The organism is Microbacterium sp. No. 7 (assembly GCF_001314225.1).
In the GTDB taxonomy this organism is placed as follows: domain Bacteria; phylum Actinomycetota; class Actinomycetes; order Actinomycetales; family Microbacteriaceae; genus Microbacterium.
Genome location: NZ_CP012698.1, coordinates 1 through 55,870, shown reverse-complemented (window position 1 = coordinate 55,870; position 55,870 = coordinate 1). Strand labels below are relative to the sequence as shown.

Annotated in this window: 59 protein-coding genes and 1 pseudogene (1 of these 60 cut by a window edge); 46 read left to right on the top strand and 14 right to left on the bottom strand. The window is 66.5% G+C overall.

Annotated elements, in window-relative coordinates:
- The 11 genes from AOA12_RS21480 to AOA12_RS21430 form a co-directional block, all read left to right on the top strand.
- On the top strand, positions 1-402 hold the final stretch of the coding sequence (locus tag AOA12_RS21480; RefSeq protein ID WP_082406563.1) for a CpaF family protein. The gene continues 1,212 nt to the left of window position 1, outside the view; the window shows 402 of its 1,614 coding nt (coding positions 1,213-1,614); its start codon lies off the left edge, out of view; it ends in the stop codon at positions 400-402.
- Positions 399-1,265 carry a type II secretion system F family protein gene (locus AOA12_RS21475; RefSeq protein ID WP_054687386.1) on the top strand — a complete coding sequence of 289 codons (867 nt, stop codon included), beginning with the start codon at positions 399-401 and terminating at the stop codon, positions 1,263-1,265. The genes AOA12_RS21480 and AOA12_RS21475 overlap by 4 nt, the downstream gene beginning before the upstream one ends.
- A complete protein-coding gene (locus AOA12_RS21470; protein WP_054687384.1) occupies positions 1,262-2,143 on the top strand; it encodes a type II secretion system F family protein in 882 nt (293 codons plus the stop codon). Before AOA12_RS21475 ends, AOA12_RS21470 begins: the two co-directional genes overlap by 4 nt.
- A 131-nt stretch (positions 2,144-2,274) precedes the next feature.
- Positions 2,275-2,478, top strand: a complete 204-nt coding sequence (locus tag AOA12_RS21465; protein ID WP_054687382.1) for a hypothetical protein — start codon at positions 2,275-2,277, stop codon at positions 2,476-2,478.
- A 10-nt stretch (positions 2,479-2,488) separates the two neighbouring features.
- Positions 2,489-2,899: a TadE/TadG family type IV pilus assembly protein gene (locus AOA12_RS21460; protein WP_054687380.1), complete on the top strand. Its 411-nt coding sequence runs from the start codon at positions 2,489-2,491 to the stop codon at positions 2,897-2,899.
- Entirely contained in the window at positions 2,896-3,342 is a 447-nt protein-coding gene (locus tag AOA12_RS21455) for a TadE/TadG family type IV pilus assembly protein (protein WP_054687379.1), read from the top strand. The genes AOA12_RS21460 and AOA12_RS21455 overlap by 4 nt, the downstream gene beginning before the upstream one ends.
- Positions 3,343-3,345: 3 nt before the next feature.
- The gene (locus AOA12_RS21450) at positions 3,346-3,768 is read left to right on the top strand and encodes a pilus assembly protein TadG-related protein (protein ID WP_054687377.1); all 423 of its coding nucleotides are present in this window, start codon (positions 3,346-3,348) and stop codon (positions 3,766-3,768) included.
- A gap of 8 nt (positions 3,769-3,776) precedes the next feature.
- Positions 3,777-4,385: a hypothetical protein gene (locus tag AOA12_RS21445; protein WP_054687373.1), complete on the top strand. Its 609-nt coding sequence runs from the start codon at positions 3,777-3,779 to the stop codon at positions 4,383-4,385.
- A 20-nt stretch (positions 4,386-4,405) separates the two neighbouring features.
- Positions 4,406-5,428: a hypothetical protein gene (locus tag AOA12_RS23975; protein WP_231637274.1), complete on the top strand. Its 1,023-nt coding sequence runs from the start codon at positions 4,406-4,408 to the stop codon at positions 5,426-5,428.
- 92 nt (positions 5,429-5,520) lie between these two features.
- Positions 5,521-8,934, top strand: coding sequence for a LysM peptidoglycan-binding domain-containing protein (locus AOA12_RS21435; RefSeq protein WP_054687372.1), 3,414 nt, complete (start codon positions 5,521-5,523; stop codon positions 8,932-8,934).
- A gap of 10 nt (positions 8,935-8,944) precedes the next feature.
- Positions 8,945-9,562: a prepilin peptidase gene (locus AOA12_RS21430; RefSeq protein WP_082406562.1), complete on the top strand. Its 618-nt coding sequence runs from the start codon at positions 8,945-8,947 to the stop codon at positions 9,560-9,562.
- A gap of 10 nt (positions 9,563-9,572) precedes the next feature.
- Here the strand turns inward: AOA12_RS21430 and AOA12_RS23760 are convergent, their stop codons facing one another.
- Positions 9,573-9,740 carry a hypothetical protein gene (locus AOA12_RS23760; RefSeq protein ID WP_197281240.1) on the bottom strand — a complete coding sequence of 56 codons (168 nt, stop codon included), beginning with the start codon at positions 9,738-9,740 and terminating at the stop codon, positions 9,573-9,575.
- Positions 9,741-9,797: 57 nt separating this feature from the next.
- On the opposite strand from AOA12_RS23760, the gene AOA12_RS21425 reads away from it, so the two are divergent.
- From AOA12_RS21425 to trpS (AOA12_RS21395), 7 genes are all read left to right on the top strand, one after another.
- Complete coding sequence (locus AOA12_RS21425) at positions 9,798-10,289, top strand: hypothetical protein (protein ID WP_156366697.1); 492 nt, start codon at positions 9,798-9,800, stop codon at positions 10,287-10,289.
- Positions 10,290-10,322: 33 nt separating this feature from the next.
- On the top strand, positions 10,323-10,886 hold the full coding sequence (locus AOA12_RS21420) for a type II toxin-antitoxin system HicA family toxin (protein WP_054687366.1): 564 nt from the start codon (positions 10,323-10,325) through the stop codon (positions 10,884-10,886).
- 142 nt (positions 10,887-11,028) lie between these two features.
- A complete protein-coding gene (gene cmtR / locus AOA12_RS21415; protein ID WP_028495397.1) occupies positions 11,029-11,388 on the top strand; it encodes a Cd(II)/Pb(II)-sensing metalloregulatory transcriptional regulator CmtR in 360 nt (119 codons plus the stop codon).
- Positions 11,385-12,056: a cation transporter gene (locus AOA12_RS21410; RefSeq protein WP_028495396.1), complete on the top strand. Its 672-nt coding sequence runs from the start codon at positions 11,385-11,387 to the stop codon at positions 12,054-12,056. The genes cmtR and AOA12_RS21410 overlap by 4 nt, the downstream gene beginning before the upstream one ends.
- Positions 12,053-12,373: a hypothetical protein gene (locus AOA12_RS21405; RefSeq protein ID WP_054687364.1), complete on the top strand. Its 321-nt coding sequence runs from the start codon at positions 12,053-12,055 to the stop codon at positions 12,371-12,373. The genes AOA12_RS21410 and AOA12_RS21405 overlap by 4 nt, the downstream gene beginning before the upstream one ends.
- A 49-nt stretch (positions 12,374-12,422) precedes the next feature.
- Positions 12,423-13,343, top strand: coding sequence for a tyrosine-type recombinase/integrase (locus tag AOA12_RS21400; protein ID WP_231637273.1), 921 nt, complete (start codon positions 12,423-12,425; stop codon positions 13,341-13,343).
- A 223-nt stretch (positions 13,344-13,566) separates the two neighbouring features.
- On the top strand, positions 13,567-14,607 hold the full coding sequence (gene trpS, locus AOA12_RS21395) for a tryptophan--tRNA ligase (protein ID WP_054679560.1): 1,041 nt from the start codon (positions 13,567-13,569) through the stop codon (positions 14,605-14,607).
- 8 nt (positions 14,608-14,615) lie between these two features.
- Here the strand turns inward: trpS (AOA12_RS21395) and istB (AOA12_RS21390) are convergent, their stop codons facing one another.
- From istB (AOA12_RS21390) to AOA12_RS21380, 3 genes are all read right to left on the bottom strand, one after another.
- A complete protein-coding gene (gene istB / locus AOA12_RS21390) occupies positions 14,616-15,428 on the bottom strand; it encodes an IS21-like element helper ATPase IstB (protein WP_054679557.1) in 813 nt (270 codons plus the stop codon).
- On the bottom strand, positions 15,425-17,104 hold the full coding sequence (istA, locus tag AOA12_RS21385; RefSeq protein ID WP_054679554.1) for an IS21 family transposase: 1,680 nt from the start codon (positions 17,102-17,104) through the stop codon (positions 15,425-15,427). Before istA (AOA12_RS21385) ends, istB (AOA12_RS21390) begins: the two co-directional genes overlap by 4 nt.
- 330 nt (positions 17,105-17,434) lie before the next feature.
- Positions 17,435-17,884, bottom strand: coding sequence for a hypothetical protein (locus AOA12_RS21380; RefSeq protein ID WP_054687362.1), 450 nt, complete (start codon positions 17,882-17,884; stop codon positions 17,435-17,437).
- 163 nt (positions 17,885-18,047) lie between these two features.
- Here AOA12_RS21380 and AOA12_RS21375 point away from each other — a divergent pair, with 163 nt between their 5' ends.
- The gene (locus AOA12_RS21375) at positions 18,048-18,281 is read left to right on the top strand and encodes a helix-turn-helix domain-containing protein (RefSeq protein WP_054687360.1); all 234 of its coding nucleotides are present in this window, start codon (positions 18,048-18,050) and stop codon (positions 18,279-18,281) included.
- Between the two features lie 4 nt (positions 18,282-18,285).
- Positions 18,286-19,467, top strand: a complete 1,182-nt coding sequence (locus tag AOA12_RS21370) for a tyrosine-type recombinase/integrase (RefSeq protein WP_054687358.1) — start codon at positions 18,286-18,288, stop codon at positions 19,465-19,467.
- A gap of 274 nt (positions 19,468-19,741) precedes the next feature.
- Here the strand turns inward: AOA12_RS21370 and AOA12_RS21365 are convergent, their stop codons facing one another.
- The 4 genes from AOA12_RS21365 to AOA12_RS21350 form a co-directional block, all read right to left on the bottom strand.
- Positions 19,742-21,217 (bottom strand): MFS transporter, encoded by a 1,476-nt coding sequence (locus AOA12_RS21365; protein WP_054687357.1) that lies wholly within the window; start codon positions 21,215-21,217, stop codon positions 19,742-19,744.
- Between the two features lie 90 nt (positions 21,218-21,307).
- Positions 21,308-22,141, bottom strand: a complete 834-nt coding sequence (locus tag AOA12_RS21360) for an SDR family oxidoreductase (protein WP_054687355.1) — start codon at positions 22,139-22,141, stop codon at positions 21,308-21,310.
- A 47-nt stretch (positions 22,142-22,188) separates the two neighbouring features.
- Positions 22,189-23,484 (bottom strand): amidohydrolase family protein, encoded by a 1,296-nt coding sequence (locus AOA12_RS21355; RefSeq protein WP_054687354.1) that lies wholly within the window; start codon positions 23,482-23,484, stop codon positions 22,189-22,191.
- 48 nt (positions 23,485-23,532) lie between these two features.
- The gene (locus tag AOA12_RS21350; protein WP_054687352.1) at positions 23,533-24,387 is read right to left on the bottom strand and encodes an isocitrate lyase/PEP mutase family protein; all 855 of its coding nucleotides are present in this window, start codon (positions 24,385-24,387) and stop codon (positions 23,533-23,535) included.
- A gap of 115 nt (positions 24,388-24,502) precedes the next feature.
- Here AOA12_RS21350 and AOA12_RS21345 point away from each other — a divergent pair, with 115 nt between their 5' ends.
- Entirely contained in the window at positions 24,503-25,399 is an 897-nt protein-coding gene (locus AOA12_RS21345; RefSeq protein ID WP_054687350.1) for a LysR family transcriptional regulator, read from the top strand.
- 29 nt (positions 25,400-25,428) lie between these two features.
- On the opposite strand, the gene AOA12_RS21340 is transcribed toward AOA12_RS21345, so the two are convergent.
- Positions 25,429-26,835 (bottom strand): MFS transporter, encoded by a 1,407-nt coding sequence (locus AOA12_RS21340; protein ID WP_054687348.1) that lies wholly within the window; start codon positions 26,833-26,835, stop codon positions 25,429-25,431.
- A gap of 262 nt (positions 26,836-27,097) precedes the next feature.
- On the opposite strand from AOA12_RS21340, the gene AOA12_RS21335 reads away from it, so the two are divergent.
- Positions 27,098-28,081: a cyclase family protein gene (locus AOA12_RS21335; protein ID WP_054687346.1), complete on the top strand. Its 984-nt coding sequence runs from the start codon at positions 27,098-27,100 to the stop codon at positions 28,079-28,081.
- A gap of 15 nt (positions 28,082-28,096) precedes the next feature.
- On the opposite strand, the gene AOA12_RS21330 is transcribed toward AOA12_RS21335, so the two are convergent.
- Positions 28,097-28,744 (bottom strand): response regulator, encoded by a 648-nt coding sequence (locus AOA12_RS21330; protein WP_054687344.1) that lies wholly within the window; start codon positions 28,742-28,744, stop codon positions 28,097-28,099.
- A gap of 56 nt (positions 28,745-28,800) precedes the next feature.
- On the opposite strand from AOA12_RS21330, the gene AOA12_RS21325 reads away from it, so the two are divergent.
- The 6 genes from AOA12_RS21325 (at position 28,801) to trpS (AOA12_RS21300) (ending at position 35,606) form a co-directional block, all read left to right on the top strand.
- Positions 28,801-30,234, top strand: a complete 1,434-nt coding sequence (locus AOA12_RS21325) for a sensor histidine kinase (protein WP_082406559.1) — start codon at positions 28,801-28,803, stop codon at positions 30,232-30,234.
- Between the two features lie 105 nt (positions 30,235-30,339).
- Complete coding sequence (locus tag AOA12_RS21320) at positions 30,340-31,230, top strand: aldolase/citrate lyase family protein (protein ID WP_054687340.1); 891 nt, start codon at positions 30,340-30,342, stop codon at positions 31,228-31,230.
- A 233-nt stretch (positions 31,231-31,463) separates the two neighbouring features.
- On the top strand, positions 31,464-32,408 hold the full coding sequence (locus AOA12_RS21315; protein ID WP_054687338.1) for an alpha/beta hydrolase: 945 nt from the start codon (positions 31,464-31,466) through the stop codon (positions 32,406-32,408).
- Between the two features lie 12 nt (positions 32,409-32,420).
- On the top strand, positions 32,421-34,067 hold the full coding sequence (locus AOA12_RS21310) for a flavin-containing monooxygenase (RefSeq protein ID WP_054687336.1): 1,647 nt from the start codon (positions 32,421-32,423) through the stop codon (positions 34,065-34,067).
- A gap of 58 nt (positions 34,068-34,125) precedes the next feature.
- Positions 34,126-34,380 (top strand): hypothetical protein, encoded by a 255-nt coding sequence (locus tag AOA12_RS21305; protein WP_054687334.1) that lies wholly within the window; start codon positions 34,126-34,128, stop codon positions 34,378-34,380.
- A 185-nt stretch (positions 34,381-34,565) separates the two neighbouring features.
- Entirely contained in the window at positions 34,566-35,606 is a 1,041-nt protein-coding gene (gene trpS, locus AOA12_RS21300; RefSeq protein ID WP_054679560.1) for a tryptophan--tRNA ligase, read from the top strand.
- An 8-nt stretch (positions 35,607-35,614) separates the two neighbouring features.
- On the opposite strand, the gene istB (AOA12_RS21295) is transcribed toward trpS (AOA12_RS21300), so the two are convergent.
- On the bottom strand, positions 35,615-36,427 hold the full coding sequence (gene istB / locus AOA12_RS21295; RefSeq protein ID WP_054679557.1) for an IS21-like element helper ATPase IstB: 813 nt from the start codon (positions 36,425-36,427) through the stop codon (positions 35,615-35,617).
- Positions 36,424-38,103 carry an IS21 family transposase gene (istA, locus tag AOA12_RS21290; protein WP_054679554.1) on the bottom strand — a complete coding sequence of 560 codons (1,680 nt, stop codon included), beginning with the start codon at positions 38,101-38,103 and terminating at the stop codon, positions 36,424-36,426. Before istA (AOA12_RS21290) ends, istB (AOA12_RS21295) begins: the two co-directional genes overlap by 4 nt.
- Positions 38,104-38,253: 150 nt before the next feature.
- On the opposite strand from istA (AOA12_RS21290), the pseudogene AOA12_RS21285 reads away from it, so the two are divergent.
- The 9 genes and pseudogenes from AOA12_RS21285 to AOA12_RS21250 form a co-directional block, all read left to right on the top strand.
- Positions 38,254-38,451 (top strand): annotated as a pseudogene (locus AOA12_RS21285) (tyrosine-type recombinase/integrase); the annotation flags it as partial.
- Positions 38,423-38,782 carry a helix-turn-helix domain-containing protein gene (locus tag AOA12_RS21280; RefSeq protein ID WP_231637272.1) on the top strand — a complete coding sequence of 120 codons (360 nt, stop codon included), beginning with the start codon at positions 38,423-38,425 and terminating at the stop codon, positions 38,780-38,782. The pseudogene AOA12_RS21285 and the gene AOA12_RS21280, both read left to right, overlap by 29 nt.
- A 329-nt stretch (positions 38,783-39,111) precedes the next feature.
- Positions 39,112-40,254 (top strand): hypothetical protein, encoded by a 1,143-nt coding sequence (locus AOA12_RS21275; protein WP_054687330.1) that lies wholly within the window; start codon positions 39,112-39,114, stop codon positions 40,252-40,254.
- A complete protein-coding gene (locus AOA12_RS21270) occupies positions 40,254-40,985 on the top strand; it encodes an SOS response-associated peptidase (RefSeq protein ID WP_054687329.1) in 732 nt (243 codons plus the stop codon). Before AOA12_RS21275 ends, AOA12_RS21270 begins: the two co-directional genes overlap by 1 nt.
- Before the next feature lie 9 nt (positions 40,986-40,994).
- Positions 40,995-41,150: a hypothetical protein gene (locus AOA12_RS23755; protein ID WP_197281235.1), complete on the top strand. Its 156-nt coding sequence runs from the start codon at positions 40,995-40,997 to the stop codon at positions 41,148-41,150.
- A complete protein-coding gene (locus AOA12_RS21265; protein ID WP_156366696.1) occupies positions 41,147-41,596 on the top strand; it encodes a hypothetical protein in 450 nt (149 codons plus the stop codon). The genes AOA12_RS23755 and AOA12_RS21265 overlap by 4 nt, the downstream gene beginning before the upstream one ends.
- A 75-nt stretch (positions 41,597-41,671) precedes the next feature.
- Positions 41,672-42,136 (top strand): hypothetical protein, encoded by a 465-nt coding sequence (locus tag AOA12_RS21260; RefSeq protein WP_054687325.1) that lies wholly within the window; start codon positions 41,672-41,674, stop codon positions 42,134-42,136.
- Entirely contained in the window at positions 42,133-43,212 is a 1,080-nt protein-coding gene (locus AOA12_RS21255; protein WP_054687324.1) for a zeta toxin family protein, read from the top strand. Before AOA12_RS21260 ends, AOA12_RS21255 begins: the two co-directional genes overlap by 4 nt.
- Before the next feature lie 70 nt (positions 43,213-43,282).
- Entirely contained in the window at positions 43,283-44,272 is a 990-nt protein-coding gene (locus AOA12_RS21250; RefSeq protein WP_335337378.1) for an ATP-dependent DNA ligase, read from the top strand.
- Here AOA12_RS21250 and AOA12_RS21245 read toward each other — a convergent pair.
- Positions 44,220-45,494: a Y-family DNA polymerase gene (locus AOA12_RS21245; RefSeq protein ID WP_054687322.1), complete on the bottom strand. Its 1,275-nt coding sequence runs from the start codon at positions 45,492-45,494 to the stop codon at positions 44,220-44,222. The genes AOA12_RS21250 and AOA12_RS21245 overlap by 53 nt on opposite strands.
- Entirely contained in the window at positions 45,494-45,931 is a 438-nt protein-coding gene (locus tag AOA12_RS21240) for a translesion error-prone DNA polymerase V autoproteolytic subunit (protein WP_054687320.1), read from the bottom strand. The genes AOA12_RS21245 and AOA12_RS21240 overlap by 1 nt, the downstream gene beginning before the upstream one ends.
- A gap of 110 nt (positions 45,932-46,041) precedes the next feature.
- Here AOA12_RS21240 and AOA12_RS24060 point away from each other — a divergent pair, with 110 nt between their 5' ends.
- The 9 genes from AOA12_RS24060 to AOA12_RS21205 all read left to right on the top strand — a co-directional run bounded on the left by AOA12_RS24060 (position 46,042) and on the right by AOA12_RS21205 (position 55,723).
- Positions 46,042-46,164 (top strand): hypothetical protein, encoded by a 123-nt coding sequence (locus AOA12_RS24060; RefSeq protein WP_257720162.1) that lies wholly within the window; start codon positions 46,042-46,044, stop codon positions 46,162-46,164.
- Positions 46,165-46,179: 15 nt separating this feature from the next.
- Positions 46,180-47,241 (top strand): ATP-binding protein, encoded by a 1,062-nt coding sequence (locus tag AOA12_RS21235; protein WP_054687317.1) that lies wholly within the window; start codon positions 46,180-46,182, stop codon positions 47,239-47,241.
- 479 nt (positions 47,242-47,720) lie between these two features.
- Positions 47,721-47,999, top strand: coding sequence for a hypothetical protein (locus tag AOA12_RS21230; RefSeq protein WP_197281233.1), 279 nt, complete (start codon positions 47,721-47,723; stop codon positions 47,997-47,999).
- Between the two features lie 217 nt (positions 48,000-48,216).
- Positions 48,217-53,316 (top strand): CHC2 zinc finger domain-containing protein, encoded by a 5,100-nt coding sequence (locus AOA12_RS21225; protein WP_054687313.1) that lies wholly within the window; start codon positions 48,217-48,219, stop codon positions 53,314-53,316.
- Positions 53,316-53,897: a helix-turn-helix domain-containing protein gene (locus AOA12_RS21220; protein ID WP_054687312.1), complete on the top strand. Its 582-nt coding sequence runs from the start codon at positions 53,316-53,318 to the stop codon at positions 53,895-53,897. Before AOA12_RS21225 ends, AOA12_RS21220 begins: the two co-directional genes overlap by 1 nt.
- 155 nt (positions 53,898-54,052) lie before the next feature.
- On the top strand, positions 54,053-54,205 hold the full coding sequence (locus AOA12_RS23390) for a hypothetical protein (RefSeq protein WP_156366694.1): 153 nt from the start codon (positions 54,053-54,055) through the stop codon (positions 54,203-54,205).
- Positions 54,206-54,217: 12 nt separating this feature from the next.
- On the top strand, positions 54,218-54,733 hold the full coding sequence (locus AOA12_RS24065) for a hypothetical protein (protein ID WP_054687310.1): 516 nt from the start codon (positions 54,218-54,220) through the stop codon (positions 54,731-54,733).
- Positions 54,734-54,749: 16 nt separating this feature from the next.
- On the top strand, positions 54,750-55,490 hold the full coding sequence (locus AOA12_RS21210) for a hypothetical protein (protein WP_054687308.1): 741 nt from the start codon (positions 54,750-54,752) through the stop codon (positions 55,488-55,490).
- A 44-nt stretch (positions 55,491-55,534) separates the two neighbouring features.
- Positions 55,535-55,723, top strand: coding sequence for a hypothetical protein (locus tag AOA12_RS21205; protein ID WP_156366693.1), 189 nt, complete (start codon positions 55,535-55,537; stop codon positions 55,721-55,723).
- The last annotated feature ends 147 nt before the right edge of the window (positions 55,724-55,870 follow it).

The window sequence follows — 55,870 nt, the reverse complement described above, 5'->3', positions numbered from 1 at the left end:
ATGCAGTCCGGCGTCGGCTCGATGAGCACCCTGCATTCGCAGAGCCCCGAGGACGCGATCGAGCGCATGGTCACCCTGATGATGAAGGACGGCTCCAACGCCACCCCTGCGTACTGCTACCGCCAGATCGCGCAGAACATCGACCTGATCATCCAGATGGCGAAGATCCGTGACCACGAAACCGGCAAGGCCCGGCGCGTAATCACATCGATCTGCGAAGTCCAGCCCGGCGAGGACAGCTACGGCGTCGCGCGTCCCACGATCAGCAAGATCTTCACGTTCGACAAGACGACGCAGACCCTCGAGCTCGGCCAGCTGCCCTCCCGCGAGCTGCTCGACAAGCTCGCCGAGGTCGGATTCCGCGAAAGCGAGCTCAGCCCCTACTCGCAGGCCACCGCATGAACAACGCCGGCATCCTGATCGCGATCCTGGTCGCCGCCGCAGGCGGCATCCTGCTCGTGCTCGGACTCGCCTACCAGCCACCTGAGCCGGGCAGCGCCAAGCCCGTGCGCGCCAAGCGCACCACCCCGCGGTTCAGCAGGCAGCAGCAGATGTGGGGACTGATCGGCCTCGCCGCCGGCGTGCTGCTGTTCATCTACTCCGGGTGGTTCATCCTGATCCCCATCGCTGCCGTGGCCGGCGCCACCCTGCCGCTGTTCCTGAGCAAGGGCGACGCGCCGCAGAAGATCGCTCGCCTCGAGGCACTCGAGACCTGGACGCGCAGCCTCTCCGGTCTCACCGTCGCCGGCGCCGGCCTCGAGCAGACACTGACCTCGTCGCTCGCCTCCGCCCCCGAGGCGATCAAGACGCAGGTCGGCTCGCTCGTCGCCCGGCTCAACGCCCGCTGGCCCACGCGGGAAGCACTCGAGGCGTTCGCCCGCGACTTCGACGACCCCACCGCAGACCTGATCGTGATGCACCTGCTGCTCAAAGAGCAGGCCCGCGGCGCCGGCCTCGCCGAAGCCCTCGACGACCTCGCGGAGATCATCTTCGAGGAAGTGAAGGTGCGCCGACAGATCGAGACTGACCGCGCCAAGCCGCGCACCCAGGTCCGCATCGTGGCGATCGCCACCCTGGTCGTGCTCGCCGCGCTGCCGTTCCTGGGCACCTACACCGCCGCCTACGCCACCCCGCTCGGCCAGGTGCTCCTGACCATCTGGGTCGTCCTGTTCGGCCTGCTCCTGGTGTGGATGCGCTCGATCAGCATCGGCAAGCCCGCACCCCGGCTGCTCGTGGCTCCCGAGACGAAGGAGGACGCGCTGTGAACCTGCTCGCTCTCATCCCGGGCCTGATCCTCGGCGCCGGCGTGGCGCTGATCATCAGCGCCCTCATCCCTCGGCAGCCGCACCTGGCCGCCACCCTCGATCGACTCACCGAGACCACTATCGCTCTGCCCGAGGCTGGCGATGACTCGCTGCAGCACCGCGTCGGTTCATGGGTCGCGCAGCACCTTCCCGAGCGCTCCTGGCTCAAGGTGCCGACCACCGACCTGCGGTTGATCCAGATGCCGCTGGACAAGTACTACTACGACAAGGTGCTCCTCGCTCTCGTCGGGCTGATAGCCCCGCTCGCGCTCGGGCTGTTCGCGCAGGCCCTCGGATTCATGCCGTTCTACATCCCCGGCCTTCTCGGCATCCCCCTCGCCGCGTGGCTGTGGTTCAGCGTCGACCAGGACATCCGCTCGAAGGCCAACGACGCCCGCGCCGAGTTCACCCGAGCCGTCGCCGTCTACCTCGAGCTCGTCGCCGCCGAGCGCAAGCGCGGTGCCACCGCTGCACGCGCCCTCGAAACGGCCGCCGACGTCGGACGGTCATGGGTGTTCGTCCGCATCCGCCAGGAGCTCACCCGAGCCCGGTACGCCGGTGTCGCCCCGTGGGACGCGCTGCGGTCCCTGTCCGACGAGATCGACGTGCCAGACCTCGCCGACGTCGCCAAGATCGTGCGACTTTCGGGCGAGGAAGGCGCATCGATATATGAGACACTCAGATCGAGGGGAAAGACCCTCCGGCACAAGCTCCTCGCAGAGGAGCACGAGAAAGCGAACAGCGCGAGCGAGCGGATGCAGATGCCTCTGGCAACCACTCTGTTCGTCTACGTCGGGATCATCATCACGCCGCTGATCCTGAACCTCCTCGCGACATAAGAGCCCTGTCCGCGAACCCCTGATCGGTCGGCCTATATGACGTAGGAGCCCCGCAAACGCAACACCCGTAGTTGACTCGAAATCCAAAACAGCAAGCCCCCGCAATACCAACACCGGAAAGTGAGAGCACCATGACCCAGATCACCGAACGCATCACCGTCGCTGTGGAGGCCGCCAAGGGCCGCTACCGCGAGCTCAGCGAGGCCCCCGAAGAGGGCCTCGAGACCGCAGAGAAGATCTTCCTGACGGTCGGCGCGGTCATCCTCGCCGCCGCCGCGATCGCCGCCATCACGACGTTCGTGACCGGTCAGATCGCACTGCTGCCCAGCAACTGAGCCCGTGGCTATGGCTTCGATCCGCGCTCGCCTCCTCCGTCCGCTCCGGCGGGCGGTGCGAGACGAGCGCGGATTCGAGACCGCCGAGACCGTGATCGTGCTGCCGGCGTTGCTCCTGCTGATCCTCGCGATCGTGCAGGGCGGCCTCTGGTACCACGGCACCAATCTCGTCCAGGCCGCAGCTGTCAACGCATACGAGGCAGCCCGCCTGTACGACGCCACCACGGCAGACGGCGTCGACGCCGGCATTGCCACCGCCGATCAGGCCGGCGGCATGCTCACCAGCGTCAACGTGAACGTCGACCGCAACGCCACCGAGGTCACCGCCACCGTCACCGCGATCACCCCCGGACTGATCCCCGGAGTGAACACCACCGTCACCAAGACCATCACCGGACCCGTCGAAAGGTGGGTGCCATGATCACCCGCCTCCGACAGCGACTCCTGGCCGACGAGCGCGGCTCCAACGCCGCCGAGATCGTCATCATCGCCCCCGTCATCGCGATGCTGATCCTCGTCCTGGTCGCCGGCGGCCGAACCGCCCTCGCCGACAACGCGACCCAGAGCGCCGCCTACGCCGCCGCACGAGCCGCCTCCCTCTCCCGGGACGCCAGCACCGCAGTCACCAACGCCGAGGACGCTGCACGCCGCGCGATGAGCCAGTCCGGCATCACCTGCACGACTCTCACCGTGAGCGTCGACGCCAGCGGCCTGAACACCGCGATCGGCACCACCGGCACCGTCTCCGCCGCCGTCAACTGCGACGTGAGCCTCGCCGACATCACCCTCCCGGGCATCCCCGGAAGCCGGACCATGAGCTCGTCGGCCGCCTCACCAGTCGACGCATACCGAGAGCGAGGCTGACCCGTGACCACCATCCGCCAGCTGCTCCGCAAGCTCCGCGACGAAGAACGCGGCTCCATCACCCCGTTCTTCGTGGTGTTCGTTCCCGCTCTCGTCCTCATCGTCGGGCTCGTCGTTGACGGCGCCGGGAAGATCCAAGCCAACGAGAACGCTCAAGCGATCGCCTCCGGCGCCAGCCGCGCCGCCGCCAACGCCGTCGCCGCGCAGGTCGTCTCCAACGGCGGCATCAGCCTCGACAACAACCGGGCACGCACCGCTGCGACCGACTACATCGAAGCCTCCGGCATGACCGGGACCGTAAACGTCGTCGGGAACCGGATCACCGTTAGCGTCGAAACGTCGTACAGCACGAAGTTCGTTTCCATCATCGGCATCGCCACCCTCCCCGCCGAGGCAACCGCCACCGCCGAGATCATCACCCAATAGGAGCCCCCATGAGCACCAAGCGCCTCGCCATCGCCGGCATCATCGCTGCCGCACTGACGCTGACCGCCTGCACGGGCACCGGCGCTCCTAACCCCACCGGCAGCGCGAGCGAGACCCCCACGCCGACATCCACCGCCGGCACCAAGGTCCCGCCTCCCGCAAGCGAGGATGAAGCAATCAGCGCGGCCGAGTCTGTGCTGACCGAGTACTTCACCACGCGCGGCGAAGTGAACGCCGCGGGTGGCACCGACCCCTCGCCGCTTGAAGCGCTCGCGACGGGAAAGGCACTTGACGTTGCCGTCAACGACGCCGCCTACGTTGCGGAGGGACCGGTTCTCAACGTCGACCAGGTCAACGTTGACGGCCCTGCGACGACCGAAGGAGCGATCAAGTACGAGACCGTCACCGCCTACGGACAGCCCTGGGAGGAAGTCGAGAACGGTCTCGTGACCATCAATGCATGCCAGGACGCGAGCGAGTACAAGGTCTTCGCGAGCGACGGGTCCGAAGCTCTGCGGCCCGACCCTCGGAGCACCTTCGACTACCAGGTGATCTACGACAGTGAGCGCGAGACCTGGTTGGTCTACGACCTGATCAGCTTGGGGGAGAGCTGCTGATCCGTGGCTCATCGAATCGCATGCTGAAACGACTCCTCGCCTCCATCGCCACCGCGGCCGTCCTGGTCGCGGGGTCAATCCTGGGTACGACCATCCCTGCCAGCGCCGCAAATGGCGTCTGGTGTGATCCGCAGACGACAGTCTGCTTCATCACGATCGCAGCGCCTTCCGACCCGGCACCGAACCCAGACAGCAACGGGTGGACCCCTGGTGCGCCGACTTGCTACTACGAAAACTCCCAGTCAGGTCTCCTGCAGCTGGGATGGAGCGAAGACGAGATCCGCGTATTCGACGGCGGCAGCTACCAGCGGTTCTACGCGATCATCGACTGTGGCGGTTCGACGTCGTACTGGTCGAACACCCGACAGTGCTACGTGTTCATGAAGGACGGCGTCTGGCCGACTCGCCCCCCGGGGTACTCCGACAAGGCCGGCTACTACGGCTGCATCATGTTCAACCCGACGCCCGGCGGTTCCCCTGGTGTCGGCCAGGAGACCAACTTCTGGTCTGAGACGGTCCCGCCCGGCCTGCAGGTTCTGCCTCCCGGCGTCGCGGCCGAGCGTCTGATCTCGACGTTCGCGCTGCGCGGCATCGACATCGGCATGGCGCCCGAGGTCAACCCCGCATGGGGCCACCGCCGCTCCTACGTAGGCATTCCCGTGTGGCTCTGGGTTGAGAACCCGCAGCCGCTGACCTGGGGTCCGTACACCGAGACCGCAACCCTCGGCGGGCAGACCATCACCGCCACCGCGCGCGTGACCTCCGTTCGATGGGACATGGGCGACGGCGGCTCGCAGGTCTGCGGCGGCACCGGCACCGCGTACACGACCGGCTACGGCGTCACCGACTCACCCACCTGCGGCTACCGCTACCGCACGACCTCGGAGTCTCAGGGCGGCGATCGCTACACCGTCACCGCGACGAGCCAGTGGGTTGTGGAGTGGACCTCACTCGCCGGTCCCACCGGCACGATCAACCTGACGACCTCGAGCTCTGTCCCGCTCGAGATCAACGAATTGCAGACCGTCAACGTCGGCGGGTGAAAGCCAGATGTCCGCGAACCGCCAGCTGTGGGGCCTATATGACGTAAGACCCGCACCGCGCGGGCGCTGACGCTGAAATCGAGGAGACGACCGTGAGGCGAATCACCGCAGGGCTCGGAGCTCTCATCCTGTCTGCCGCGCTGCTGGTGGGTCTGCCTGCCGCGCTCATCTTCCTGGCCGGCAACCCGATCCCCTCGTGGGACCGCCTGATCACAGCGCTGACGATGCCCGACTACGGCGGCGAGTTCCTGGTCGGCACCGTCATCCCGCTCATCGCGTGGGCCGCATGGGCGACCTTCGCGATCGGCTACCTCGCGGAGATCCCGAACCAGCTACGGATCGCCACGTCAGGCCCCGGCGTGAAGCGGATGAAGCTGCCCGGCCTGGGCGTGCAGCAGAAGGCCGCCGGTGTCCTGATCGCAGCCATCATCGCGATCTTCGCTCCGAACGCCGCCATGGCCGCCACTCCGACCGCCGCCGACGTCGCACCCGTGAGCGTGTCGGCCAGCGTCACCAGCCAGACCGACCAAGCATCTGCCCCCGTAGCTGAGACCGCGCCCGCGGCCGCCACGGCCGAGCAGGCGCCTGCTGCTGCGCAGACCTACACCGTGAAGGCCGGCGACTCACTGTGGGCGATCGCCGAGCAGCACCTTGGCGACGGCCAGCGCTACCAGGAGATCGTCGAGCTCAACCGCGATCGCCCCCAGCCCGGCGGCTACACCGTGGGGCAGCGCGACGGCATCGACCCCGGAATGGTGCTCGAGCTCCCGGATGCGGCCGCGGCGCCCGCCAGCGTGACGCAGACCGGCGAGGAGCAGCGCACCGTGGTCTCCGGAGACACGCTCTGGGACATCGCCGCAGACGAGCTCGGCTCGGGAGAGCGGTACACCGAGATCTACGAGGCCTCCCGTGACATCACCCAGCCTGACGGGCGGCAGATCTCCGACCCCAACCTCATCGTGCCCGGATGGACGGTCGCCATCCCTGCCGCCGACGTCGCCGCGGCCGCGTCGATCACCGAAGCGCCGACCGAGGCTCCCGCGCCGGTCACACCGCCCGCCGGCGTCGACGGCGCTCAGGGCGCCACGGATGACCCCGCCGTCGACGACGCTCAGGGCGAGACCGACGACGCCGGTTCAGCGACGAACGACACCGATCAGGGTGTGGGCAGCGAAGGGACGTCGACGACCGAGGACACCGCAGACCAGACCGGCGGCGCCGGTGAGGCCAGCGAGCCCGCCGCTGAGCCCGCCGAAGGCGCGGGCACCGACACCGGCCTCGGCTTCGTGACCGATGGCGGGGCGGCCGAGCCGGCACCGCAGGAGAGCACACCTGCCGAGGCAGCACCCGCGCCGGCGGAGGTCGACGAGGCCGCCGAAGCGAGCGACGCCCCCGACTGGGCCGACGTCGTCACCGACTGGCGCACGCTTGGTATCGGGGGAGTACTCGCCGCCGGGCTGCTCAGCTTCCTCGGTCTGCGCCGCGTTCAGCAGCGCCGCAACCGCAAGCCCGGCCAGCGCATCGCGATGCCCGCCGAGGAGATCTCCACCGTCGAGCTCGAGCTTCGCGCCGTGGAGAACCCGCAGGGGATGGATGCCGTCGACCACGCGCTGCGCATGCTCGCGGTCTGGGCACAGGACACCGGAGCTACCCTCCCGGCCCTGTACGCACTGCGCCTGTCGGCCGACGAGATCTCCGTCTTCCTCGACGAGCCCGCGCAGCTGCCCGCACCGTTCCGTCAGGACACCCCGGACGAGATGGCGTGGTCGATCGGCTTCGATGACCTCGCCCCGCTCGAGCGCATCCCGTCTGCGCCGTACCCGGCGCTGGTCACCCTCGGCCACGACGAGAACGACGCCCACCTGCTCGTGGATCTCGAGAAGCTCGGCTCGCTCAACATCGACGGCACCCCTGAGCTCGAGGAGGCCGCGCTGACCGCTCTGGCCCTCGAGCTCGCGACCAGCACCTGGGCGGAGAACCTGCAGGTCACCCTGGTCGGCGTCGCCGCCGGGCTGCCCGACGCGGTCGGGTCCGGCAGGGTCCGTCACGTCGACGACGTCGACGCGTTGATCCGGGATCTGCGCGGCCAGGCCGAGGAGGTCACCGCGGCGCTCGAGGACGCCGGGATCACCAGCCTCGAGCAGGCGCGCACCGCCGGCCCCCTGGCGGAGTCCTGGACCCCCGAGATCATCGTGCTCGGCCAGCTGCCTGACGAGCACACCCGGCTCGAGCTCGCCGAGCTCGTCAGCCGCGTGCCGCGCGTGGGGATCGCCGCGATCTCCGCCGGGCACCTGGCAGGAGGCTGGAACTTCCGCCTGCAGGACCGGACGACCGCCGAGCTCGAGATCCCGGACACGGACGGCGCGACCCTGCCGCTGACCCCGCAGGTCGTCACTGCTGAGGAGTACGCCCGCATCCTCGCCCTGTTCACCGTCGCCAACGACCAGCCCGCCGTAGAGCACTCCTCGGCGTCGGCCGAAGTCGAGCTCGACGAGATCTTCCAGGGCGCCACAGACGAAGCTCCCTACCCGGAGGCTGAGACCGCCGAGCTCGACCCGAACGGCACAGTTGTCGACGCCGTGGAGCTTCCCGCCGAGCACCTGGTCGACGCCGTTGCCGTCGACGCCATCGACCAGGTGCTCGATCCGGCCGACGTCGCCGGCGAGACTACGACCGCGGAGATCTCCGTCGACGACAACGCTCACGACCTGAGCACCCTCGCGCCGATCGTCGACCTCCGCTCTCCCCGGCTGCAGCTGCTCGGCCCGGTCACCGTGCTCAACCCGCAGGGTGAAGCGCCGAGCAACGCTCAGCAGTGGAACTCGCAGCGTCTGCGCGCGATCGAGCTCATCGCCTTCGTGGCCACCCACCCCGAGGCCAGCACCGAGCAGGTTCACGACGCGCTGTGGCCCGGCAGCGACCCGGCCCGCGGCACGTCGTCGCGCAACCGCCTCACCACGGCGGCGCGACGCTGGCTCGGCAAGGACCGCGCCGGGCACAGCTACCTCGTCCCGGCCACCAAGGGTGTCTACGCCCTCACCGACACGTTCGCCAGCGACTGGGACGAATGGCTCGCCCTGATCGGCACCGACCCGACCACAGCGACGACCGAGAACCTCGTGCGCGCGCTCGGCCTGGTCAAGGGCCAGCCGATCTCCGGCGTCAAGGAGAAGTACTACGTGTGGGCCGAGACGCTGCGCCAGGAAATGATCGCCTCGATCGGTGACGCCGCCCACGAGCTCGCAACCAGGTCGCTGCGTGAGGGCAACACCCGCAACGCACGCCTGGCCTCCGCGATCGGCCGCATGGTCGACCCGATCAACGAGGTCTTCTGGCGGGACGCACTCCGCGCCGAGCACATGGCCGGCGACATCGCCGGCGTCGAGCGCCTGGTCACGCAACTCGAGCACGCGCTGACGCAGATCGACCCGGACTACGCCGAGCCCGAGCCCGAAACCGAAGAGCTCATCGAGCAGCTGCGTCGCCGGCACGCCGTTGCCAGCTGATCCCGACGCCATGGTGACCGAACATCCCGCACGCACCGAGGAGCCGCAGCGCCGTTCTGCGGCTCCTCGGCTGCTGTGGTGGTGTCTCGGTGCCCTCGCGGCCGGTTTCGGGCTCTCAGCGGCGCTCACAGCGCCTCTCGCTGCCGAATCGCGCCTGGGGGTGGGGGAGTGGGGCGCTATCGCCGTGTTCGCGGCCGTGGGCGTGCCCCTGGCCATCATCGACGCCAGAACCCGCCGCCTGCCCAACGCAGGCACCTTCCCGCTGGCCGCGGCGCTGCTCGGGTACTGGGCGGGGCTCGCCGCCACGACCGGGCAGTGGCAGCTGCTCGCTCAGGCGGCCATCACCGCCGCGGTGATCTTCGCTGTCGCCGCGGCGATCGCTCTGGTCGGCACCCTCGCCGCCGGAGACATCAAGCTGTTCCTCGCGATCGGGCTACTCACCGGATGGTTCAGCTGGCTGCTCCCGCTGTACGCGCTCGTCGCCGGCTACATCCTCGCCATCCCGCACGCCGGCATCCTGCTCGCTCGTCGACGTCGAACACCCGGCGCCGACACGCGCCTGCCATTCGGCCCCTACCTGGTCGCCGCGGCGCTGCTGGTCACGATCGCCGCCAAGCTCGCCGGATAGCCAGGCCTGGTCACCCGCCCCAGATCGACGGCCCGGTGAACACCGGCACCACGATCGACTGGTCGACCGGGATCACCCACCCGCACGCCGGACACAGCCATCCGCCGGGACGATCCCGCATCACCACCCGGCAGTCGCGACACCGTGGCTGCACCTGGGCCTCCATCGCGTCGTCCATCGCCCGAGCGTAGGACTCCGCCGGCCTCCGCCGCTTCCACAATCCACAGCCGCCGGCGTGTCCGCGAAGGCGGAGAACAGCGGCCTATATGAGTACCTGACCCCGACGAGAAGGGAACTCATCATGACCGACGCAGCCGGCGACCGGCTCGACTTTTCCGCGTGGAGCACCCGTCTCTACGTGTGGGGCGACCGGGCACGCCGATTCAACAGCACACGACTCTCGATCGTCGCCATCGTTGGCGGTCTCGCGGGTCTGGCGCTCTCGATCACCGCCGGCACCGCGATGACCTGGCTGCTCCTCGGCGTCCCGATCGCGGCCGTGTTTCTCGCGCTGCTGATCGTGAGTGGCAACGGCGGCAGACTCCTCGCCATCACGCCATTGCAGTGGGTCGCTCTGGCCCTCGCACCGTTCTTCAATCAGATCGCGTTCGTCGCCACGGAGGTCTACATCCTCACGGTCGTCGGCATCGTGATCGGTCTGATGCTCCCGCTGCTCCTGCACGGTCTGGCGTGGCTGTTCTGGCGCCTCTCACCCGCGATGCCCTGACCCGACCCCCAACGAAACGATCAACACGAGCACATGACTTCTGGCCTACCCACTCCCCGTCAGATCGCCGCGCGAGTCGCTCCCCGGGCGACCGCCACGGCCGCGGCCCGGAGCACGCCGGAAGGGCGCCGGCTCTCACGCAAAGCGGGAGCTCAGATCCTCGAACTCGGCATCGACGTCTCGGACGTCGACCGGGCGATCTCCTCACCGCACTCCACGGAACCGACGCACCAGCACAACGGAACGCTGTATGTCCGCGGAGATCTCGGCGTCATCGTCCCCGACGACGACCACGCCCTCATCGTCGGCCTCGTGCGGGTCGACCCGAACACCACACCGCATCGCCGCGCAAGACGTGCCGGCGGCGGACCTTCCCGGCGCATGCCAACCACCACCGGCGAGCTCGAGCAGCTGCTGCACGTCCACGGCTTCCAAATCACCGCGGCGCGAGGAGGCCACCGCAAGGCCCTCCATCCCGACCGGCCCGGGGTGATCATCACCATCCCGCACACCCCCAGTGACAGCAGGAGCTACCCGAACCTGGTGGCCGACATCCGCCGGCTCACCGGCATCGACATCACCCAGCCCGCCTCCTGACCGCCGCACCCCGAGGGGATACCCTCGCAGCGTGTGCGGACGATTCGCGATGAACAAAGCTCTGGGCATTAATCACCAGATGCATCTCGAAGGACTGGGTGCACGCTAGCGTATTAGTCAGCGTTCGATGTATAGTCATCGAGTGCTGACTATTACTTCCCGTCTAGATGTGATGAACCGACTCGGCCGCGCGATGGCGGACCCGACCCGCTCCCGGATCTTGATGTCCCTGCTCGAGGGACCTTCCTACCCGGCTGTGCTCTCCCGCTCGCTCGAGCTCTCGCGCTCGAATGTGTCGAACCACCTCACCTGTCTGCGAGATTGCGGCATCGTCGTTGCCGAGCCCGAAGGGCGGCAAACCCGCTACGAGATCGCTGACCCGCATCTTGCGGCTGCGCTCACGGCGCTGGTCGATGTGACGCTTGCCGTCGACGAGAACGCACCGTGTCTCGACGCAGCGTGCATGGTGCCCGGCTGCTGCGGAACGGAGGCGCAGGCATGAACTCCTCGCTGACAACTGCGCGTCGTACCACGCTGCACCGGCGGGTCCGGTTCATCGTCGGTTTCACGATCACGTACAACGTGATCGAAGCCATCGTCGCGGTCTGGGCTGGCGTGCTCGCATCGTCTGCCGCGCTGATTGGGTTCGGTCTGGACTCCGTCGTTGAGGTGCTCTCGGCCGCCGCGATCGCGTGGCAGTTCACCCGCAAGGATCCCGAGCGGTGGGAGAAGGTCACCGTCAAGGTGATCGCCATCGCGTTCTTCGCTCTCGCCGCATACGTCACCGTGGACGCTGTCCTGAGCCTGATCCAGGCGGAGGGTCCGGACCATAGCCCGTTTGGCCTGGGTATCACCGCTTTGAGCCTGCTCATCATGCCCCTGCTTGCCTGGTTCGAGGTCCGCACGGGACGTGAGCTGGACTCCAAGAGTGTGATGGCGGATGCTAAGCAGCTCATCCTGTGCGTCTACCTCTCCGGAGCAGTGTTCGTCGGCCTCATTCTCAACAGCCTGTTCGGCTGGTGGTGGGCCGACTCCGTCGCAGCGCTCGTCGTCGCGGTACTCGCGATCCGCGAGGGGCTGGAAGCATGGCGCGGCGACGTGGAATCCCCGTTCGAGGTCCTTGAGGACCTGGAAGATGACGATGAAGACGCAGAGGAGAAGATCCGATGACGCAGGGCCCATTCCGGGACGTCCCGATCGCATGCACGCTCCCGACCATCGCGGAAGCCAAGGCGCAGGTGGAGAAGTGGCAAGCGTTCGACGCGGACTATGTGCTCTCCTCAGAACGCACCGATTCCGAGCTTGTCGTCCACTACGCCAAGGTCGATGACTCGATCAGCCGGCTGCGGGAACTCGTCGAGGTCGAGCAGCGTTGCTGCGCGTTCGTGCGGTGGAACATTGACGAAAACGACAGTGACCTGCGTCTGATCGCGCGAGGCTCCGAGGAGCAACTCGCGGCGCTCAACGTGCCGACTCCACAGCACTGACTGCATGCCGCAGGTGCATCAATGGTGCATCTAATGCAATACTGGCGGGGTGAGTTCTGGACATGGCGGCGCGACCGCGCTTCGGCTGCTTGGGAACGTGCGCCCACTGGACGAGAAGCAGTTCGTCTATGACGCCATGCTCGCGGGATGGAGCGATCAGCAGGTCAGTCGAGGCCTTGTGGCCTCGACGATCCAAGGCAGGATTCTCACGATTCGCCGGTTCGAGGCTTTCACGGGGCGATACCCGTGGGAGTGGTCAGTCGGCGACGTCGAGGACTACACGACGCACGCGAAGTCGGGAGCTCGTCCTGCGGCACGGTCGACCATCCGTGCGTATCAGATGATCATTCGGCTCTTCTGCGAATACCTCTGCGACGGGCGCTACGAATGGGCGGCCGAGTGCGAACGCCGGTTCGGCCAGGCACCGCAGCAGATATGCCATGAGTGGAACACCACCGCACACCTCGTCGACTACGAAGGGCGGGCGCAGCGCCGGGCGCTCACCTATGACGAACTCGAGCGGTTCTTCGCCGCTGCAGACGCGCGGGTTGAGTCCATTCTCGACCAGGGGAGGAAGGGCGCGCTGGCTGCGCTTCGGGACGCGCAGATATTCAAGACGATCTACGCCTATGGTCTGCGCCGTGCTGAGGCGGTCGGTCTCGACGTCGCGGATATGCGCTCCAATGGCGCGGCTCCTCGTTTCGGTCGGTTCGGTGCCGTTGAGGTTCGCTGGAGTAAGGGCTCGCGTGGCTCCGGGCCGCGCCGACGTTCGGTGCTGACCGTGCCCGAGCTGGGGTGGGTCACCCAAGGTCTCGCACAGTGGGTGGATCACGCACGCCCTCGCTTCACGGACGAAGCCGGCATGCTCTGGCCGACCGAACGCGGCAGTCGGGTCAGTCTCCGCTACATCGACATGAGGTTCGCAGCCCTCCGTGATCAGCTGGGTCTCCCTCCGGAGCTCAGCGTGTGAGAATGTCAACCTCAGCTGGGCCCAGGGCGGCAATCTAAACGGGACCCACCCTGTGGTTTCTGGTCTTGGTTCCGGGCCCCGGTAGTATCTCGTTCATGAACTTCAACCGTTCCGCTTGGTGGTGGCTGCGATAGCAGCCGGTTGAAGTATGTTCACGGGCTGCACGGCAGCTCGTGGAACGGCCCGAGTACTCCGTGTAGCTCCCAATCATCGGGAGACACAAATGGAGTCCTTCATCGCAACCGCGCAACGCTCGGCAGAGGTCGCGGTCCTCGTGGCCGAGCACCCCGAGCACTTTCGAGTCCTCACGGGTGAGCGGCCGACTGGGCCGCTGCATCTGGGCCACTACTTTGGCACCATCAGGGAACGGGTGCGTCTCCAGCAGGCTGGCGTCGAGATGTTCCTCGTGCTCGCGGACTATCAGGTCATCACCGACCGAGACACGATGGCTCACGTTCGCGAGAACGTCTATAGCGCTGTGCTCGACTATCTCGCCGCGGGCATCGACCCGGAACGGACGACCATTTTCACCCACTCGTCGGTGCCGGCGCTGAATCAGTTGATGCTGCCGTTCCTGAGCTTGGTCACCGAGGCGGAACTGCATCGTAATCCGACCGTCAAAGCGGAACTCGCGGCGTCCGGGCGCGCGTTGAGCGGGTTGCTCTTGACCTATCCGGTGCACCAGGCGGCCGACATTCTGTTCTGCAAAGGCAATCTCGTGCCCGTCGGCAAGGACAACCTCCCGCATGTGGAGATGACTCGCGTGATCGCTCGACGGTTCAACGAGCGCTATGGGGATGTCTTCCCGGTTCCGGATGCGTTGATCACGTCGACGCCGGAGGTTCCGGGCTTGGACGGTCGGAAGATGTCGAAGAGCTACGGGAACGCGATCGCGTTATCTATGACACCGGACGAGACAGTTGCGGTGATTCGTCAGACTCGGACCGATCAGGACCGGCGGATCAGTTTCGATCCCGAGGACAGGCCTGGTGTTTCGGCGCTGTTGTCGACGGCCGCGCTGTGCCGCGGTGTCGAGCCAGCCGAGTTAGCCGACGAGATCGGTGATGGCGGCAGCAGCGCCCTGAAAGCCATGACGGCGACAGCCGTGAACGACTTCTTGGAACCGTTGCGCGTGAGGCGGCAAGCCTTCGCCAAAGACGAGGATCTCGTGCGGGCGATTCTTCGCCACGGCAATGAGGCTGCGAACACTTCGGCGGAGTCAACACTGGCCCAGGTGCGCGAAGCAATGGGGACGATCTACTAGGACCTCGGTCAGACCTGGTCAGTGAGTCGGCGGGTGTGGGCGAGGCGATAGGAGTCGGTGCCGGTTTCGATGATGCTGCCACCGAACGTGAGTCGGTCGACGATCGCAGCGCAGAGCCTCGGGTCGGTGAAGGTCCTCGTCCATCCGGAGAACGATTCGTTGGAGGCTATCGCGACGGAGTTCTTCTCTTCGCGTTCGGTGAGGACCTGGAACAGGAGCTCGGCTCCGCGGCGGTCGAGTTCCATGTAGCCGAGTTCATCGATGCAGAGCAAGTCGACGCGGCCGTAGCGAGCGATGGTGCGGGCGAGCTGCTTCTCGTCGGCGGCTTCGACGAGTTCGTTGACGAGTTTCGTCGCGAGCGTGTATTTGACCCGATAGCCCTTCTCTGCAGCCGCGGTTCCCAGACCGATCAGTAGATGCGATTTCCCGGTACCGGAGTCGCCGATGAGGCAGAGCGGTTCGCCTTTGCGGATCCAGTCACCGGTAGCGAGTTGGTGGATCGTGGCCGGGTTGATGTTCGGGTTCGCGTCGAAATCGAAGTCACCGAGCCACTTGCTCCGCGGGAAGCCAGCCGCAGACACGCGCCGAATCGAGGAGCGCCGATCGCGATCATCGCACTCCGCGAGCAGTAGCTCTGCCAGGAACCCTTGGTAGGACAGCTGCTCTCGGTTCGCGGTCACCAGGGCCTCGTCAACGACGGCGCGGACAGTCGGGAGCCGGAGACGCCGGCAGGCCTGATCGACAGCCGCGATCGCTGCTTCTTCGGTGAGCCCGCGTCTCCGGCGCAGCGTCGTCGTGACGGTGGTGGGTTTCGTGGTCATGTTCCCGTGGTTCCTTCCCGATCAATCGCTTCGTCCGTGAGCGTCGGGCGTGCCCGACGTTCCAAGAGTTCGTCGTAGCCGGCGACACTCGGCAGTGGTCTCGTGTCGGCCGGGAGACCTGCGATCACCGCGGCCGGATCAGCGAGACGGCGTTGGGTGAGACTGACAACTCGTTGCTCGCGGCCAGACGCGAGTTCACGGAGATGACCATGCAGGCCAGGCCCACCCGTCGAAGTTTGTCTGCGGGCTTCGACAGCGACGACATCGGCGGTGACTGCCCCGACTTGGAGTGCTGCGTGGATGCCGGCGATCACTTCCTCTGCGGGCATGCTCCGGTGCAGAAGCAGAACATCAATGAGGGCTCGCGTGCCGACGGCATCACCATCGGTCTTGCGGGCGGCCGCCCAGAACGCATCGTGGGCAGCCGTAAACACTCCGGCCTCCCGCGCCCTCGCTAAGGCGGTGGCTCCCGGGAGCGCTCCGGGCTTCTGACGCAACACCTCGAGGTAATGGTCGAGGACGACTGATTGTCCGCCGCGCGCGACAACTCGCTCATGGCGGGCAACTTCCTGGTGCCCGTCGAAAACGACGACCACGGACGCGCGTAATGAGACGCGGACGTTCCGGCCGATCAGATGGGCGGGGACGGAGTACTTCGCCATCCGAACCGTGATCAGACTCGACCTGTCGACCCGCGGATGCAGCGTCAGGCCTGGATCGAATCGCTCATACGGCAGCGGCGACAGCAGTGCCTGTTCGACGGCGAAGTCCTGGCCGACTGTGCGAATCCGCGACGCGATCCGCCGCCTGTCATCCGCCGCGTCCCAGGCGCGGATTCTCGCGTTGAGTTCTGCGAGGGAATCGACAACCGGCATGGGTGTCAAATGTGTTCGCCGGAACCGCCCGACCTCACCCTCAACGCCGCCCTTCTCATGTGCGCCCGTGATACCGGGTTGGCAGTAGAACGAATCGAACCCGTAGTGGGAGCGGAACAGCACCCACCGCTCGTTCTCGATCCGGCCGCGCCCGTTGCCATAGAGCACCGCCTGGACTGCCGATGTCAGATTGTCGTAACGGATATGCCGGGTCGGGATGCCGCCAATCTCTTCGAACGCATCAATGTGGCCCTCGAGGAATGCTTCCTGCGACTGAGTCGAATAAACCCGGTGGATCGCCTTCCCCGAGTGAGAGAGCCGGAACACGAACATGTGGCACTTCGTCTTCACCCCAGCTAGCACCACCCACACCTCGCCGAAATCGACCTCAGCCTCCGCACCTGGCTGGTGGTCTTGAGGGATGAAGACCTCCACCCGCCGGCCCGCGACCGCGTCGATCTCGGGCCGGCGAAAGCGGACGTAGTTACGAACAGTCGAATACGACAATTCAGTCGCTCCGTGCTCCTCAATAAGACGATCCAGTACCCGGGTCGCGGTGTGGCGCTGCTTCCTTGGTGCCGTCAGATCCTCCCGCAGCATCGCGTCGATCGCGGGCTTGAACCGGTCAAGCCTCGGCGCCGACCTCACCCGCGTCTTCTTCGGCGGCGGTTCCGGCGAAGCCAACGCCTGCCGCACCGTCGCTCGCCCAACGTGATGACGGCGCGCAAGCTCTCTGATCGAGAGCTCCTCCACCCGCGCATCACGCCGAATCGCCGCGAACACATCCACCCGAGATCCCATCCCAAACCTCCACCATCAGCATCCGGAACAACAGTTCCGTCAACGGTGGAGGTGGACTCGGCTCAGGCTGCCGTGGACACCCCGTCAAGCAGCAAGTGGTCTCCGCTTAGATTGCCCTGGTGGGTCCGACTTACGCTGCCATAGTCAAGTACCACTATGAATATCACTACGCCTACCGGCCGAAGGTCGAGGTCTCCCGCGGGCGCATGGCGGTCGCAGGAACAAGGAAGGCGATTCGCGTACGTCGACTCTGAGGAGCGCGACGGCGGGCGGGTGCGCGAACTTCCGTACCGTAGAGGAGGGGCTCCGCGCACTGCGTAGCGTGCTCGCTCAAGCCCCGGTCGGCGGGCGAAGGACGACCCCAGCCTTGAGGACCGCCATGCGCATCGTCTCCTGGTTCACGTCCAGCTGGTCGGCAACCTGCGAGAGCGATAAGCCGGATGCGTACAGTCGCACCGCCTCAATCACCTGCTCTGCCGCGAGTGGCTGTCGCCTCACCACAGTGCGCTTCTCCCGCAGGATGCCGAGGATGGTGGACTTGGCAACGCCGTACTCGGCAGCGAGCGCAGTCGATGTCTCGCCCGCTCCATATCGAGCGGCGACCGTCGCGCGATCCTCGTCGCTCAGCCGGTTCCAACGCCGCTGCGTCCGTGGTTTGAACTCTCGCGGGAAATCGCCGATTGCGGCGGAAATCTCGCGAAGCTGAGTGGCCGTAACAGGGGTCGCTGAATTATTGGAACAGAGGTAGACAATGTCGACCGAAAAGTCCCGGGAACTCAAGGGTTCCCGGGACTTTTTAGTTGGTGAGATTTGATCGTGTCATCGCGAAGTCATCGCAATGAGCTGCCCGCGCCACGTCTGCGCGAACGTTCTCCGATACGCGTCCCACCGCTGCGGTTGCTCCGGATTCGTTCCATGGGGGAGTGGGCCGCACCTGTTTGGTATGGATATCGAACGCACGGCCGCCGGCAACCCGTGGGGGTTGGAGCCGCTTCTGGACGTGAAAGAGCTGGCCGCGTATCTGCACGTGCCGGTCTCGACGCTCTACGACTGGCGGACGCGTGGGTTCGGTCCGCGAGCGTATCGGTTCGGGAAGCATCTGAAGTTCGCTGTCTCCGACGTCCGGGACTGGATCGAGCAGCAACACGACCCGGTTGCTTCGGCGCGACAGGGGTGACTCGGTGAGCGCTCCGCGCCTGTCGATCGGCACGTTCGGCGACATCGGCTTCCTCCACACCGCCGGCGGTCGGGTGGTCGCACGTGTTCGTTACCGGGACTGGGACGGCCGGACCCGGCTTGTGCAAATGACCGGCGACACCTCGAAGGCCGCGGAGCGGGCGTTGAAGGCGAAGCTCGCTGACCGTGGTCTCTTCCAGCCCTCAACTTCGGCGCTCAGCCCGGATAGCCGATTCCTCGACCTGGTCGGGTATTGGCTGGAGGATCTGGAGTTGGAGGGCCGGATCTCGACACGTACTTTGCAGCTCTATCAGCGGAACATGGAGACGCTCGTGCTCCCCGCGTTCGCGAACCTGACGCTGCGGGAGATCGGGGTCGCCCGGTGCGACCAGTTCCTGAAGCAGCTCGCGAAGCAGAGCTACAACCGCGCTAAGCAGGCCCGCGTCGTGCTGCGCCTCGCGTTCGGTCTCGCCGTGCGGCACGAGGTACTTCCCCGCAACCCGATGGACCATGTCTCCCGGCTGCACAAACCGCCGAGCATGCCGAGCGCACTGACCCCGGTGGAGGTCAACGCGATCCGCGCGGCGATCGCAGTATGGGAGGCCGACGGCCCGTCCTCGGGGCCGAAGCCGGACGGGCAGCTCGGCGCGATCGTCGAGGTCATGCTCGGCACGTCCGCACGGATCGGGGAGGTCCTCGCTCTCCGCCGGCGCGACGTCGATGTCACCAGTGCGCAACCATCGATCCGCATTGCGGGAACGATCGTCTCTCCTCGCGGCGCTCCGACCTCCCGACAGGATCATCCGAAGACGGCGAAGTCGCGACGCACCGTCGCGATCCCGTCCTTCACCGCAGCGGCCGTGCGCCGCCGGCTGGTTCAGATGCACGATCCCTCCCTGGATGCGCTGCTGTTCTGCAGCCGCCAGGGCACACCGCTAATGACCAACAACGTACGCCGCCAGCTTCGCCATGTGATGGACCTCGCTGGCATCACCGGGGTTACGCCGCACATGTTCCGTCGGAGCGTCGCCACCGCTATCAACGAGCACGCCGGCATCGAACTGGCCGCAGAACTGCTTGGCCACACGGACCCCAAGATCACGATTCAGCACTACATCCGCCGCAACGACATGGTCAACCCCGCCACCGCCGACCTACTTGAACGCGCGTTCCCGACGGACGACTGACACAATCGGCAATCCGCCGACAGCGTTCGATGGGGGATGCGTGTTCGACCTCACCCTGCGGACGCCTAGCCTGCAATGTGCGGGGCGCGGCGATCTCCGGTCGCTTCGCGGCAGCCGTAGCGCCTATCGTGCATGACATGTCGCATCGATACAAGGAGACCAGCGAGGGCGATTGGCCGTGAACGTCGTCGAGTGCTGACGAGCACCGAGAGTCTGTGATTCGCGAACGACCAGGGGATGCCGCCCACAGGGCGCGGCATCCCCTGGTTCGTCCTTAGCGAATGACCTTCACTTCCGCTGCTTCCGCTGCATCGGCCACTTCCTCGGCCTGCACCTCGGCGACCGCCTCGACCACCGAGCCACGCTCGGCCATGGGAATGCCCGTCTTCACGAGCAGTGTCGCGACGAGGGCCAGGATGCCGGTGATGACGACGAATGCGATCGTGCTCCACCATGCGGTGAGCGTCGGTGCGGTCGTCTCGGGAACGACATCCGAGGCCAGGAGGATTCCCACGACGGCTGTACCCACGGCGGCGAACAGCGTGCGACCGACGGAGTAGATCATTCCCACTGCCTCGCCGGTGCTCTGCGGCGGAACCACCTCGACGATCAGGTTCGGGACCCCGACGAGGATGAGAGCGGTACCGAGGCCTGTCACGATCGTGGCGATGATGGCGAGCGGCAGGTTGTGCACGCTGATGCCGAAGCCTAGGTATCCGATGATCGCGATGGCAATGCCAGCCCCGAGAGTGACTTTGGCGCCGAACTTGGCGGCGACCTTGCCGCCCACCGGCGAAAGGGCAAACCCCATGGCGCCGGAGATCAGCCCGTAGAGGCCCGCCTGGGTCGGGGTGAGACCGAGGCCGATCGGAAGTTCGGTCGGGCTCTGGAACAGAATGGCGTTCATGAGTCCGGCGGCGGCGAAGATTCCGAGGCCCACGAGCGCTGTCGCGATGAGGGCGAGCGTGAGCGAGCGCTGCTTGAAGAGGCGGAGGTTGAACATCGGGTTCTTGATCCGCAGCTCGAGCACGAGCCACCCGATGAAGATCGCAACACCGCCCAGAATGAGGGCGATGACGAGGGGCGAGGCGCCCTGACTGCGCGAGCTGTTGACCCCGAACAGGATTGCTGCGACTGCCGGGGCCAGGAGGATGCCGCCCAGGATGTCCAGGCGCGGCTTGCGGCCGGGCGCGACCACCGACCGCGGCAGCGCGAGCGAGCAGAGCAGCGCGACCACCGACAGGATGCCCGATGCGACGAAGATGCTGTGCCATCCGGCTGTGTCGAGAAGGATCCCCGCGGTCAGCGCGGCAATCGAGCCACCGATGAGTGCTGACCCGGTGGTCAGCGCGATGAGCACCGGCACACGGGGTGCGGGCACCACTTCGCGTGCGATGCCGACGAGGAGCGGGAAGAGCGCGGTGCTGGCTCCCTGCAGCGCCCGACCGATCAGGATCCCCTCGAAGTTACCCGCGATCACGCTGATGAACGATCCGATGGCCGAGATGATCATCAGGACGACGAGCACTTTCTTGCGCCCATAGAGGTCGCCGAGTCGCCCCGCGATCGCGGCCGTGCCGGCCCCTACGAGCAGGAACACGGTGATGGTCCAGGAAACAGCCGCTGCATCAATGCCGAAGGCGCCCATGAGAGTCGGCACGGCGACGTACATCATGGTCTGCTCGAAGACGCCCGTGATCTCGATCACCAGGAATATCGCGACGATCACCCCGTAGGGCAGGAGCTTCACGGGGGAAGCGGACGGTGTGGAAGACGTCATTATCTTTCCTTTTCTGTGTGGGTGGGGCGTTGCTGGAGCCGCTCGAGGGGTACGCCTCGCTCAGGCTCCGGGGAGGGTGAGGCGGCCGCCTCGGAGGGCCGCGACGACTCCGCCGTCGACCAGGAGGTCTGTTCCGGTGATGAAGCTGGAGCGTGGGTCGAGGAGGAACTCGGTCGCGTGCGCGATGTCTTCCGGGGTTCCCAGTCGCTGGGCGCTGGAGGCTTCGAGCATGGCGCGCATGCCGCCACCGCCCTCTCCGGCGAGTTCGAGCTGTCCCATGGGTGTGGAGATGATGCCGGGGCTGATGGAGTTGATGCGCGCCCCGCGGTCTCCCCAGTTCGGCGCGACGGCTCGCACGCGCAGCTGGTTGGCGCGTTTGGCGATGCTGTAGGCGGCACCGCTGTTGGGCAGCGCCTGCGGGGAGAGGAGCGGCAGGTCCAGCAGCTCGTCGGTGGGAGTCTGCGCGAGCTGCTGTTCGAGTTCCGCTGGAAGGCTCACGAAGTGTCCGCCCATGCTGGAGATCACGACCCCCGCTCCGCCCTCGGCGACGACGGATCCGAATTCTTCGAGCACCAGCGCGGTACCGAGCAGGTCGACGGCGAGGATCGCGGCGACCGGTGCCTGCTGGGGGGAGACGCCGGCGGTGTGCACGACTCCGGTGACGGGTCCGAGGGATGCCGAGTAGGCCGCGAGCGCCGCCACCGACGCTCGGTCGCTGACGTTCACATGCAGCGAGGACGCGGCGTATCCCTGTCCGATGAACTCTTCGGTGAGAGCATCCAATCTGACCTGATCGAAGTCGGCGAGGACGAGCGTGCGCCCTGTGCCGAGGCGACGGGCGATCGCCGCCCCCATGCCGCCGGTGCCGATGACGGCGAGTACTGAGTTGGTCATGTTTCTCTCCTGCGTGGCGTGTTGATAGCGGATGTCGGCGGGGGGCATCAGTGGGCGAAGCCGGCCCGCAGCGTGGCACGGTCGATGGCGGCGCCCGCGATGTAGACGTCCGAGATCTTGGTGGTGTTCGTGATGTCTAGGAGGGGGTTGGCGTCGAGCACGATGAAGTCCGCGCGCTTGCCTGCGTCGAGTGACCCGCGGTCGGCAAGTCCGAGCATCTGGGCGGGCAGCAGCGTGGCCGCCTTGATGGCGGCGAGGGGCGCCATTCCCGCCCCGACCATGGCAGCGAGTTCGCGATGTTCGGTGTACCCGGGGAACTGGGCCATCACGCCGGTGTCACCGGAGAGCAGCACACGCACCCCCGCGTCGACGTACATCGTGAGGCTGGACTCGAGGACCCGGTAGCCTTCGGTCTGCTGGGTGAGAACCTCTGCCGGGATCTGGGAGAACATTGCCCGGAACGTGTCCCGGGATGCTGCGTCGACGGTCTCGGCGAGAGCGGGGTCATCCAGCCAATCGCCGGCATCCACAACGGCCTTCTGGATGCTCAGGGAAGTGAACACGAAGACGTCGTTGTCCCGCAGGAGTGTGAGCAGTTCTTCGTCGGCTCCAGGCTCGCGCACCATGTGGGCGGTGCCATCCGCTCCGGCGCGGACGACCCCCTTCGCATCTTCGAGTTCGTAGATGTGGGCGATGGCCATCTTTCCGGCCTTGTGTGCCTCGTCGATGATCGCGCCATACACGTCGGGGCCGAACTTGGCCTTGGTTCCGTTGCGGTCATCGACCCAGAACTTGATGACGTCGGGATTCTTGGCGACGATCTCGCGCACGACCTGGCGGGCTTCCTCGGGGGTCGAGGCCTCGCGGATCGCGTCGGGGGCGAAGAAAGCCCCCCCATTGCCGCCGCCGGGTGTCGGCGCCGCGATCCCGTTGGATGCCGACAGCAGGAGCGCCAGTTCGGGGTCGCCGAGTGTGCCGGCGCGCTGTTCGTCGCGGATCGCGATCTCGACGTCGTCCCGGTCTGTGCCGAGCGACTGGATGACGCTGACACCGTAGTAGACGAAACGGCGCAGATGATCGAGAACATTCTCGCGCGAGAAGTTCGCCGCCTCGGTTCTGCCGCCCTTGAGGTAACCGGCATGGCCGTGCGGGTTGACGATCGTCGGCATGACGGTCTTTCCCGTGAGGTCGACTCGTCGTGCTCCGTCTGGAGGCGTCAGGTCGGCGGCGGGGCCGACCGCGACGATCTTGCCGTCGCGGACGAGAATGCCTGCGTGATCGATCGGGTCGCTGCCGTCGCCGGTGATGACGCGTGCCCCTGCAAAGTAAGTGGTGTCGCTCATGATTCTGGTGTCGCTTCCTTGATTGCTTCTTCGTGACTTCTTGGTTCGTCAGTCGCCGAGCAGGCCATACTGCTGGGCCTTCTCGCGGGCCTCTCCCACGCCGAGGAACTCGTCGAACCCGATGATCCCGGGGATGCCGCCGAGCTCCTGCTCGAGGCTGACCGCCGAACCCTCCGCTGCCAGGATCGTGAATGCGCGAAGGATCGCTGCCTTGGCAGCCTGGTGGGACAGTCCGTAGTACAGGACCACGTCGATGCCGAGCTGGGTGAGATCAGCCGCCGACTGGCCGGGAAAGTCCACCCCGAAAATCGGAACGACGCTTTCGGCCTTGAGCCGCGTCTGCGCCGCAAGATCGGGGATGCCGGCATAGAAGAGGCCGTCCGCGCCGGCATCCTGATAGGCGAGCAGGCGATCGACGGCTGCCTCGGGACCTTCCGTTCCGGGTGAGTCGGTACGGCCGATGATCAGGAAGTCCTCCGAGGACCGGGAGTCCACGGCGGCCTTGATCTTGTCGACGGCGGCGGCCACGGAGATGATGCGTGGCTTCATCGTGATGTGCTTCCCGAACTCGTGATCTTCGATATGCACAGCAGCAGCCCCCGCCCGTTCGAGGGTGCGCACGGCCCTCGCCACGTGCAGTGGATTGCCCCATCCGCCCTCGGCGTCGACGATGAGCGGGACGCCGGCGACCGGCGCGAGCCGGCGGACCTGGTCGGCCATGTCCTCGAGCCCGATGTGCCCGATGTCGGGCACCGCGTACTTCGTCGCGCCCGTCGCGTAGCTGCCGACGTATGCCGCCGAGAAGCCGACGTCGCGAAGCACGCCGGCGGAGATCCCGTCGTAGATCGACGGAGCGATCAAGGGGTGGTGTTCGGCGATGAGTTCTTTCAGCGTGCTCGACATTGAGAGCCCTTCCTTGGTGCGTGTGTCGAATCTAAGCGCGTCCAAAGCAATAATCCACGTCCGTTTTGGTTACCCTCTATTGCTCACGGAGCAACAATCACGGAATGATGAGCGGGTGGAGATCCGACACCTTCGACACTTCATCGCCGTTGCCGAGACTTTGAACTTCTCTCGGGCCGCCGAGAACCTCCGGATGTCGGCGCCCCCGCTGAGCCGGAGCATCCAGCAGCTGGAGATCGAGATCGGCGGCGCGCTCTTCGTGCGCGGAACGCGAAAAGTCGAGGTGACTCCGCTCGGACACGCGCTCGTTCCCCACGCCGCGCGGATCCTCCACGACATGGATGAGCTGGATCGAGACATGCGCCGCAGAGTCCGCGGCCACGTGGAACTGCACGTCGGGATGAGATCCGTGCCCCCCGAACTGACCACTGCGTTGACAACCGTCATCCGCTCGGTCGAACCGGAAAGCGACATCAGGTTGCAGCCCCTCGACTCGCTCGCTCAGCTGGAGCAGATCGTCAGCGGAAAGCTGTCACTCGGGCTCGTCAACCGCAGACTGCACGATGCACGACTGGCGTACGTGCCCGTCCTCCGCGAGGCGCCCGGGATCGCGCTTCCCGACGAACCCCGTTTCGCTGCCCTGACACAAGTCCGCCCCGTCGACCTTGCAGGCCTCCGTCTGCTGATCCAACCTGGCGCCGATCCCACTGCGCCCGCCCTCGAGCCGATCGTGACGTCTGTCAGCGAAGTCGTGCCGGTCAGCTCCGACATCATCGGTGGGCTGTCCGCGATCATCAGCCAAGGCGGTTCGTGTTGCCTCACACTCGCGAACCCCTCTGCCCCGTGGCACAAGTACCTGGCTGGTGAGAGAGTCATCGTGCGGCCGCTGTCGTGGGACTCGGAGCCCGCCATCACGTATCTCTGCTGGCGTGTCGACAGGGACAGGCCCGACGATCTCGGGCCTGTCCTCGTCGCTGCCACAGAACGATTCGCAACGCCGCTCGATCTCTGATCAGCCGCGGCTCGGCCGCCTGCCCTGAGCTATGTCCGTTCGCGCTTCAACGCAGCGAGCCGCGCTCTCCGTGTCGCGGCGACGCCGACGCGGGGCCCGAGACTTGCGACAACACCGAACAGGACGACGAGTCCGATGAGCCACGTGAACACGCCTTCGACCTGGAAAGCAGCGAAGATCACGCCGATCACGAGCGAATTGATGATGCCGCCGAGTCGGGCGAACCCATTCGAGAACCCCGTGCCCACAGCGCGGATCTCGGTGGGGAAGATCTCCGTCGCATAGGTGGAGACGGTGCTGGCGATCACCGCCATCGTGAGGCCGTTGACGAGTCCTGCGGCGATGATCACCCCGACCGAGTTGACGAAGCCCATGGCCGCGAAGGACAACGCGAGGATTACTGCGCACACCACGAGGAGCCACTTGCGCTCGAACCGATCGATGACGAAGAGACCGATCACGCCGCCCAGAATGCCGGCGAAAGTGAGGAGGAAGACGATGCCTAGTGCACTGGCCGGCGGATAGCCGCGCTCGATGAGGATCGTCGGTAGCCATTGACCGATGCCGGCCTGGATCGACAGCATCAGGAAGAAGAGGCCGGTCGCGATGAGTGTTCGAGGCAGGAATCGCGGCGTGAAGATCGACCAGAGGGATGACTTGATCGGGTACTTGACCTCCTCGACGACAGGCTCTGGCAGCGTCGCGTCGGGGTGTGCTTCGAGAGTCTGCTGTTCGAACTTCGCCACGAGCCGCTCGGCTTCGTCCACGCGACCCCGCGAAGCGAGCCAGCGTGGGGACTCAGGCAGCGCCTTGATCGCAAAGACGGCGACAATGAGGCCAAGGCTCCCAGCCACCAGCACCAGCTGCCACATGCCCAGCGGGACGAACACGATGGATACTGCCACGATGATCGGGGCCCCGAGGGTGCCGACAGTGAGGACGGTCGCCATCATGCGTCCGCGGAAAGCCTTCGGGAAGAGCTCGTTCACCAGAACGAAGAGGATGACGCTCGTGGCCGCGATTCCGGCGCCTGTCATGATTCGAGTCGCGGCGAGCACCTCGAAGGTGGGAGAGACCGCCGAGCCGAGCGACCCGAGTGAGAACGTGGCCACAGCGATCAGGGCGATCGGCTTTCGCCCGAACCGGTCAGCGAGGCGGCCGCCGACGATGCCGCCGATCAACATTCCCACATAGACCATCGAGGTGAGGACGCCGACCGTCTCGAGGGTGAGGCCCCACTCCTCACGAATGCTGGGGACGACGAGCGAAAAAGCTGCGAGATCCATGATGTCGAAGGCGAACAGCGCCGCGATGATCACAGCGATACCGCGGTGGGACTTGGTGAGATGCGGCAGGCGATCGATCCGCGCACCGATGCGGAGAGCATCGGCGTTTGCGCGAGCCTCGGCGTCGGTAGGTGGTGCAACAGCGGTCATTCGGGGGCCTCCTTGCCCTTCCGGCGGTGTGTTGAAGGCGCTCGAGCGGTGCGCCTTGCCGTCATGCTCTCGTGGACGAGCGAAGTCCTCGACGGTCAGGCGTCGCGATCAGGACGCGACGAATGTCTCGCTCGACTGCCGTGACGAGTCATTTGTCCCGGGCGAAGGAGACTCTTGACCGATCACTGACGCTGCTCCTTGGCGGTTGGGTGGGGAGTGCGGCGAGCGCCGCCACTTTCGTCCGACCTCGAAGGAGAGACACATGTCCGACGTCACGCAAACCACCACGCGATCGCTTCCCAGTGCCGACGATGTGATGGGTTACCAGGAATCCCTCTCGAACTGGGGTCGATGGGGTGAGGATGACCGACTCGGAACTCTGAACCTCATCACTCCGGCGAAGCGGATCGAGGCGGCGGGGCTCGTGCGCGACGGCGAAGTGGTCTCCCTCTCGCGGGACATCGACCCCGAAGACGCCGATCCCCTTCACACCGGCCTCGCGGTCGTCCAGCGCTTCATGGGCATCGGCGAGCTCGAGCACCATGTCGGAAAGGGAGCGGCGCGGTTCGATGGCATCACCGAGTACATCGGCATCGCCGCGCACGGGTCTAACACGCATCTCGACGGGCTCGCGCACTATAGCTGGGACGGGATGAATTACAACGGCAACGTCGTCGCCGACACAGTGACCTCGATCGGCGGAGCGAAAGCGCTCTCCGTGCGTGACGCGGCAGACGGGATCGTGAGCCGAGGGGTGTTGCTCAACATCGTCGATCTGTATGACGGCGAATGGTTGGAGCCGGGCCACGCGATCACGCCGGACGAGCTCGAGGAGGCTGAGCGGCGGCAAGGTGTTCAGGTCGGGTCTGGCGATGTCCTCATCGTCCACACCGGTCACGTCGCCAGAACGCTGGCTCACGGAGTGGTGAAGCATGGGCCGCTCACCATGCAGGCCGGTCTCCATGCGGCGTGCTTGCCGTGGGTGAAGGAGCGAGAGGTCGCGACGCTCGGCAGCGATGGGATCCAGGATGTCCAGCCCTCGGGCTTCTCAGACCTGTCTCTGATGCGACCGATTCATGCGGTCGGGCTTGTCGCCCTGGGGCTTTGGCTCATCGACAACATGGAGCTCAGCGAACTCGCCCGGACCTGTGCCGCGAAGGGACGATGGGACTTCTTCTTCGCGATGCTCCCTTGGCGCCTGAAGGGCTCGACCTCCAGTGCGACGAATCCGCTTGCGATGTTCTGAATCGAGAGACGCGGCTCATGTCGCATCCCGGCCGGGAGCACCATCGAGCGCCCAGAGCGCCAATTGGACTCTCGACTCGAACCCCAGCTTGCCCAGGATGTGACTGACGTGCGTCCGTGCCGTGCGTTCGCTGATGAAGAGTTCGCGGGCGATGTCGAGGTTCGACCTGCCCCGCGCGACCAAAGCCACGACCTCTCGTTCCCGGGGAGTCAGAGCCTGGACTTCGGGGTCGACGGCAGTCTGTGCCAGCTGAATGGCCAGTTCAGGATCAACATATTGGCGACCCTGCGCGGCCGCCCGGATCGCTTCAAGGATGCTGTCCGGGCGGGCGGACTTCATGACATAGCCTGCAGCGTCGAGCTCGAGGGCACGGCGTACGCGATCAGTGTCGCCGTACGCGCTCAGGACGATGACGCGGGGCGGGTGGGGCAACGACGTGAGCTGCTGAATGAGATCGAACCCGCTCAGGGTCGGCATCATGAGGTCGGTCAGGAGCACGTCCACGCCTTCGTCCGCGCCAAGCGAGTGAAGGTCGCGAAGCGCCTCGCGTGCATCACCCGTCTCGCCGACGACGACGACATCCGTCGCGGTACCGAGGAAAGCGCTTAACCCACGCCGAACGATCTCATGGTCGTCCACCAGATAGACGCGAATTTCCGACATGGGAACCTCGATCGTGGAGCGACACACAGTCGCACGTTCTCCTGCACAATAGCCGGATGGAAGACCGTCGACGCAATCTTCCCGACAGTGGGCACGGCGCGCACGCGCGTCTGGATCCCGCGGGTCGATTCGTCGACGGCGAGGTGCGCATCTTCGACCTGGTGCGAGGAGGCGAGCCTGCGGTGAAGGTGCCGCAAGCGGGACGCGCGGGCTGGATCCTCGACGTCGATTCTCGGGTCGCGGTCGAAATGCGCCCCAGCGACGGCGGGTTCGTTCTCTCGGAGTTCGTCGGCGTGACATCGGCGCTCACCTCCGATGACTTGGATCGGGTGGACTCAGCAAATTTCATTGCAGTCACGCAGACGGCCGGTCTTGACGAAGCAGTCCGGCTGATGTGCTCTGACTTCGCCCGCATGACGGGCTTGACGGCGCCGACGCTCGTACTGATCGATCGAGATGGCAGTCCCACATTCGCCAGTGGAGTCTCGGCATCCCATGAGGCGCTAGCTGCCATGGAGCGCACTCGTCGAAACGGTGCGCCGATGGCGATCTGGCAGGCGTTCCACGAAGACCGCGTCATCGTCGACGCGAGATGGTTCGAGGTGGCGCGTCGCGATCATCGGTTCGCGCCCGTGAGCAGCATGTTCAGCAATGAACTAGATGGCACCTTCGTCGCCATCCCCCTCCGGATCGATCGACGAGCGGTCGGAGTGCTCTCTGCCCTCGATCACGGCGACGCCGAGCTGGCGGCATCCAGACTCATGGACAGCTGCGTGCTCGCCGAGCGGATGATGCTGGCCATCAGGTATTCGGAAGCGATACGTCGCGGACTTGCGCAGGGCGCGAACGCGGAACGGTCCCGGATACACGAGTACCTTCATGCCACGGTCGCCCAGGACGCGTTCGTGCTCTCGCTCGAGGTCGCTCGAGTCAACGCCCTCGCCGATTCGACGATTCGCGATCAGCTGGTGAACCTGGACGCAATGTCGGAACGGCTGCTGACGGACGTGCGAGCAGTGATCGAAGACCCGCCCGCCAGCGAAGCCGAAGTCGGGATCGGCTCGCGGCTGGACGAGCTCATTGAAGACGCGCGGGCACGCTCATCTGCGTCAGTAGACGTCGAGCTGGACGTCGAGTGGGACATCCTCAGCTCAGGATTCGGCGACGACATCCTGCACATCGTCGCCGAGGGCCTGCGGAATGCGCTGAAACACGGCTCACCGTCGGCGATCACCGTACGGGTGCGGCTGGAGCGCGATACCGGATGGCTGCATCTGGCCATCGCCGATCAGGGCGACGGTCCGCGAGAGTCGCCGCAATCCACGGGAGTGGGCCTGAGCCTCATCCGCCGATTGGTCGAGCAGCGCGGCGGCACAGTGACGATTCACTTGGAGAGCGACGGCGCAACCCTGAGCGTCGAGATGCCGGCCGAGTACGAGTCTGAATGGGCGGTCGCCCAGCGCTTCCTGGAGATCCCGCAGGAACGCTGATCAGAATCGCGACACTTGTCGCGCCCGCGATACGTCGTACCGCCGATTCGGCCGAGACACCGTCCTGAGATCCTGAAAAGGAACTGGACAAAGGAGTACTTGGTCATGGCATCGACCACTCGGGTCAACCCCCTCATCGATCTGCTCGAGGCAGACAAACCCATCTTCTGCCTGTGGGCCAACTACTACGGGGTGGGAACTGACTATCAAGCCGCCGTCGCGATCCAGGCGAACCCGGATTACGACTTCATCCTCTACGACCTCGAGCACCAGCCCTACAATCTCGACCAGCTGCGCCAGTTCCTGCAGGACCTCCTCGATCCCGCGACAATCGAGAAGCGCGGGCGTCGTGCGATCAAGCCGGTCATCCCGCGGCTGCCCGCCGCCGGGCGGGAACTCAACCAGTGGGTCATCAAGCAGGTTCTCGACACCGGTGTGGCGGGCCTCATGTTCCCCCACATCGAGACTGCGCAGGAGGCGCTGCACGCGGTCGCTGCCGCCCGGTACGCCCAGCGCCCGGGCGCCGCGGACTACGAGCCGGAGGGCCTGCGCGGGTACAGTCCCGCCGTGCCCGCCCGGTACTGGGGGCTGAAAATGTTCGAGTATGAAGCCCAGAGCGATATCTGGGGCCTGGATCCGGACGGCAACCTCCTTCTCATCTTCATCATCGAAAGCTACCGGGGAGTCGCGAACGTGCGCGAAATCGCGAAAGCACTCACAGACGCCGGCGTGAAGGCGGTGCTCTGGGCGGGGGGAGGAGACCTTGCGCTCTCTTACGGCGAACCTGTCTACGGCGGCGACGCCCCTCGCACGCAAGCCGGCATGGACGCGATCCTGGCCGCCGGCAAGGAGTTCGGGCTGCCTGTGGGCATGAACGGCTACCTGAACGTCGAATCCGACTTCGACAAAGGTGCTCGCGCCTACTTCACCGTGGGGCCGGCTGCCTTGGCCGTGCCACCGCTTTCCGCAGAGACACGCAAAGCGGTCGGCAGATAGGCAAACCCCGCCTATTGACTGAGACTATTAGTCTGCGTAGAGTCTGGTTGGGCGGACCAATTCCGGCGTCATAAAGCGCAGTGCAGCGCGATTACGCCGGCGGAATGCCAAAAATTAAAGGACTAATAGTCCGCGGCGAGTAGCGGCGAGCCGATGGCTCTGCCGTCCACTGGCCGCGCCGCATCCATGATCGTCGCGGTCCTTCTTCGACGACCCACGAAAGGTTGCCCTCCATGGCACTCGATCAAGCGACAACGCAACTCCTCACTCAGATGGCTCAGATGGGAGGCAAGCCCCTCCAGGAGATGACCCCATTCGAGGCCCGAGCAGGGGAACCCCTCATGGCGTCCATGTTCGGCCCGGGGCCGGACATGCTCAGGGTAGAGAACATGCGACTCAGCACGTCTCGCAGCGGTTCCTTCCGGGTGCGGACGCTCGTGCCGCAAGAGGAGCCTCGCGGGGTGATCCTCTACCTGCACGGTGGGGGTTGGGTGGTCGGCAGCATCGACCTGTACGACGCAGCCGCTCGTCACCTCGCGGCCGCATCGGGCTACGCGGTCGTGCTCGCCGACTACCGTAAGGCACCTGAGTACGCCTACCCGGTCCCGGTTGAAGACGCCTGGCGAGCACTCACCTGGACGTCCGAGAACATCGAGTCCATCGCGGGAAGGACTGTTCCGCTGGTCGTCGCCGGCGACAGCGCCGGGGCCAATCTGGCCGCCGTCATCACCCACCGCGCGCGCGACGAGTCCGGCCCCGCCATCGCTGCGCAGGTCTTGGTGTACCCCGTGACGGATGCCGACTTCGATACGCCGTCCTACCTGGATCCGGCCAATCAGCTCGCGCTCTCGCGCGACAGCATGATCTGGTTCTGGGGCCACTACGCCCCCGAGGACATGCGCAACGACGCAGACCTCAGCCCGCTCCGTTCCGCGAGCTTCGCGGATCTCCCACCGGCCATCGTGCTGCAGGCCTCAGATGACGTGCTGCGCAGCGAAGGTGAGGCCTACGCAGATGCACTTGAGGCGGCCGGCGTTCCCGTGCGCCGACGCGTGTTCGAGGGCCAGATGCACGGCTTCTTCCACATGGTCAACGTGCTGCCCGCCAGCGCCGATGGCATCGCCTACATCGCCGAATCCCTTGCCGATATCTCCGCCGACACCGTCGTCTACAGCTGAAGGAAGATCACAATGAACAGCAGCACAAGGCACAACGAAGTGCTCGATGCCGTCATCGTCGGTGCCGGTTTCGCCGGGCTCTATCAACTGCACAAGCTCCGCAAGATCGGCCTGCGCGCCCGCATCGTGGAGAAGGGCAGCGGCGTGGGCGGAACCTGGTATTGGAACCGGTATCCCGGTGCGCGATGCGACATCCCGAGCTTGTTCTACACGGCCTCATGGACTCCCAAGATCAACCAGGAGTGGAGCTGGCCAGAACGGTTCGGCACGCACGCCGCGATCCGTGCGTACATGGAGGCGATCGCGCAGCGAGAAGACATGATCAAGGACATCACCTTCAACACCGTGCTCACGGGGGCGACGTGGGACGACGACGCGGAACGATGGACGTCGGTGACGGATGCGGGTGAGCGGATCAGCTCGCGGTACCTGATTCTCGCGACCGGGGCACTCAGCGAGTCGCGGGTTCCACAGATTCCCGGCCTCGCCGAGTTCGAGGGGCGATGGTTTCACAGCGGTCGTTGGCCGCATGAGGAAGTCAGCTTCGACGGCCGACGGGTCGCCCTGATCGGGACGGGCTCGACGGGTGTGCAAATCCTTCCGGTTGTCGCGGCCGAGGCCGCGAACGTCACGGTGCTGCAGCGGATGCCGAAGTTCGTCCTTCCGGCGGTCAACGTCGCCGTCAGCGAGGAAGAGGCGGCGCCCATCAAGGCGGCGTACCCGTTCCTGTACGCGGCGGCGCGGCGCGGTGACTACGGCACACCCTTCCCTGCGCCGGAGGACTACCTGCCCGACATCCCCGATGCAGAACGCGAAGCCCAATTGGAGGCGATGTGGAACGAGGGCACCATCGGCGGGTATGTCACGAGCCTTGCCGACCATCTCGGTCTCAAGGACGAGGCGGTGAACGAGCTCGTCGCGGAGTTCTGCAGGAAGAAGATCCGCCAGATCGTGGATGACCCTGCTGCGGCGGAGGCGCTGGTACCTCACGGGTACCCGATCGGCATCAACCGCATCATCCTGGGAACGAACTACTACGAGACGTTCAACCGCGACAACGTGCGGCTGCACAGTGTCGTGGAAGACCCGATCGTGGAGATCACCGCGCACAGCATCAAGACCGCGAACGACGAGTTCGAGGTCGACGACATCATCTTCGCGACGGGCTACGACGGATTGACCGGAAGCTTCACCGGGGTCGATGTCCGCAGTCGCGCCGGCCGCTCCATCCAGGAGCACTGGGCGGATGGACCCAAAACCTATCTCGGAATGCAGATGAGCGACTTCCCGAATCTGTTCCTGATCACCGCTCCCGGAGGCCCGTCGGTCTTGGCCAACGTGATCACGACCACCGAGCAGAGCATCGACTTCGTCACGAACCTGATCGAGCGCGCGGAGCAGAGCGGCGCCACCATCATCGAGACGGATGCCGGCGCTGAGGAGGAATGGATGGATCACGTTGCCGACGTGGCGCAGCAGAGCCTCTACCGCTACGCGGCGAACGCGAACTCCTGGTACACGGGCAGCAACGTCCCGGGGAAGAAGGTTGTCTTCATGCCGTACGCGGGAGGCGTCGGAAGCTTCGAGGACGTACTGGGCGCCGTGGCAGCCGACGGCTTCCGCGGCTTCACCTTGACCGCTTCGCAGTTGGCGGCGTGATCTTTCGGACCGGGCACTTTCGCGGGTGCCCGGTCCACCCGCCCGTATCATGAACCGCATGGCTGAGGACGATCACGAGCGCGCCGAGTTCTTACCCGCGACCGCCTACGCCGTGCTCGGTCTGCTGTCCTCCCACCAAGAAGAGCTCTCGCCCGCCGAGATCAAGGTGCGCGCCGACTGGAGCCTCAGAAGCTTCTACTGGTCGCCTGCCGTGAGTCACATCCGCCGCGAACTCGAGCGTCTCCTCGAGTGCGGCTATGTCGAGGCGCGCCTGAGAATGTCAACCTCAGCTGGGCCCAGGGCGGCAATCTAAACGGGACCCACCCTGTGGTTTCTGGTCTTGGTTCCGGGCCCCGGTAGTATCTCGTTCATGAACTTCAACCGTTCCGCTTGGTGGTGGCTGCGATAGCAGCCGGTTGAAGTATGTTCACGGGCTGCACGGCAGCTCGTGGAACGGCCCGAGTACTCCGTGTAGCTCCCAATCATCGGGAGACACAAATGGAGTCCTTCATCGCAACCGCGCAACGCTCGGCAGAGGTCGCGGTCCTCGTGGCCGAGCACCCCGAGCACTTTCGAGTCCTCACGGGTGAGCGGCCGACTGGGCCGCTGCATCTGGGCCACTACTTTGGCACCATCAGGGAACGGGTGCGTCTCCAGCAGGCTGGCGTCGAGATGTTCCTCGTGCTCGCGGACTATCAGGTCATCACCGACCGAGACACGATGGCTCACGTTCGCGAGAACGTCTATAGCGCTGTGCTCGACTATCTCGCCGCGGGCATCGACCCGGAACGGACGACCATTTTCACCCACTCGTCGGTGCCGGCGCTGAATCAGTTGATGCTGCCGTTCCTGAGCTTGGTCACCGAGGCGGAACTGCATCGTAATCCGACCGTCAAAGCGGAACTCGCGGCGTCCGGGCGCGCGTTGAGCGGGTTGCTCTTGACCTATCCGGTGCACCAGGCGGCCGACATTCTGTTCTGCAAAGGCAATCTCGTGCCCGTCGGCAAGGACAACCTCCCGCATGTGGAGATGACTCGCGTGATCGCTCGACGGTTCAACGAGCGCTATGGGGATGTCTTCCCGGTTCCGGATGCGTTGATCACGTCGACGCCGGAGGTTCCGGGCTTGGACGGTCGGAAGATGTCGAAGAGCTACGGGAACGCGATCGCGTTATCTATGACACCGGACGAGACAGTTGCGGTGATTCGTCAGACTCGGACCGATCAGGACCGGCGGATCAGTTTCGATCCCGAGGACAGGCCTGGTGTTTCGGCGCTGTTGTCGACGGCCGCGCTGTGCCGCGGTGTCGAGCCAGCCGAGTTAGCCGACGAGATCGGTGATGGCGGCAGCAGCGCCCTGAAAGCCATGACGGCGACAGCCGTGAACGACTTCTTGGAACCGTTGCGCGTGAGGCGGCAAGCCTTCGCCAAAGACGAGGATCTCGTGCGGGCGATTCTTCGCCACGGCAATGAGGCTGCGAACACTTCGGCGGAGTCAACACTGGCCCAGGTGCGCGAAGCAATGGGGACGATCTACTAGGACCTCGGTCAGACCTGGTCAGTGAGTCGGCGGGTGTGGGCGAGGCGATAGGAGTCGGTGCCGGTTTCGATGATGCTGCCACCGAACGTGAGTCGGTCGACGATCGCAGCGCAGAGCCTCGGGTCGGTGAAGGTCCTCGTCCATCCGGAGAACGATTCGTTGGAGGCTATCGCGACGGAGTTCTTCTCTTCGCGTTCGGTGAGGACCTGGAACAGGAGCTCGGCTCCGCGGCGGTCGAGTTCCATGTAGCCGAGTTCATCGATGCAGAGCAAGTCGACGCGGCCGTAGCGAGCGATGGTGCGGGCGAGCTGCTTCTCGTCGGCGGCTTCGACGAGTTCGTTGACGAGTTTCGTCGCGAGCGTGTATTTGACCCGATAGCCCTTCTCTGCAGCCGCGGTTCCCAGACCGATCAGTAGATGCGATTTCCCGGTACCGGAGTCGCCGATGAGGCAGAGCGGTTCGCCTTTGCGGATCCAGTCACCGGTAGCGAGTTGGTGGATCGTGGCCGGGTTGATGTTCGGGTTCGCGTCGAAATCGAAGTCACCGAGCCACTTGCTCCGCGGGAAGCCAGCCGCAGACACGCGCCGAATCGAGGAGCGCCGATCGCGATCATCGCACTCCGCGAGCAGTAGCTCTGCCAGGAACCCTTGGTAGGACAGCTGCTCTCGGTTCGCGGTCACCAGGGCCTCGTCAACGACGGCGCGGACAGTCGGGAGCCGGAGACGCCGGCAGGCCTGATCGACAGCCGCGATCGCTGCTTCTTCGGTGAGCCCGCGTCTCCGGCGCAGCGTCGTCGTGACGGTGGTGGGTTTCGTGGTCATGTTCCCGTGGTTCCTTCCCGATCAATCGCTTCGTCCGTGAGCGTCGGGCGTGCCCGACGTTCCAAGAGTTCGTCGTAGCCGGCGACACTCGGCAGTGGTCTCGTGTCGGCCGGGAGACCTGCGATCACCGCGGCCGGATCAGCGAGACGGCGTTGGGTGAGACTGACAACTCGTTGCTCGCGGCCAGACGCGAGTTCACGGAGATGACCATGCAGGCCAGGCCCACCCGTCGAAGTTTGTCTGCGGGCTTCGACAGCGACGACATCGGCGGTGACTGCCCCGACTTGGAGTGCTGCGTGGATGCCGGCGATCACTTCCTCTGCGGGCATGCTCCGGTGCAGAAGCAGAACATCAATGAGGGCTCGCGTGCCGACGGCATCACCATCGGTCTTGCGGGCGGCCGCCCAGAACGCATCGTGGGCAGCCGTAAACACTCCGGCCTCCCGCGCCCTCGCTAAGGCGGTGGCTCCCGGGAGCGCTCCGGGCTTCTGACGCAACACCTCGAGGTAATGGTCGAGGACGACTGATTGTCCGCCGCGCGCGACAACTCGCTCATGGCGGGCAACTTCCTGGTGCCCGTCGAAAACGACGACCACGGACGCGCGTAATGAGACGCGGACGTTCCGGCCGATCAGATGGGCGGGGACGGAGTACTTCGCCATCCGAACCGTGATCAGACTCGACCTGTCGACCCGCGGATGCAGCGTCAGGCCTGGATCGAATCGCTCATACGGCAGCGGCGACAGCAGTGCCTGTTCGACGGCGAAGTCCTGGCCGACTGTGCGAATCCGCGACGCGATCCGCCGCCTGTCATCCGCCGCGTCCCAGGCGCGGATTCTCGCGTTGAGTTCTGCGAGGGAATCGACAACCGGCATGGGTGTCAAATGTGTTCGCCGGAACCGCCCGACCTCACCCTCAACGCCGCCCTTCTCATGTGCGCCCGTGATACCGGGTTGGCAGTAGAACGAATCGAACCCGTAGTGGGAGCGGAACAGCACCCACCGCTCGTTCTCGATCCGGCCGCGCCCGTTGCCATAGAGCACCGCCTGGACTGCCGATGTCAGATTGTCGTAACGGATATGCCGGGTCGGGATGCCGCCAATCTCTTCGAACGCATCAATGTGGCCCTCGAGGAATGCTTCCTGCGACTGAGTCGAATAAACCCGGTGGATCGCCTTCCCCGAGTGAGAGAGCCGGAACACGAACATGTGGCACTTCGTCTTCACCCCAGCTAGCACCACCCACACCTCGCCGAAATCGACCTCAGCCTCCGCACCTGGCTGGTGGTCTTGAGGGATGAAGACCTCCACCCGCCGGCCCGCGACCGCGTCGATCTCGGGCCGGCGAAAGCGGACGTAGTTACGAACAGTCGAATACGACAATTCAGTCGCTCCGTGCTCCTCAATAAGACGATCCAGTACCCGGGTCGCGGTGTGGCGCTGCTTCCTTGGTGCCGTCAGATCCTCCCGCAGCATCGCGTCGATCGCGGGCTTGAACCGGTCAAGCCTCGGCGCCGACCTCACCCGCGTCTTCTTCGGCGGCGGTTCCGGCGAAGCCAACGCCTGCCGCACCGTCGCTCGCCCAACGTGATGACGGCGCGCAAGCTCTCTGATCGAGAGCTCCTCCACCCGCGCATCACGCCGAATCGCCGCGAACACATCCACCCGAGATCCCATCCCAAACCTCCACCATCAGCATCCGGAACAACAGTTCCGTCAACGGTGGAGGTGGACTCGGCTCAGGCTGCCGTGGACACCCCGTCAAGCAGCAAGTGGTCTCCGCTTAGATTGCCCTGGTGGGTCCGACTTACGCTGCCATAGTCAAGCGTGCACGCGCTGCGCCATACCTACGTCACCAACCTGATCGAGTGGGGCTACTCGGAGAAGTTCGTCCAGGATCAGGTCGGCCACGCCTATGCGTCCACCACCGCGATCTACACCTCGCTCGGCGACGACTATAAGACCCGCATGGTGACCCGAGCTCTCGCCCGAATCTATGGAGGAAACGATGCCGACAATCGCTGACCACAGCCCGATCACCTGGCAGCTGCGGCAGGTCATGGCCGTCGCGGGGATGTTCCATACGACCGACCTCATCGACCCGCTCCGGGAGCAGGGTGTGCACCTGTCCCGCGAGCAGATCTATCGCCTCGTGACGAAGACGCCCGAAAGGCTCAACATCGAGGTACTCGCCGCGCTTTGCCGCATCCTCGACTGCACACCCAACGACCTCATCGAGGTGGCCCCTGTGGCTGCAGCGCGCGCACCTCGCGCCGTCGGCGAAGCCCGCAGCAACGGACCTTCTATCGGTGCCCTCCGCCCGATCCCCGCGAAACTGCACCGTCCCACGGAGTGAGCGAGAGCGCGAGCCCTGGATGGAAGCGACGTTGCGACTCGTGCGGTCGCGACGTCGAGGCCAGGTACGAGATTCTCGAGCAGCGCATCTGCAACGCCTGCTATTCCCGTCTGCGTCGAAACGCTGCACCCTGCCCGGCGTGCGCCCAGATGAAGGTCCTGGCATTCCGGTCACACGACGGCGAGATCGTGTGCGCTGCGTGCACGGGTGTACCGTCACGGTTCGGATGTGCCAGGTGCGGGAGTGAGGAACACCTGACCGGCTCGCACTGTGGACGCTGCCGTCTTGAGGATCGTCTCGATGACGTCCTGGCAGATTCGAATGGCCGTATGCACCCGGCGCTTGCCCCGCTCCGCGACCACCTGCTCAGCGCCAGGGACCCGCGTTCGGCGGTCCGGTGGCTCCGCCGCGAACCCATCGACCGCACCCTCCGAGCCATGGCTCACGGTGAGAAGCCCATCAGCCACGAGGCAATCAACGAGCTCCCGCAATCGACGCGCGTCCGGTACTTCCGGCGAATGCTGATCGCTGCCGGCACCCTGCCCACCATCGATGTCCGACTCAACGACCTCGAGATCCGGAGCCGGGCATTCATCGACACCCTGCCCGCCGAACAGGCCATCATCGTCACCAGATTCTTCAAATGGGAGACGTTGCGGAAACTGCGCAGGCGGTCACTTGACCGGCCAATCAGCGTCGGAATGGCCAACGTCCACAGCTCCGAACTCCACAAGATCGCAGCCTTCCTCGCCTGGCTCGACGAGCACGACCTCGACCTCCCCACGCTCGAGCAAGTGACGGTCGACCGCTACCTCGCCCACCACGATCCCAACGTCACCATCGGGAGATTCCTCAACTGGGCAGCCCGACACCGAATCACCACACGCATCGACGTGCCCCGGTCCCCGTCCACCGTCTCGCCAGCCACCCTCGATGAAGAAGCCATCTGGGAGAAAGTCGACATCCTCCTCCAAGACAAATCCACCCCGATGTCGAGCCGGATCATCGGGCTGTTTCTTCTTGTGTTCGCCCAGCCGATCAGAGACTCCGTTCGGCTGAGACGCGAAGACGTCCAATTCACCGAAGGGCACGTCAAGGTTCAGTTCGGGACGACCCCAGTCATTCTGCCGCCTCCGATCGCCGACCTCCTCACGGAGCACCTCGACATGACACGCGACCAGCGACCATACGTCGGAGCGTCGCCCGGCTGGCTCTTCGAAGGCGTGATGCCGGAGCAACACTTGAGCGAAGCCAGCGTCCGATTCAACCTGAACAAGCACGGACTCCACGCTCGGATCATCAAACGCGCCAGACTCGATCACCTCGTACAGGTGCTCCCGGCGAGCATCGTCGCGGACATCACCGGAGTCACCGTCAATACAGCCATACGCCACTCAGCGAACACCGGAGCCGGCTGGGGAGCGTATCCCGAGCTGAGAAGGCATGAGAGGGATCTCGACACGAACGAATAATGCTGATTGCCAGTAAGACCGACCAGCTGGTGGCCGAGTTCGTCGCGCAAGGCGGCCGCCCGCAGGACTGGCGCCCCGCGTACTCCATCGCCCCGACCGTCAGTGCCCCGATCGTGCGCGAATGGCAGGACGAGGGCACCATCGAGCGTGAGATCACCCTGGCCCGCTGGGACTGGCCGAAACCGCCGAACCGGCCCACTGGCGCCCCGATCATCAACGCGCGCATCGAAAAGCTGCCCACCGGGTTCTGGGTGGGCGCGTTCTCCAACGCCCGCTGCATCGTCCCGATGATCGGCTACTACGAGTGGACCGGAGTGAAGGGCAACAAGCAGCCGCACTTCATCCACACCGAAGACGACGCGCTGCTGGCCGCGGCCGGCCTGACCTGGACGACCGAGATCGACGGGGAGCGGCGGCGGGTGTTCGTCGTCGTCACCCGCGAGGCTCGAGACGCCTCCGGCGAAGTCCACGACCGGATGCCGGCGTTCCTGTCTCGCGATCTGTGGGACGACTGGCTCAACCCGGCCTCCCTCACCGTCGACGGCGACAGCGCCGCGTCCAAGAGCAACCGGCTTGAGCTGCTCGGCGAGCTCGACGCGAGCTCGAGCACGATCGCCGCGACGATGCGCACCCACGAGGTTGACCGGCGTGTGAACAACAGCCGCACCGTCGATCCCCGAGATCCCGGGCTCATCGCCCCCGTCGACGGGACTGTCGGAGGCGCTCGCTAGGGTTCGCTCATGCGCGTCACCGGCACGATCCGAAGCACCGCGACGGACAGGATCACCGTCGCGGCTGACAGCTACGAGCAGGCCCGCGAGCAGCTGCACGCGCAGGTGCCCGAAGGGCACGAGCTCATCTCCATCCGCGTCGACCGGGACGGTGAGGGGGAGTGACCCGCCCTCGCTACATGGACGCCCCCGAGGGAGTCGTCGTCTACGAGAACCCGTTCGTCTACCTGGCGGAGAATCCCGCCCGGGAGGCCGCCAACGGGGTCACCGGGGATCTCGGCGGGTGGGATGTCGCTGATGGGTTCCGTCTCACTGAGACGCAGCTGCCCGGCGCCCCGGAGTCGGAGTGGCGGATCTCCGTAATCGCCGGCGAGGTCTACGCCGTGCTGCGCCGTCTGCCGCTCGAGCGCGGCTACACCTTCGACGGGCCGGTGTGGCTGATCGACCGCATCCCCGCTCAGCTGCAGGACGGACCAGGGTGGAGCCTGCTGCCGCCCGAACCAGTCGTGGACCTGATGCGAGAGATCGAAGCCCTCCGGCGGGAACCGGACTCGCTGCTGACCGCGGTGCGCACCATCCGAGAGCAGCTGCCGCAGCTGGCCGGCACCTGACCGCCGGCGTCTCCGAAAAACCCACTTGCATATGTGCAAGAGCTAGTAGACTGGGGGTGAGAGGAGGCGATCGACATGACAACGACCACCGACACCGCCGCGGAGCTTCGCGAGCTCGCGAACCTGAACCTGCGGCACGAGCTCATCGAAAAGGCGATCGAGGAGCGCCTCGTGGCCCTTCGCTTCGGCAAGGGCGTCCAGCTGCAGGAACTCGGCGCCGCGCTGGGCAAGAGCGAGTCGCAGATGTCGCGCATCCTCAAGGCGCTGGAAAAGAGCAAGGGCGTCCTCGTGACGACCGACAAGCCGGTGGCCGCGACGGCCATGGAGCTCGTGCGCCAGGCGCAGCGCGGCGAGATCTCTCACGAGGAGTTCGTCGAGCTCCTCAAGCACTGGAACTACGACCCGCAGTACAAGACCCAGGGCGAAGCCGACGACTGGGAGGTCGTCGACAACAGCTTCGACGCGGTCTACCACGCCTATGTGGGGCTCGACCTGCTCTCTGACGAAGAGTACGAGGAGATCGAGAGAGCAGCCGCTTGACGGACTCCGACCACTCGGAGCACCTGGCTGCGCTTCGATCCCTCACCGCTGTCAACGGCCCCATCGACGCCGACGCCCCCACCGCCACGCATCAGCGCGAGCAGAACTACCGCCGAGGGCGCCCCACCGCGTCTCGAGCGAGGCTGCACAAGCAGATCATCCAGGAGTTCTTCGCCGAGAACGACGCCGTGATCCGCGACCGCCAGGTGCTGGTGATGGCCGGCCCTCCCGGCGCCGGCAAGAGCTCCGCGCGCCGCGAACGCATCCCCGAGGCCGAGGAAAAGCACTGGCGGTTCATCGACCCCGACGATTTCAAGACACGGCTGCTGCGCAAGCTGCGCGAGTCGGGGGAGTACGACGAGATCGTGCCACCGGCGGTGAAGTCCCGCATCGACGCCGGCGACCGTTTCGCTCCCGGTGAGCTCGCCTCCCTCGTGCACGAGGAGTCATCCGATCTGGCTGCAGCAGCGGCCACGATCTCCCTCGAGCGGGGCGAGCGGGTCGTGATCGACGGCGTGCACGGCAGCAAGGTGAAGCTGCTCAAGCGGTTCCAGCAACTCTCCGAGCACGGGTACAAGTCGATCGAGATCATCGCCGTCGACGGGCCGCGAGAAGTCACCCGGGCACGGGTGATCAACCGCTGGGAGAAGGGCTACGCCGCCTTCCAGGACGGCGCGGACGACGCCGCGTACCAGGCGCGGTACGTCCCGGAGCACATCACCGACTCGCTGTACGTCGACGAGGACCGATTCTCCGCGTGCGCACGCGCTGTGGCCTTGGCCACCAGGGGAGCGCCCGAGGGAATCACCGTTCGCGCAGACGTCTACTACGTCGACGACGTCAACGCTGCCGGCGAGCCATGGCACACCTACCGCAAAGACGTCGACGGCTTCGCTCACGAGAAGCTCCGCACCATCCCCCGCCCGCAACCTCGCACGGCCGTCACAGGCACCTCGAGCGCGCCTGTAGGTGGCGACAGCGCCCCCGGCGCAGGAGAGGTCTACGTCGCCGGCTACGAGCGCTCAGACGGCACTGTGGTCCCCCCGCACACGCGCGCTCGACCAGCTGGGCAATAGGAGCGGATCGTGCCGCTGCCGGTCGCTGCGCCCGCCCTTGGAGGTCGCGTTGGCCCGGCCCGTGGCCACGATGCCCGCGCCGTCCGCGCTGCCCGGCGGGTGCCTGTACGAACCGAAGTGGGATGGCTTTCGGCTGGTGATCGTGCGCGATCGCGACGTGTCGCTGTGGTCTCGGAAGGGCACGGATCTCACCCGGTACTTCCCCGACCTCGCGGAGGCGGCCTCGGCGCAGCTGCCCGCCGGCGTCGTCGTCGACGGCGAGGCCGTCGTCTGGCGCGAGGGCCGGCTGAGCTTCGACGAGCTCCAACACCGGCTCTCCTCGAGCGCGGCCACCGTGGCGCGGCTCGCGCGTGAGTGGCCGGCGTCGTATGTGGCCTTCGACGTGCTCGCCGTCGCCGATCAGGATGCGCGCAGCCTGCCGCTGCTCGATCGCCGAGCGTTGCTCGAAGAACTCGCCAGTGAATGGTCCGCGCCCCTGAACCTCTCTCCCGCGACCCGGGATGCCGGCGAAGCCGCAGAGTGGTTGGAGACGATGACCGCTGCCGGAATCGAGGGCCTGGTCGCGAAGGGCGCCGGCCAGCCGTATCGCGGCGGTCAACGGCAGTGGGTGAAGGTGAAGCATCGGGACACTCTCGACGTCGTGTGCGCCGCGGTGATCGGACCCCTGCAGCGCCCGGAGGCGCTCGTGGTCGGGCTTCCCGTCGACGGCGAACTGCGGATCGTCGGACGCTCCACGCCGTTGCGGGCGGCCGCCTCGCGCGCCCTCGGCCAGTTGCTGCAGCCGCCGGAGGGGCCTCATCCGTGGCCCGCGCAGGTCAAACCGGGCGCCCTCGACCGGTTCAACAGTGGCGGCCCGCGATGTCATCGACCTGACCCTCGTCGAACCGATCGTTGTGGAGATCTCGGCCGACGTCGCCATCACCGGCCACTCCTTCCGCCACGCCGTCCGATTCGTCCGGGCGAGGCCCGAGCTACCCGTCGACGAAGTGAGCGCCTCCTAGCGCCGCTCAGGCCCTTACTGTGGCCAATTCCTCCCAGTGCGTCGTGGCGCGCGGAGTGAGCATCTCGCGCTTCATCTGCCACGACGGGCCGGGCCGCATCCCGCCGTATCCGAGGCCGAGGAGATCTCGGCCTTCCTTCCTCTGCACCTTGTCGATGAGCTCGGCGATGCGCGACTCCTCGTGCGCGAAACGGAACAGATCGAGCGGCTGGCTGACCTCTGCCGGCCGCAGGTCGGTGAGCATCAGGCCGGCGCGTGCGTAGCGGCCGCCGTCCTCGATCAGCGGCAGCAGACGGTGGGCGGCGCGGGTGAGCTCGACAGGGTCGGCAGTGGGCGCCGGCAGCTTCACCAGCACCGAGGGGAAGCTGCGCTGCTCGGAGTAGTGCGACGTTCCGGCGAACGCGGTGAGCAGCTTCGCGACCTGACGATGGCGCACCAGGCGGGTCGCGGCCTGCTGGGCGTAGATCGACAGCGCCTGACGCATCCCGTCGCGGGTGGTGACTTTCTCGGAGAACGACCGGGACACGATCAGCTGCTCTTTGCGGCCCGTGCGGTCCTCCTCCGCGACGATCGACGGCACCCCTCGCAGTTCCAGCGCCGTGCGCATCACCACGACGTTGAACGCCTTGCGGATGCGCACCGGGTCGGCCGCGGCAAGATCGGCGATCGAAGAGATCCCCATGGCCACCAGACGACGCTCAAGCCGGGAGGCGATACCCCAGACCTCTGACACCGGCAGCCGGCTCATCAGCTGCTGCCGCCACTCCGGTCGGGTGGCCGGCCACACGCAGACCCCGTCGAACGCGGCGATCTTCTTCGCCGATCTGTTCGCGAGCTTGGCCAACGTGCGCGTTTCCGCGATCCCCACGCACACGGGCACACCGATCAGCCGGTGCAGCGTGTCTTTGATCTCTCGCCCGAGCGCTGTCATCGCGTCTGGGTCTCGCGCGATGCGCGGGCTCACGCGCAGGAAAGCCTCGTCGATGCTGTAGACCTCGAGCTCCGGGGTGAACCTGGCCAGGATGGCGTGGAATCTTCTCGACATATCGCCGTAGAGCTCGTAGTTGGAGCTCAGCGCCGTCACTCCCAGCCGCTGCGCGTGTGGGCGGAGCTCGAACCACGGGCGGCCGAGATCCAGCCCGAGCGCCTTGGCCTCTTTGCTTGAGGCGACCACCATCCCGTCGTTATTGCTCAATACGACAGTCGGCACCCCCTCGAGATCCGGGCGAAACACCCGCTCCCAGCTGACATACGCCGAGTTGCAGTCCACGTGGGCCAGCACTAGGGCCTCCGCAGGTGGTGGATCGAGAACGTCGCCACGCCCCAGATCACGAGCTCGGAGAGCTCCGGCACCACGATGTCGGGATGCTCCGCGCTCTCGGACTTGAGTGTCACGCGGCCGGCGGAGATCTGCAGCCGTTTGATCGTCAGCTGCCCGTCGAGAACGGCCACGACGACATCACCGTCCCGCGGGCGCTTCGAGCGGTCGACCAGGAGCTCGTCGCCGTCGCTGATCCCGGCTTCGGTCATCGAGTGCCCGGACGCGCGCACGATGAACGTCGCTTCCTGGTCGTCGACGAGCATCTCCGTCAGATCGATCGGGCCGTCGTAGTAGTCCTGAGCAGGGGACGGGAACCCGCACGCCACCGCGACGGGGGAGGCCTGCAGCATCAGCACGGTCGGCTCGTCGACGGGGCGAGGCGACAGCGCGAGCATGATGGCCTCCCGGATCGCTTATCGAATATGTGACCGATCCAGAGTATGTGAATCGGTGCCGACATTAGAACGGGCATCCTGCACGCTTACCGGGGTACTGCGAGAATGGGGCCATGACCCCGAGCACGCCCGACGAGGAGACCGTCGCGATTATCCGGGCACGGCGCACCAGTGCGGCGCTCACCGGCGCCGCTGCGCGTTCCGGCGTCGATCTCGACCTGCTGCCGGGGATCTGACCGAAGGGTCTGCCGATGCCCACACCCGCCGTCGACGTCGAACCGGTCTCCACCGCGCAGGCACGCGCCGCGTGGGATGCCGGGGTCGCACCCCTGCTCGAGGCGTTCCCCGATCACGCCGGCGACATCCTCCGCGCGATCGCCTTCGCGCATCGAGCACCCTTCCCGGTCCCGGTGTTCATCACCGGACGCCCCGGCGCCGGCAAGACGACCCTCGCCCGGGCGATCGGCGAGCTCACGGGGCGCAGCGTCCCGCTCGAGCTCCCGCAGCGCTCGCTCGCCTCCATCCGCAAGGCAGCCATACCGGGAGAGCCGCTCGTCCTCGACGACATCGCGCCAGCGCACTCCCGGGCCAGGCCTGCGATGTTCACCCAAATCCAGGCTGAGGTCTACGCCAGCCGCAACTCCCCACTGAACGTCGCATCCATCGTCGTCGCCACCGGCGAGCAGAAGATCGACGAGCTCAGCCTGCAGCGCACCCTTGCCACCCGCATCAACAGACGCCGGGCGCCACGCGAGATCTACGCGCAGCTGCACTCTACGGCCGCGGCCGCGGCCCGGCTCAGCGTGCACAGCTACCTGCAGGCACAGATCCCCCGCGTGACGCTGCGCAGCGCGGACAGCGCCGCCGCGCGCCTCGCCCTCGGCGTCGACATCGAGCACGAACGACGCCGCGACGCCGCCCTGCACGTCGGGGGAGTCCTCCTGCGCGCGCTCGACCTCGACGCCGGCACCAGCCGGCACCGGATGCCCCGCGAAGACCAGATCCTCGTCGGGGTCTACGCCGCGCTGCAGTACGCCCTCGACAACGGCGCCCTCCTCGGGGGCCACCGCAACGCCGGGGACTGGGTGCTCGGCCGCCGCGACGACGACTACCTGTACCTGATCCCCAGCGAGATCCTGCCGATCATCCGCGCCGAGCTCGACGACGACACCCTCACCAGCAACGCCGTCGCTGCAGCGCTCGAGGATCGCGGCCTGCTGTACTCCTCCCGACGCCAAGGCCGCAGCATCCCTCGCAGCATCAACGGCACCCTCACCCGCGTCTGGCGACTTAGCCCCGCCCTCCTCGTCTGACCCGACACGCCGACGACACCGCCCACAACCCAAGCTGGCCGGTCGCATCGACGCGCTGAATCGCCAACTCGATCACGTCGAGATCGGCAGAATCTCGACGCGCAATGCTTACGGGTTTCGGGTGTTCCGTGCCAACCCTGCTAGAAAAGGTGTTCCAGGTGTTCCGCCATCTGACCTGGGATTTTCAGAAACGGCAAGTTCCGAAAATCAGACAGGTGTTCCACCTGTAAAATGCTCTTGATCTGGACTTTAGATGCAGGCGGAACACCTGGAACACATTTTCTGACCCATACACCCCGCACGCGCGATGCGTGTGCGCGCGCGAGGGTGTTCCAGGGGGGCGCGCAACTTTTTTCGGGAACCGATGTCCGCGAAGGGGTGGATGCTCGGCCTATATGGGTCATGGATCACTCGACCCCGACGCGCCAGCTGTGTGATGAAATCCACACTCTGAATACGAATAGTGGTAGACAGGTCGCATGGCAGCACAGCAGGCACGGCGACGCGGTCCTCAGCCGCGCGGTGATCGGGTCGGCGTCACGATGCGCGTACCCGGCGATCACGCTGAGACCTACAAGCAGCGAGCGGACGATCTCGGCATCCCGCTCAGCAGCTGGATCACGCTTGCTCTCGCAGAGCACGAGGGGCTGCCCGTGCCCGACTACGTCCAGAAAGAGATCAGGAAGGCTTCCGCTGAACGGGAAGCCCGAGAGAGGGAGCAGGAGATCAACATGCTCGACCTACCCAGGTCCGCATAAAACAACTCACCCCTGCTGGTCGGCAAACCAACAGGGGTAATGAGTTTGAGGTCACGTCCTCCGGCAAGAGGACGCAAGTTTTTGATTCAGATTCAGACCTGGAAGGGTCGTTCATGATTGTAGCCGCAATATTGCGGATGTCTAGCGTAGTTGTGCGCAGTGTCGCACCGACAGCTAGCATCCCCGCGCGCTACCCCGACGAGGGGGTGGTGCTGCGATGACTCTCGAGATCCCCGGCACCGCCGCGTCGATGAACTCTCTCGACCGCGTCTGGGAGGCGCTGGACCGTGGAGGCTACAAGCCGACCCGCCGCGCCAACACGTTCAAGGCCCTCTGCCCCGTGCATGGTGACGCGAACCCCTCACTGAGCGTTCGCTACGACCCGCAGGCCGGAAAGATCGCGCTGCACTGCTTCGGTTGCGAGGCGGCCGTTTCCGACATCACCGCTCACCTGGGTCTGACCGTCAGCGACCTCTTCGACGCCCCGCTGCCCGCCGATCGCCGCACCCACAACCGCACCACCCGCCCGCGCCGCCCGTCACTGCCGCCCCGCCTGACTCGCGAAGAGCTCGCCGCGCCGGCCCCGGATCTGACCGGCGCGAAGTGGGAGCGCGTGAAGGCTTACGAGTACGTCGATGTCGACGGCGTCGTGCAGCAGCGGGTGCACCGCGAGGAGACCGTCGTCGACGGCATCCGGCACAAGCGCTTCACCCAGAGCTACCGCGGCACCAACGGCCGTTTCGTCAAGCGGAAGCCCGAAGGCTTCACCCCTCTGCTGTACAACCTCCGCGCCGTCACCGACGCCGTCGCCGCTGGCGGCGATGTCTGGCTGCTCGAGGGGGAGAAGGACGCCGACAACGCGATCGCACAGGGTTTGGTGGCCACGACCAACGCCGGCGGCGCCACCGCGTTTCCCGCCGAGCTCGTCGAGCGCTTCCGCGGCGGCCGCGTGCACCTGGTCGTCGACAACGACCACGCCGGCTACAAGCGCGCCGCATCCGTGACCGCACAGCTGCTGCGCGAGCGCATCGAAGCCCGCGCCTACCTGCCGGCACTCACCGACCGCAAGGCCGACTTCACCGACCACCTGGACGCCGGAGGCACCACCGACACGCTCGTCGAGATCTCCGTCGACGACGCCACCGCGCTCGATGCCGCGGCCGAGGCCGTGAAGCTGCTCGTCCAGGTGGAGATCTGCCGCAAAGAGGCCCGGGCACAGCTGGACGCCCAGGGGCAGGACCGTGGCACCGCCGAGCGCAACGCCGAGGCGTGGGCGCGGGAGTCGTCCAAGCGGCTCGAGCGGATCACGTCGCTGCAATCGCTGATCGCCGATCAGCTGAGCGAGCGCGCCGAATCCGCCCGTGACGAGCTGGCCGCCACCATCCGCGAAGCCGCAGAGATCTCCCGCGACACGTTCCAGATCGCCGGCCTCGACGTCCCGACCGACGTCACCGCGGCCCTCGGCACCGCCCCGGCCGAAACGACCGACACCCCCGAGGTCGACGAGCAGCCGGCCCGCGACCCCCGCACCCTCAACGTCTCGTTCCAGCCCGGCGATGGAACCGGCGGCGCCGGCGGCGGCAAGAGCAACGGCGGCCGCGGCCCCCGGTTCGATGGCGGCGACTCCGGCAAGCGAGCCGTGATCAAGCGCGAGGAGTACGACGTCGTTGACGGGATCACCGTCAGCGTGAAGTGGGTCCTCGCCGACGATGCCGACGAAGACGGCAAGCAGAAGTGGGAGCCGCGCTACACCGCGGTCCTCAACGGCTGGGCCGAGATCGAGACGGTCGCCGTGGAGGACGACGGGACCGACAGCGAGATCGCACGCTCCCCGCACATGATCGCCATCCGGTTTTACCGCTACGTCCGCGACGCCCGCGGCAACGCCGTCGCCGACGAGGAGACCGGCCACCCGCAGATCGAATCGACCCTCGTGAAGTTCGACGAGGAGCAGCTGCGCACCGGCACCTGGGCACAGGCGCTGCCCTGGCCGAACCTCATCGAGTCCACCACCCGCCGCGGCAAGGATCAGGCGTGGGACGCGATTCGCAAAGCCCGCCAGACCGTGGCCAGCAACAGCCTCGTCTACACCACCCTCGGATGGCGCACCACCCCGGCGGGACAGCCATTCTTCGTCCACTCCACCGGCGCGATCGGCACCGAGGGTGCGATCGACGACGTCGAGGTCAAGCCGTCGCTGTTCAACGTCTTCGCCCTCCCGGCCCCTTCGACGGATGCCGACGAGCTCCGCGCCGCCTGGCAGAAGGGCACCCTCGAGGCCAAGGACTCCTGGCTGCTCGGCCGCGCGCTCGCTCCGCTGCTCGCCCAGTCGTGGGGGTCAGTGCTCAAGCCCAACGACGCCACCGTGCACCTGGTCGGCGGCCGCGCCTCCCTCAAGTCCGCACACGGCCGTCTGGCCGTGCAGTACTTCGCCCCCGACGTCCACTACCACGGCGTCAAGGAAATGCTCTCCGGCTCCGCAAAGGGCGGCTCCGCGCTCGGTCTCATCCGCAGCGCGAACACCGTCTCGCACCTGCCGCTGCTCATCGACGACTTCGCCCCGGACGGCAACGCCAAGCAGGCGCAGAACCGCCTCGGCGAGCTCGCCCGCATGCGGTTCAACTCCACCGGGCGCAAGGTCTCGACCCAGCGCGGCGGAGTGCGCGAGGACCGCCCGATCGAGGCGAACCTGATCACCACGGGTGAGCTCACCGCGACCGGCTCCGCCGACACCCGCATCCTCAACATCCCGCTGCACCCGCAATCCGTCGACAAGGGCAAGGCCCTGTTCGCCCGACTCGAGTCCCGCAGCTACCGCGCCGCCCGCGCGCTTCTCGGCTCCTCGCTGATCCACTGGGTTGCCCAGCACCGCGACCAGATGCTCGAGGAGATCCAGGCCGCCATCGAAGGCGACACGAGCTCGCCGCTGGCCACCGACACCTACTGGGAACGCCGCCTCGCCGACCTGCCCCACGACTCCGGCGTCCGCAACCGCCTCGAGAACATGGCCGTCGACCTCGACCGCGGGATCTACATCATGCTCAAGATGCTCCGCGAGTACGGGGCGATCACCACCGACGAGGCCAACGAGTTCTACGCCTGGGCGCGCGATGGGATCTACGACGCCGTCGCACTGCAGGACTCCGCCTCCTCCGACGCCGGCGAACTGCTGCTCGCGTTCCTCCGCGAAGCGCTGATCTCCGGCGGCGCTCACCTGAGTACCCAGCACGGCGATGCCCCCGACGACGCAGCCAGCCTCGGCTGGGTCAACCAGAGCGCCGGCGAGATGCCGCAGTGGCGTCCCATGGGCGCCCGGATCGGCGTCATCGTGGGGGAGGGCGATGCGCAGCGCGTCTACCTCATCCCCTCCGTCGCGATCGGCGTCGCCAACACCGTCGCCAGCCGCGCCGACGAGGTCTTCTCCGAGACCACCCACTCGATCGCCAGCAGCTTCGAGAGTCACGGATGGCTCACCAAGGACCACGAGGGCAAGCGCTCCGGTGCTCGGCGCATCGGCGGCCAGAAGATGCGCGTCTGGGATCTGCCACTGTCCGCCCTCCTGGGCTCCGACAACGACGATGACGACCCCACCACCGACCGCGACGGCAACCCCGACCCGGACACCAACCCCGGCCTGTTCGACATCGACCCCTCCGGCCCCATCGCTCCGACCGACGAGCCCCCGGTCGACGAGGAGCCCCCCGTCGACGAGTACCCCCCGACCGACCCGTACCTCGCCAACGAGTCGACCGACCCCGTCGACGACGTCGCACCCGCAGCGGCCGCGGCCCCCGTCGACGCCCCGGCGCCCGCCCCCGCAGCAGCTGCGCCGGCGGCTGCGCCGGCCGCACGACGCGGCGCGTTCCGCGCTTCGGTCGCGGTCCTGCACACCGATGGGGTGTGGCTGCCTGATGGCAGCCGCGTCGACCTCGAGGAGCCGATCGTGCACGCCGGGCAGGTGGCGCTGCTGGCTTCCAAACTTTCCCTCGGCACACAGATCAACACTGGCCCGAGCAAGCTGCGGCGCACCGAGCGCGGCCAGATCTACATCACCCACGACTACGCACTGACCCTCGGGATTCCCTTCGACAAGCTGCCCACCCCGATGGCATTCCAGTACCGCGAGAAGCTGCAGGCAGCCACCGCCGGCACCCCGTTCATCGCCGACGCCCGCACCGCCGGATTCCAGGTCTCCGGCAAGGACTCCCTGGACCCCAGCATCGAGGTCTGGCACGACGACAACCCCGAGCTCGGAGTGCTCATCGGGTTCCTGCCCGCACTGCCGCCGGCGTTCCAGCAGGTCATCCTCGCCGACGACCCCAGCCCGCTCGACGTCGCCGACCGGCTGCAGCGGTTCAGCGGGGCGCTGCGCTTCCCCTACCGCAAGACCCCCTCGAGCACCGGCCTGGATCTCGCGTTCGCGCTGCACCCCCGCACCGAGCGTGAGCGCCTCTTCGAGTCCTGCGAGTCACCGGCCGTGCTCCGCGAGGCCGGCCACGCCGAAACCGACCTCGACTGGCAGCGCACCCTCACCCCCGACGAGCAGCAGCACAGCTGGGTGCACGCCTTCGACCGGGGCGGCTCCTACCTCGCCGCCGTCGCCGGCCTCGAGGTCGGCATCGGATCTCCCACTCACCACCCCGAGCCGCTGCCGTTCACCAAGCTCCCCGGCTACTGGAACATCACCATCCCCGAGGACGGCCACCGGCTCACCCCCAACCTGTTCAGCCCCCGCGGCGTGACCGGACAGGCCACCCCCGGCACCCGCATCTGGGTCGCGACGCCCACCATGGAGCTCGCTGCCGAGCTCGGCGTCGAGCCGGAGATCCACGAGGCCTACCTGTGGCATGAGAAGGGCCGCATCTTCGACACCTGGCAGAAGCGCATGCGCGAGGCCCGCCAGCTGCTGGACACCGACAACCCCAACGACCAGATCGCCCGCGACCTGCTCAAGAAGGTCTACGTCTCCGGTCTGGGCATCATGGCCAGCGACCTGCACCGCAACGGCCGCCTCGGCTACGCCCCCCACCGCTACGACCACATCATCGCCAAGGCCCGCGCGAACATCCTGCGCCGCGTGTTCCAGATCGGCCGCGACACCGGCCGCTGGCCCGTCGCGATCAGCAAGGACACCCTCGTCTACACCAGCCCCACCCTCGACGCCGAGGCCTCCTGGCCCGGCAAGCCCGAGCACTACGGCCGCGGGCTCGGCAGCTTCAAGTACGAAGGCTCCGCCGCTCTCTCCGAGCACGCGAAGTACTTCACCGGCCAGGCACGCCCCTACGAGGGTAAGAACGACCTCTCGGAGATATTCTGATGCTCGACGACAGCGCCTCCGACGCGATCGCCCAGCGCAACGCGCTCTTCCGGTTCTTCACCGGCCAGGACTACTCCACCGTCTCCTCCTCGCCGGGGAGCATGCTGCGCTACCTCTACGCCGGCAAGAGCGACCGCCACCCCATCGACACCAAGACGGCCGCGGCCCGCCTCGGCGTCTCCCAGCGCACCGTCCAGCGCTGGATCAAGGGCGACTCCAACCCGCGGCCCGAGCTCCTCAAAAAGCTCACCGACCGCACCCGCCAGACCGTCACCACCAAGCGCGGCCGCACCCAGATGGCCAAGCGTGCGAAGGAAGCCCTGCCCGGCGATCGCCGCACCCTCATCGTGCACGGCGTGCAGGGACTGTCCGCCGACCCCCAGGACATGGGCTACAACCGCAACGGGAACAGCTACATCCACCTCACCGACGACGAACAGCGCGGCCTCATCGACGCCTGGGGCAACGGCGGCGACACCGGCGCCCTCAGCTACCTCGAGGGCATCTACGCCCAGCCCGGCCGCTACACCGACTCCGGCACCTGGCGCTTCCACGGCGTCGACGGAATGCAGTGGCGCTGAGCCACACACCGTAGCCGCGCGTCGACGCTGCGCGATCGCCCCGATCCGGGCTACTGTTGTGTATGTCACATGCACTCAACTTTCACGGATAGGGAGGGACAGCAGATGACCACGACGATCAGCGGCCGCGGCCGCGCCTCCCACGAGGAGCAGCAATGAGCCTGCACCCCGCCGAGACCGCGCGATTCCTCACCGACCTGCAAGAGCACATCGAGAACGTGACCACGTTCTACATCCCCCAGGACGAGCTCACCACCGTCCTGCAGCGCATGGCCGAGGACGGCCACCGAGATATCCCCACGACCTAGGAGCAGCACCCCATGGCCAAGAACAATCCCGTTCAGCAGATCGCCGGCGCCGAGCTCGTCGGCTACGACTACTTCGCCAAAGAACTCGACGTGCAGCTGCGCACCATCTACGCCTACGCCAGCGAGACCAACGCGCAGCGCCTCGAGAACTTCCCCCGCCCCATCACCCCCGCCGGACACCGTCAGCCCCTCTTCGACAAGGCCGACGCCGACCGGTTCATCGCCGAGCGCCGCGCCGGCAGCACCACCGGCAAGGGCCGCGTGAAGGCCCGCCCCCTCACCAAGGCCCAGCGGGCCGCGGTGCCCGCGGCCGCGAAGATCCTCGGCCGCGAGATCGACCTGCGCGATCGCGTGGCCCTCCGCGCAGCGATCTACGACGACCTCGCCCTGCCGGTCATCGCCACCAGCGAGAAGGCCCAGGTGCCGGCCGTCGACACGGCCACGATCAAGAAGCTCTACAAGCAGACCGAGCACCCGTTCCTGCAGCAGCTGCTCATCTACCGCGGCGTCGACGTCACAGCCGGCTGACACCATCGAGAACCCGATGACCGACCCCACGCCCCTCTGGCGAACCACCGAGCACGCGGATCTCACCGTGCTCGAGCAGGCCTGGGGCGCGCACCGGCTATCGCAGATCCTCGGCGCCGCACTGGGCAGCTACAACCGCCGCGGCAACGTCGACGCACGCACCGCCGGCGCGGTCCTCGGTGTCACCGAGGGCACTATCCGCCGATGGGTGCGCAACGGCGTGCCCGCGAGCAAGATGCAGGCCGTCATCGACCTCGTGCGGCCGCCGCAGGGCGCTTTCGAGCTCGAGCACTCCGACCTCATCGTCGCCCGCCAGAACCTCGCGATCGTCACCGCCGACCCTCAGAAAGGCGCCGACCTCTGGGGGCACAAGGGGTGGCTCGACCGCCACGACCTCGCGATCGTCAAGATCGCCGGCGCACCCGTGATGGTCGCGCGCATCGCCCGCCACGACCGCTCCGCCACCGCACAGCGCAACATGCTGCAGGGCGGTCTGAAAGACGCTCACGGCCACTACCTCCCGCCGGCGGAGATCCTCACCTTCCCCAACTACTTCGCCGCCACCATCGCCCGCCTCGAGATCCTCGAGGACGTCTACCCGTTCCGCGTGCAAATGCCCGAAGGCAAGCTCTCCCGAGGCGGCTCCAAAGCGTGGCTCGCCGAGGCACCCCGCAAACCCCTGAGCTCCTACCGCCGCAACCCCCGCCGACGCACCCGGAGCAAGGCCCAGGTCGGCGTTCGCCCCGCCACCGATTGACACCTGCCCGCGGGTTCTCTGAGCGCGCCGCGTACATGGTGGACGTGACAGCCAACCAACGCCTCCGCCGCATCACCCGCACCGCTCGAGCCATCGCCGACCTCGCACGAGAGCTCACCCGCATCCTCGCGTGGGCCTGCGCAGCTGGCCTCGTCATCGCCGCCGCGAGCTCGAGCGGGGGAGTGGACCTGCTGGTGACCATGCTCGAGCTCGCCGGCAGCATCCGGCGCTGACCCCCGGCACCCCAACCGGCTCGGCTCGGCGCGCAGCGCCGAACCTCACAGCCACGACCAGGCCACCCCACGAGGGCACCCCGGTGCAGCGCCCGGCTTGCCGGGTGCCGGGGCCTGGGCGCGCAGCGCTCAGCCTGCATCCGCAGG

What these genes read in the sequence shown, in the direction of transcription:
- AOA12_RS21210 (WP_054687308.1), top strand. Translation starts at nt 54,750, where the DNA reads ATGACCGACCCCACGCCCCTCTGGCGAACCACCGAGCACGCGGATCTC.
- AOA12_RS21330 (WP_054687344.1), bottom strand. Translation starts at nt 28,744, where the DNA reads ATGTCGGAAATTCGCGTCTATCTGGTGGACGACCATGAGATCGTTCGG.
- AOA12_RS23755 (WP_197281235.1), top strand. Translation starts at nt 40,995, where the DNA reads ATGCGCGTCACCGGCACGATCCGAAGCACCGCGACGGACAGGATCACC.
- AOA12_RS21455 (WP_054687379.1), top strand. Translation starts at nt 2,896, where the DNA reads ATGATCACCCGCCTCCGACAGCGACTCCTGGCCGACGAGCGCGGCTCC.
- AOA12_RS21270 (WP_054687329.1), top strand. Translation starts at nt 40,254, where the DNA reads ATGCTGATTGCCAGTAAGACCGACCAGCTGGTGGCCGAGTTCGTCGCG.
- AOA12_RS24060 (WP_257720162.1), top strand. Translation starts at nt 46,042, where the DNA reads ATGACCCCGAGCACGCCCGACGAGGAGACCGTCGCGATTATCCGGGCA.
- AOA12_RS21310 (WP_054687336.1), top strand. Translation starts at nt 32,421, where the DNA reads ATGAACAGCAGCACAAGGCACAACGAAGTGCTCGATGCCGTCATCGTC.
- AOA12_RS21325 (WP_082406559.1), top strand. Translation starts at nt 28,801, where the DNA reads ATGGAAGACCGTCGACGCAATCTTCCCGACAGTGGGCACGGCGCGCAC.
- istB (WP_054679557.1), bottom strand. Translation starts at nt 36,427, where the DNA reads ATGACCACGAAACCCACCACCGTCACGACGACGCTGCGCCGGAGACGC.
- istA (WP_054679554.1), bottom strand. Translation starts at nt 17,104, where the DNA reads ATGGGATCTCGGGTGGATGTGTTCGCGGCGATTCGGCGTGATGCGCGG.
- AOA12_RS21220 (WP_054687312.1), top strand. Translation starts at nt 53,316, where the DNA reads ATGCTCGACGACAGCGCCTCCGACGCGATCGCCCAGCGCAACGCGCTC.
- trpS (WP_054679560.1), top strand. Translation starts at nt 13,567, where the DNA reads ATGGAGTCCTTCATCGCAACCGCGCAACGCTCGGCAGAGGTCGCGGTC.
- AOA12_RS21250 (WP_335337378.1), top strand. Translation starts at nt 43,283, where the DNA reads ATGCCCGCGCCGTCCGCGCTGCCCGGCGGGTGCCTGTACGAACCGAAG.
- AOA12_RS21460 (WP_054687380.1), top strand. Translation starts at nt 2,489, where the DNA reads ATGGCTTCGATCCGCGCTCGCCTCCTCCGTCCGCTCCGGCGGGCGGTG.
- AOA12_RS21235 (WP_054687317.1), top strand. Translation starts at nt 46,180, where the DNA reads ATGCCCACACCCGCCGTCGACGTCGAACCGGTCTCCACCGCGCAGGCA.
- AOA12_RS21355 (WP_054687354.1), bottom strand. Translation starts at nt 23,484, where the DNA reads ATGAGCGACACCACTTACTTTGCAGGGGCACGCGTCATCACCGGCGAC.
- istB (WP_054679557.1), bottom strand. Translation starts at nt 15,428, where the DNA reads ATGACCACGAAACCCACCACCGTCACGACGACGCTGCGCCGGAGACGC.
- AOA12_RS21350 (WP_054687352.1), bottom strand. Translation starts at nt 24,387, where the DNA reads ATGTCGAGCACGCTGAAAGAACTCATCGCCGAACACCACCCCTTGATC.
- trpS (WP_054679560.1), top strand. Translation starts at nt 34,566, where the DNA reads ATGGAGTCCTTCATCGCAACCGCGCAACGCTCGGCAGAGGTCGCGGTC.
- AOA12_RS21430 (WP_082406562.1), top strand. Translation starts at nt 8,945, where the DNA reads ATGGTGACCGAACATCCCGCACGCACCGAGGAGCCGCAGCGCCGTTCT.
- AOA12_RS23975 (WP_231637274.1), top strand. Translation starts at nt 4,406, where the DNA reads ATGCTGAAACGACTCCTCGCCTCCATCGCCACCGCGGCCGTCCTGGTC.
- AOA12_RS21280 (WP_231637272.1), top strand. Translation starts at nt 38,423, where the DNA reads ATGGAGGAAACGATGCCGACAATCGCTGACCACAGCCCGATCACCTGG.
- AOA12_RS21315 (WP_054687338.1), top strand. Translation starts at nt 31,464, where the DNA reads ATGGCACTCGATCAAGCGACAACGCAACTCCTCACTCAGATGGCTCAG.
- AOA12_RS21405 (WP_054687364.1), top strand. Translation starts at nt 12,053, where the DNA reads ATGACGCAGGGCCCATTCCGGGACGTCCCGATCGCATGCACGCTCCCG.
- AOA12_RS21420 (WP_054687366.1), top strand. Translation starts at nt 10,323, where the DNA reads ATGACTTCTGGCCTACCCACTCCCCGTCAGATCGCCGCGCGAGTCGCT.
- AOA12_RS21475 (WP_054687386.1), top strand. Translation starts at nt 399, where the DNA reads ATGAACAACGCCGGCATCCTGATCGCGATCCTGGTCGCCGCCGCAGGC.
- AOA12_RS21360 (WP_054687355.1), bottom strand. Translation starts at nt 22,141, where the DNA reads ATGACCAACTCAGTACTCGCCGTCATCGGCACCGGCGGCATGGGGGCG.
- AOA12_RS21275 (WP_054687330.1), top strand. Translation starts at nt 39,112, where the DNA reads ATGCACCCGGCGCTTGCCCCGCTCCGCGACCACCTGCTCAGCGCCAGG.
- AOA12_RS21230 (WP_197281233.1), top strand. Translation starts at nt 47,721, where the DNA reads ATGGCAGCACAGCAGGCACGGCGACGCGGTCCTCAGCCGCGCGGTGAT.
- AOA12_RS21340 (WP_054687348.1), bottom strand. Translation starts at nt 26,835, where the DNA reads ATGACCGCTGTTGCACCACCTACCGACGCCGAGGCTCGCGCAAACGCC.
- AOA12_RS24065 (WP_054687310.1), top strand. Translation starts at nt 54,218, where the DNA reads ATGGCCAAGAACAATCCCGTTCAGCAGATCGCCGGCGCCGAGCTCGTC.
- AOA12_RS21335 (WP_054687346.1), top strand. Translation starts at nt 27,098, where the DNA reads ATGTCCGACGTCACGCAAACCACCACGCGATCGCTTCCCAGTGCCGAC.
- AOA12_RS21260 (WP_054687325.1), top strand. Translation starts at nt 41,672, where the DNA reads ATGACAACGACCACCGACACCGCCGCGGAGCTTCGCGAGCTCGCGAAC.
- AOA12_RS23760 (WP_197281240.1), bottom strand. Translation starts at nt 9,740, where the DNA reads ATGGACGACGCGATGGAGGCCCAGGTGCAGCCACGGTGTCGCGACTGC.
- AOA12_RS21320 (WP_054687340.1), top strand. Translation starts at nt 30,340, where the DNA reads ATGGCATCGACCACTCGGGTCAACCCCCTCATCGATCTGCTCGAGGCA.
- istA (WP_054679554.1), bottom strand. Translation starts at nt 38,103, where the DNA reads ATGGGATCTCGGGTGGATGTGTTCGCGGCGATTCGGCGTGATGCGCGG.
- AOA12_RS23390 (WP_156366694.1), top strand. Translation starts at nt 54,053, where the DNA reads ATGAGCCTGCACCCCGCCGAGACCGCGCGATTCCTCACCGACCTGCAA.
- AOA12_RS21465 (WP_054687382.1), top strand. Translation starts at nt 2,275, where the DNA reads ATGACCCAGATCACCGAACGCATCACCGTCGCTGTGGAGGCCGCCAAG.
- AOA12_RS21375 (WP_054687360.1), top strand. Translation starts at nt 18,048, where the DNA reads ATGGATATCGAACGCACGGCCGCCGGCAACCCGTGGGGGTTGGAGCCG.
- AOA12_RS21445 (WP_054687373.1), top strand. Translation starts at nt 3,777, where the DNA reads ATGAGCACCAAGCGCCTCGCCATCGCCGGCATCATCGCTGCCGCACTG.
- AOA12_RS21305 (WP_054687334.1), top strand. Translation starts at nt 34,126, where the DNA reads ATGGCTGAGGACGATCACGAGCGCGCCGAGTTCTTACCCGCGACCGCC.
- AOA12_RS21410 (WP_028495396.1), top strand. Translation starts at nt 11,385, where the DNA reads ATGAACTCCTCGCTGACAACTGCGCGTCGTACCACGCTGCACCGGCGG.
- AOA12_RS21225 (WP_054687313.1), top strand. Translation starts at nt 48,217, where the DNA reads ATGACTCTCGAGATCCCCGGCACCGCCGCGTCGATGAACTCTCTCGAC.